Source organism: Neisseria sp. P0008.S004 (assembly GCF_051962755.1).
Classification (GTDB): Bacteria; Pseudomonadota; Gammaproteobacteria; order Burkholderiales; family Neisseriaceae; genus Neisseria; species Neisseria subflava_A.
In genome coordinates, this window is record NZ_JBQCUZ010000005.1 from 170,130 (window position 1) to 220,282 (window position 50,153).

Genomic DNA, 50,153 nt, shown 5'->3' on the forward strand with positions numbered 1-50,153 from the left:
CAGCACGGCTTTTTTACCGCCTGCATTCATCGCCACATTACCGCCTACGCAAGACGCATCGGCGGAGGTCGGATCAACGGCGAACACCAAACCTGCCTGATGCGCGGTTTCTTCCACTCGTCGGGTTACCACGCCTGCGCCGCAATGGATAATCGGATGTCTGCCGTCCAAGCCTGCCAGCTCAACGTATTCGACGCCGCGATGCTTGTCGAGTTTTTCGGTATTGATGACTGCGCTGTTTGCGTCCAAAGGTACTGCGCCGCCGGTATAACCCGTACCGCCGCCGCGTGGGATAATGACCAAGTCCAACTCAATTAAGGCGCGCACCAAAGGCGCGATCTCTGCCTCGGTATCAGGATTGACGACGACAAACGGATACTCCACGCGCCAGTCGGTCGCATCAGTAACGTGCGTTACCCGCGCCAGCCCGTCGAACATAATATTGTGCGGCTTGGTGATTTTGCTTAAACGTTCCAAAATCTGATGGCGTTTTTGGATGGTTTCATCAAAACTGCTATCAAAACGTTCGACTGCTTTTTCTGCTGCGGCAACCAAGACATCCACTTGCTGATTGTCGTCGCGGCGCTTGCGGATTTCGTTTAAACGGTGGCGCATTTCCCGCACCAGCGCGGCGCGGCGTTTCGGGTGCTCCAACAAGTCATCGACCAGATACGGATTGCGCACGACCACCCAAATATCGCCCAATACTTCAAACAGCATTCGTGCCGAACGTCCTGTTTTCCGTTGACCGCGCAGGTCTTGCAGGATTTGCCACGCTTCGTCGCCCAACAGTCGGATGACGATTTCGCGGTCGGTATAAGAAGTATAGTTATAGGGAATTTCTCGAATACGCTGAGGGGCAGTAGTCGTGGTCATGGTTGTGTTCCGTTGATGGATGTAATGTTTTTATATTAAAGGCCGTCTGAAAAATGCAATTTCTTCTTGATGCCGTAAAGTGTTAATGTAGTGTAATTTTCGATATTTTTCAACGGAAAAGACGATAAACATTTCAATGGGAATGATTTGCAACTAGGTAATATTGTTTACAATCTTGTCGTGTAAATGGTTTTCAGACGGCCTGATAGATTTTATCGCTTGAGTTTTTCTGTAAAACCGCTATAATGCGTTTCTTCTATGGCGGGTCTCCCCGCATGGTAATTCGGAACACCGGGTCAGGGGCGGAAGCCAGCAGCCCACTCTGATGAGCCAGTGCCGGGGGTTCGGCTCGCCACCTTATTCAAAAATGCCGGAGATGATAAAGTCTCTGGCATTTTTCATTGTATAAAGCGTAATAAAAAGGCCGTCTGAAACCTTATTTTCAGACGGCCTTTGAGTTTATGAACCAGCTATTTATGCTTCTTCTGATTTTGTATTGGGCAAAACGCAGTTCAGGATAATGGCCAATACGGCGCACAAACCTACACCGGCGAAGCTCAAAGTACCTACTTTGATAATCATGCCGCCGATACCGGTTGTCAATACGGAGCTGACGATAACCAGATTTTTCGGCTGCATCAAATCGACTTTTGCATCAATCAATGTTTTGATGCCCAAAGAGGCGATTGTACCGAACAGCAGCAACATAATGCCGCCCATAACCGGCATAGGAATCGAAGCCAAAAACGCGTTGAATTTACCGAAAAACGCCATGAAAATCGCAAAAATTGCTGCCCAAGTCATGATGACGGGGTTGCTGTTTTTGGTAATCATCACCGCTCCGGTTACTTCACCGTAAGTGGTCACAGGAGGGCCGCCAATCAAACCGGCCACGCACACGCCCAAGCCGTCGCCGGCGAGGGTTTTGTCCAAGCCCGGGTCTTTGGTGTAGTTTTTGCCGGTCACATTACCGATGGCCATAATGCCGCCGATGTGTTCGATAGCCGGGGCAATGGCAACGGGCAACATAAACAAGGCAGCCTGCCAATTGACTTGAGGCGTTTCAAAATGAGGGACGGCAAACCAAGGAGCGTTGATGATGGCGCTGGTATCGACCAAGCCCATGATCAAAGCCAACACATAGCCTGAAGCCACGCCGATCAGAATCGGAATCAGCTTCATCATCTTGCTGCCGAAGACAGAAACAATGACGGTTACCGCAAAGGTAAAGCCGGAGAGAATCAGCGAGTCGATATAGTCGATGACCTGTTTTCCATCCGCCTGACCCATAGCCATGCTGCTGGCTGCAGCGGCTACGGACAAACCGATTACCATAATCACCGGACCGATAACCACGGGCGGCAACAGTTTGTGTACCGCATCCAGACCACGCCATCTAATTAGCGCGGCAAAGACAAAGTACATGAAACCTGCCGCAAACAGGCCGAACATGGTAGAAGGCAGGCCCCATTCGCCGATGGAATAGATAATCGGTGCAATAAAGGCAAAAGAAGAGCCGAGGAAAATCGGCACTTTACGTTTGGTAACCAATTGGAACAACAAGGTGCCCAAGCCTGCACCCAATAATGCCAAAGCCGGGTTCAGTCCCGTCAAAAGCGGCACAAGCACCATGGCACCGAATGCGACAAACAAAATCTGTGCACCGGCTACCGCCGTTTTAAGCTGGTTCATAAAAGCTCCGAAGAAAATTCAAACGGCGCAGATTATACTGATTTATCCTAGTCATGAACATTTATTTACAAAAGGCCGTCTGAACAAATGTAACGATGACACCTGTTCAGACGGCCTTGTTTGATAGTGAATGGTTAATAACTTATCAAAATCGATTAGGAAAATTCCTAACCGCGTGTTTCGCGCCAAACCAAATAATCGCGCAGGGGCGGCATGGGCGGATTGATGCAGTGGGGGCAGATGCCGGTTGTGTCTTCGTCGTCGCTGTCGATGTGGTAGGCATTGGGGTCAAAGCGCACCTGCTGCATCACGGCTTGCGCCAATGCTTGTTCCTGTACGACATCAAATTCAAATTTTTCCAAAATCTCATTCAATAGGCGGATTTCGCCGTCGCTGAAAGATTCGCTGTGTTTAACAATGAGGCGTTGATAATCTTCATTGCTGATTTTTTCGTGAAGTAAATCGGTCTGGATAGTCATGATTTTTATTGTTGAAATAAGATGGTCAAGGTGTGGATTATAGCGGATATCGTGGTGGCTGTTTCAAAGCTTGTCTATACCATCAATAGCCTCCTATTTTTTCAGCCTGATACGCTTTTTGCAGCGGCCTAATTTGCGCCAAGCGTGCATGATCGATTTGTTCGGCAATTAAATGGGCTTTTCCTTGTGTGCGGCACTCGGCGGCAATTTTGCCTGCATCTACTTGGTTGGCGGCCTCAAGTAAGGCCAGCCAGTGTTCACGTTGCGGATAGGGGGCGTCTTCAAGGTTCAGACGGCCTTGTTTGTCAGCCACGCAGACGTTTAAGGCCGTCTGAAAACGTTCGGGGCGGCGGAACGCGTCGGTTTTTTTCAAAATCTTCAAAATGGTTTTGCTTTTGAACTGCCCGACTTGATGGAGCATGATGTGCCAACGGCAGATGAGTTCGGCAAGCTCGGCACAGTGTTTGGGCGCGCGCAGGCGTTGATTGACTTCGCGGACGGGTTCGACTCCATTGACGTCGTGTCCGTAGTGTTTCGGCAGTATATCGGCCGGTGTTTTTGCCTTGCCCAAGTCGTGCAATAAGGCGGCATAGCGTTCGGCGAGGGATAGGTTCATCTCGGCGGCTCGTTGTACAACCATCAGCGTATGAATACCGCTGTCGATTTCGGGATGATAGTCGGCGCGTTGCGGTACGCCGAAAAGGGCATCGACTTCGGGCAGTAAAACTTTGAGTGCGCCGCATTCGCGCAAAACTTCAATCATTCGGCGCGGATTTTTTTCCATCAAGCCTTTGGCCAATTCCTGCCAGACGCGTTCGGCAACCAAGGCATCCGCTTCGCCGTTTTCTACCATTTGCCGCATCAGCGACATGGTTTCATCGGCAATTTGAAAACCATAACGCGCGGCAAAACGGGCGATACGCAAAATCCGCACGGGGTCTTCGGCAAAGGCAGGCGAAACGTGGCGCAGGATGCCGGCCGCCAAGTCTTGTTGTCCGCCAAAGGGATCGATGATTGTGCCGTCTGAATCTTGCGCCATGGCATTGATGGTCAGGTCGCGGCGCATCAGGTCTTGTTCCAGCGTAACGTCTTTATCGGCATGAAAGCTGAATCCGGCATAACCTTTGGCGGTTTTGCGCTCGGTACGGGCGAGGGCGTATTCTTCGTGGCTGTCTGGATGGAGAAAGACGGGAAAATCCTTGCCGACAGGTTGATAGCCTTGAGCCAGCATGGTTTGCGCATCTGCACCGACGACTACCCAGTCGCGGTCCTTGACGGGCAGGCCTAACAGATGGTCGCGGACAGCGCCGCCGACAAGATAGGTTTTGATGGTTTGTGTATTCATATAAAAATCGAACGATATAAAAAGGCCGTCTGAAAAGCCGTATTGGGTTTTCAGACGGCCTGATTCAGAACGCTATTATGACGCTTTAGGCTTGTTGCTGTCGATAAGATTCAGTCCGGCGGCAACAAACCATATCGTTATGCGGCATATCCTTTATAATAAGTCCATTCAAATACGGAGCGGTAAACAATGCAGACTTGGCACGAGGCAATTGGTGCGGAAAAAGAAAAGGCGTATTTTCAAATGATTTTGGAGAAGGTACGCCATGAAAGGCAGGCGGGGATAACCGTTTATCCGCCTGAACGTGACGTATTCAATGCCTTTCGGACGACTGAATTCGGAAATGTAAAAGTAGTGATTTTGGGGCAAGACCCGTATCACGGCGCGGGGCAGGCGCATGGTTTGGCGTTTTCCGTGCAATCTGAAATTGCGGTGCCGCCATCGCTGGTCAATATTTATAAAGAGTTGGCGACGGATATTGAGGATTTTCAGATTCCGCAACACGGCTATTTGCAGCATTGGGCGGAACAGGGCGTGTTGCTGTTGAACACGGTGTTGACTGTCCGTGCTGGTTCGGCTCATTCTCATGCGACTTTTGGTTGGGAGGCGTTTACCGATGAAGTTATCCGACAATTGGATAAGGAACGCGAGCATTTGGTCTTTATGCTGTGGGGCAGCCATGCGCAGAAGAAAGGCGCGTTTATCGACCGCAGCCGTCATTTGGTGCTGACCGCGCCGCACCCTTCGCCTTTATCGGCGTATCGTGGCTTTTTCGGCTGCAAACATTTTTCGCAGGCAAACGCTTATTTGCAGGCGCATGGTTTAGAGCCGATTGATTGGCAGGTTTGAATAAGATGAAAGGCCGTCTGAAAGCAGATTTTCAGACGACCTTATGATTTAGTCTCAAATCGAATATTCAATCAGTTCGTTTTGAGAAAAGACATAAACCTGTTTCGGAATCAGGTTCAATTCTTTGCCTTCGGCGATTTGGTAACGCGCGGCATCGCTGCCTGCCAGCGTGATATGTACGTCCTGTTTGTCGTGTTTCACCAAAATATGCGTCAATGCGCCGACGGCGTGGATTTTTTCGATTTTGGCACGAATCATCGGTGTTTCGTTTTCGGCTGCAAGCTGCCATTCGTGTGGGCGGATATAGCCGATAGCGGTTTGTTCCTGCCATTTGTAGTGCGCGTCCAATTTCCACGCGAAGCCGTTGTAGTGCCAGATGCCTTTTTCGATGCGTCCTTCAAAAGCGTCGGTTTCGCCTAAGAACTCGGTAACGAAGGCGTTTTCAGGTTTACGGTAAATGGCTTCGGCGCTGCCGGTTTGTTCGATTTTGCCGTGGTTCATGACGACAATTTCGTCAGAAACTTCGAGGGCTTCTTCTTGGTCGTGTGTTACTAAAATGCTGGTTACGCCTAGGTTGTGATGGATGTCGCGCAACCAAGTGCGTAATTCTTTGCGCACTTTGGCATCCAGTGCGCCGAAGGGTTCGTCCAAAAGCAGGAGTTTCGGTTCGACCGCAAGCGCACGGGCAAGGGCGATACGTTGGCGTTGGCCGCCGGAGAGCTGGTGCGGATAGGATTTGGCGAGGTGGGAGAGCTGCACGAGTTTGAGCAGTTCTTCGACTTTGGCGCGGATTTGTTCTTTGGATGGGCGTTCGGATTTGGGCAATACGGTCAAACCGAAGGCGACGTTGTCAAACACGTTCATGTGGCGGAAGAGGGCGTAGTGTTGGAACACGAAACCGACTTTGCGCTCGCGCACATGCTTGGCGGTGACGTCTTGCCCGTCAAAGAGAATTTGGCCACCGTCGGCGTTTTCCAGCCCGGCAATAATGCGCAAGAGCGTGGTTTTGCCGCAGCCGGAAGGGCCGAGCAGGGAAACGAGTTTGCCGGTGGGGACGTTGAGGTTGATGTTTTTCAGCGCGTGGAACGCTCCGAAGTGTTTGTTTAAGTTTTGAATAGTGATGCTCATGCTGCGTTCCTTTCGGCGGCGGCGAGTTTTTTATCTTGTAATTTGGTAATGATGTTTTGCACCAGCAAGGTAGCCAAGGCTAAAAGTGCCAATACGCTGGAGAGGGCGAATGCGCCGGTGAAGTTGTATTCGTTGTAGAAGATTTCAACCAAAAGCGGGATGGTGTTGGTTTCGCCGCGTATGTGTCCCGATACCACGCTGACCGCGCCGAACTCGCCCATTGCGCGGGCGTTGGTGAGGATGATGCCGTAGAGCAGCGCCCATTTGATGTTGGGCAGGGTAACGCGCCAAAACATCTGCCAGCCGCTTGCGCCGAGAATCAGCGCGGCCTGTTCTTCGCTGTCGCCCTGCGCCTGCATCAAAGGAATGATTTCGCGCGCAACAAAGGGGAAGGTAACGAACAGCGTCGCCAAAATAATGCCGGGGATGGCGAAGATAATCTGTATGCCTTGCGCTTCCAGCCAGCCGCCCAATGCCGTGTGCGCGCCGAACAATAAGACGAACATCAAACCGGCCACCACGGGCGATACGGAAAACGGCAAATCGAGCAGGGTAGTCAGCAACTGCTTGCCGCGGAAGTCGAAACGGGTCAGCAGCCACGCCATCGCCACGCCCAAGACGGCATTGACGGGGACGACAATCAGCGCGGTAATCAGCGTCAATTTGATGGCAGACCATGCCTCGGGATCGGTCAAGGATTGCAGGTATAAATCCCAACCGCCTTTTAAGGCCTCATAGAATACGGCAACCAAAGGCACGACCAGCATCAGCAGCAGAAAGCCCAAGGCGGTAGCAGTCAGCAATACGCGCAGCCAACGCGGTTCGCTCAAGTTTGGATTAGTGGAATGGGTTTTCATGTTAGTGAAGTCTCTATTTATTCTTGTATCCTTTTAGGCCGTCTGAAAAATGTTTGCTTGATGTTTCAGACGGCCTGTTGTTTGTTAAACCCTCGCTCCGGCGCGGCGGCTTAAAGTCCATTGCATAATGTTTAAAATCAGCAGGATGACAAATGAAATCATCAGCATAAACAGAGCAACGGCAGACGCGCCCTGAGCATCGTATTGCTCCAGTTTTCCGGTAATAATCAATGGCAGGATTTCAGACACCATCGGAATATTGCCTGCGATGAAAATGACCGAGCCGTATTCGCCGGTAGAGCGGGCAAACATCATGCCTGCACTGGTCAACAAGGCCGGTGTGATTTCAGGCAAAAGGACACGGCGGAACGTAGTCCAACGGCTTGCGCCCAAAGTTGCCGCAGCTTCTTCATACTCGCCTGACAATTCTTCCAATACCGGCTGCACGGCGCGGACGATAAAGGGCAGACTGACGACAATCAGCGCAATCCAAATACCGATGGGCGTAAAGGCGATTTTGATGCCCAAAGGCTCGAAAAAACGGCCTATCCAGCCATTGGGCGCATACAAGGTTGCCAATGCAATGCCTGTTACTGCTGTCGGTAGCGCAAACGGCAAATCGACCAAAGCGTTTACCAACCCTTTGCCTGGAAATTCGTAGCGCACCAATACCCAGGCGACCAACGTGCCGAACACGATATTGGTCAACATCGCATAAAACGACATCCGCAAGCTCAGCCAGACGGCCGCCAAGACATTGGGTTCGGTAATCGTGTTCCAAAATCCGCTCCAGCCGATTTCTGCCGCTTTGGCCGCCATCATCGCAAACGGCAAAACCACCAAAAGCGACAGGCATAAAACCGTCAAGCCCAGGCTGAGTTTGAAACCCGGCAATACAGAAGGCGTTTTGAGTAACAACATAATGGCAACCGTCAGAATTTAATACACGCTTACTTTAACAAGGCAGTCTGAAAACTGGAAAGAATGCTTTGTTTGGTATAAAGACGATTTTGTTATATTGAAGACATGAAAAGGCCGTCTGAAAACCAAATTTCAGACGGCCTTGCTGGTGTGGTAAGGATCAATAGGCAACAGGATCTTGAGATGCAGGCTGGTGTTGCGCCGCGTCATAGTTTTCCTGAGCCGAGCGGACGGCTTTTTCCAAACCCTTGATCCGTTCGAGATAGCGGGCATAGTTGCGTTCATTGCCATAACGTATTTTTTTGCCTTCTTCCAAATTTTTCTTGGCGGTATCTAAAGCACGCTTGGCCGCGCCGACGTCAGCCGGATTGACCGGGGCGACAGCTTCTTCCGCTTGCTCGGTTTTACTTGGGAAAGTCGGCGTTGCCGGTGTTGAAACAGGCGCAGAAGTATATACGGACGGTTTGCCGATATTGCTGGCTTTGCAGTTTTTGCCGCCGGCTTGGGTATAGACTTTGCGGCCGGCAGAATCGGTACATTCAAAAATAGGCGCGGCGGAAACCGCAGTTGTCAAAGTGAGCAGTAATGTGCTGATCCAGATTTTGTTCATTTTTTATTTTTCCTTAAAACCATTTCCACCAAACAAGCAAAGCCGCAATCATGATGATGTTGGCGAAGAGGATGGGCTTCCACTGTCTGGGCGCACGTCGTAATTCAGCGCCCGAGCGCGTGCGGCGGATATAGAAAAACGGGCTGAGCAGCATGGAAGCGGCACATACCAAAATAATCACGGCGTAATAGATTTTGTGCGTTTCCATATCGTTTCTCCGTTTCAGACGGCCTGAAAGGCTGCCTACAACGCATTTTTGCGTGAAGCGTTGCCTGTTTTCATCTTGCATCGAAATTGGGCGCATTTGCCATGGCCTCAATCCTGAGGTCTTTGCAAAAATATGCTACAATCGCGTCCGATTATAACATTCTATTTATAAAGGTTTTACGAATAATGATTTCTACCAACGGCATCACCATGCAGTTCGGCGCAAAGCCGCTGTTTGAAAACGTATCCGTCAAATTCGGCGAAGGCAACCGTTACGGCTTGATCGGCGCCAACGGCTCAGGCAAATCCACCTTCATGAAAATCCTCGGCGGCGATTTGGAACAGACTGCCGGCGAAGTAGCGATTGAAAACGGCGTGCGTTTGGGTAAATTACGCCAAGACCAGTTTGCCTACGAAGATATGCGCGTGCTGGACGTGGTGATGATGGGTCATACAGAAATGTGGGCGGCGATGACCGAGCGTGATGCAATTTACGCCAACCCCGAAGCCACCGAAGACGACTATATGAAAGCCGCCGAATTGGAAGCCAAGTTCGCCGAATACGACGGCTACACCGCCGAAGCACGCGCTGCCGAATTGTTGAGCGGCGTGGGCATTTCCGAAGATTTGCACAATGCGACCATGGCAGAAGTTGCCCCGGGCTTCAAACTGCGCGTATTGCTGGCGCAAGCCCTGTTCTCTAAGCCAGATGTATTGCTCTTGGACGAACCGACCAATAACTTGGACATTAATACCATCCGCTGGCTGGAAGGCGTGTTGAACCAATACGACTCCACCATGATTATTATTTCGCACGACCGTCACTTTTTGAACGAAGTCTGCACCCACATGGCGGATTTGGACTACAACACCATCACCATCTATCCGGGCAACTACGACGACTATATGCTCGCTTCCGCCCAATCGCGTGAGCGTGCCCTGAAAGACAACGCCAAAGCCAAAGAGAAACTGCAAGAGCTGCAAGAGTTCGTCGCACGCTTCTCTGCCAACAAATCCAAAGCCCGTCAGGCAACCAGCCGTCTGAAACAGGCAGACAAAATCAAATCTGAGATGGTCGAAGTCAAACCTTCTACCCGTCAAAACCCATATATCCGTTTTGAAGCCGACGAAAAAGCCAAGTTGCACCGTCAGGCTGTGGAAGTTGAAAAACTGGCCAAACGTTTTGAAACCCAGTTGTTTAAAAACCTGAACTTCATCCTTGAAGCAGGCCAACGCCTTGCCATCATCGGCCCGAACGGCGCAGGTAAATCTACCTTGCTGAAACTCTTGGCCGGCGCATACAACCCCGAATATTCAGACGGCCTGTTGCCGGACGAAGGCACCATCAAATGGGCGGAAAAAGCCAGTGTCGGCTACTATCCGCAAGACCATGAAAACGACTTCGACGTCGATATGGACCTGAGCGAATGGATGCGCCAATGGGGTCAGGAAGGCGATGACGAACAAGTCATCCGCGGCACTTTAGGCCGCTTGCTCTTCGGCAGCAACGATGTCGTGAAAAAAGTGAAGGTTCTCTCCGGTGGCGAAAAAGGCCGTATGCTTTACGGCAAACTGTTGCTGTTGAAACCCAATGTCTTGGTCATGGATGAACCGACCAACCACATGGACATGGAAAGCATCGAATCCTTGAACATGGCGCTGGAAAAATACAACGGTACGCTGATTTTCGTCTCGCACGACCGTCAGTTTGTATCTTCATTGGCTACCCAAATCATCGAATTGGATGGCAAAGGCGGATATGAACACTACTTGGGCGATTACGAAAGCTATCTGGAGAAAAAAGGCTTAGTTTAAGCCCATGCTGATAACCTATTAAGGTATTGAAATGCCGTCTGGAAATCTTTATGTTTTCAGACGGCATTTTTTTGAAGCGTTTCATATTATCAATCACTGAAACTGCTAAGATTAAAATGGATAAATTTCTTGTTAGGAATTTTTATTAAAGCCATAAAACAGATATACAAAAGGCCGTTTGAAATATTTCAGACGGCCTTTATTTATGTTTTGATAGAAAGATGATTAACTGAATAAACCTTTAAACCACAACACAATCGCGTCCCACATACGGCGCAACCAGCTGCCTTCTTCCACGCCGGTCAGTGCGACGACGTCTTTTTCGGCAATGATTTTGCCGTCTTTCATGACTTTCAGCTTGCCCAATACTTGGCCTTTTTCAATCGGGGCGAGGACGGGCTGAAGCGTTTCTAAGATTGGTTTGACGTTTTTGCCGGTATCGTGGGGAATGGTAATGTAAACATCGTCCAAGAAACCGATATCTACGGCTTTGGTGCTGCCTTTGTAAACTTTGACTTGGGAAATCACTTCTCCGCCGTTGTACAGTTTAGGCGTATCAAATGCCTGTAATGACCAGTTGAGCAATTTGCTGCTTTCGCTGGCGCGCGCTTCGGTAGATTCGGCACCGGCAAGAATGGAAACAATACGGCGGTTGTTGCGTTTGCTGGAAGCGGCGAGATGGTAGCCTGCGCCTTCAGAATAGCCGGTTTTCAAACCGTCGATACTGCTGTCGCGATAGAGCAGAAGATTGCGGTTGGGCTGCTCGATATTATTGTATTTGAAAGATTTGTTTGCAAACAAAGGATAGTATTTAGGATAGTCGTTGATCAGTGCGGCTGCCAAAATGGCCAAGTCGCCAACGGTTGAAACATGGCCGTTAGAAGAAATGCCAGTCGGGTTGTTGAAGTGGGTGTGCTTCATGCCCAAGCGTTTGGCTTCTTCATTCATTTGTTTGACGAATTCGTCGATAGAGCCGTTGCCAAGGGCTTCGGCAAGGGTAATGGCGGCATCGTTGGCCGATTGGATGGTTGTACCCTTAATCAAATCGCTGACGCTGACAGGAACTTTGGGGTCGAGGAACATGCGCGAACCTTCGACTTTCCAGCCGACGTTTGAAACTGTCAGCATTTGATCTGCTTGAAGCGTACCGTTTTCCAGTGCTTTAAAGGCAAGGTAGGCTGTCATCATTTGCGTCAACGCGGCAGGCTCGATAGGGGTATCGGCATTGTTGGATGCCAAGGTTTGCTTGCTGTGCAGATCGGTAACAATATAGGCGGTCGCCGCAATTTCCGGCGGCGTTGTCGGGCTGTTGATGCTGTGCAGCAGCGGCTGCGTTTGAGCCTCACTTTGTACGGCAGGTGCGGATGCAACCGGGTCGGCAGCGAGGGCAGGAGTATTCAGGAGGGCAGCAAAAATTAAGCTAAGTAGCGTTTTTTTCATCATTATTTATGGATTTGAATATGAGTGGACACTGTTTCTTTCAAAGTAAACAGTTTGGCATATTAAATAGATATTAAGCGGACATTATACCGTCTCATTTAGGCTTTGCTAAGATTTTTCTTGCCTTCAGACGGCCTCAGGGGTATGGTTTTAACTTTTTCCTCCGGTCGATTTGACCGAATTGCAATTTATTTCCGAACACTAAAATACCATGAACCATTCCCTTCCTCTTTCTGATTATCTAACCCGTATTTTGACCGCTTCCGTTTATGATGTGGCCGTAGAAACTCCCTTGGATTTGGCGCGCAGTCTGTCAGGCCGTCTGAACAATCAGGTTTTGCTCAAACGTGAAGATTTGCAGCCGGTGTTTTCGTTCAAAATTCGCGGCGCGTACAACAAAATGGCGAAGCTGCCTAAAGAAGCCTTGGATTGTGGCGTGATTGCAGCAAGCGCGGGCAACCATGCACAGGGTGTGGCTTTGTCGGCTCAATATTTGGGTTGCCGCGCCGTCATCGTGATGCCGGAAACTACGCCGAAAATCAAAATTGACGCAGTCAAGAGCCGAGGCGGCGAAGTGGTATTGAAAGGCGTGTCTTACAACGATGCCTATGATTATGCGATGGAGCTGGCAGAAAAGGAAAAACTGACTTATATCGCGCCATTTGATGATCCTGATGTGATTGCCGGTCAGGGAACTGTTGGCATGGAAATCCTCCGTCAACACCGCAATATCAATGCGATTTTTGTGCCGATTGGCGGTGGCGGTTTGGCAGCAGGCGTTGCGGCATTTATTAAACAGGTTTGCCCTGAAATTAAAGTCATTGGCGTGCAAACCGATGATTCTTGCTGTATGAAGCAATCGGTAGAGGCAGGGGAAATCGTACATTTGAAAGATGTCGGCCTGTTTTCAGACGGCACGGCGGTTAAAGTGGTGGGCGAGGAAACTTTCCGCCTGTGTAAAGAGCTGTTGGACGAAATTATTACGGTCAATACGGATATGTTGTGCGGCGCGATTAAAGATATTTTTGACGATACGCGCAGCATTACCGAGCCTGCGGGCGCATTGGCCCTTGCCGGCTTGAAGGCTTACGTTGCGAAAAACAATATCCAAGGTCAAAATTTGGTTGCCGTCACCAGCGGTGCCAACATGAACTTCCACCGTCTGCGCCATGTTTCAGAACGCAGTGAGCTGGGCGAGGGCAACGAAGGTATTTTCGCCGTTACCATTCCTGAAGAAAAAGGCAGCTTCCTTAAATTTATCAATGTCTTGGGCACTCGGAACATTACCGAGTTCAACTATCGCTACGGCAATGACAACAATGCTCATATTTTTGTCGGCTTGCAAACTGCCGGTGCGCAAGACTTGGCTGTCATCAGTGAACAACTGACTGAAGCAGGCCTGCCCAATGTCGATCTGACCAATGACGAAATCGCCAAAATCCATATCCGTTACATGGTCGGCGGACGTACGGAAAAAGTATCCGGCGAACGCTTGGTCAGCTTTGAATTTCCGGAGCGCCCCGGCGCATTGTCCCGTTTCTTGAACCATATGCGTGCCGAATGGAATATTACTTTGTTCCATTATCGCAATCATGGTGCGGACTACGGCCGTATTTTAGTCGGTATCGATGTACCTGAAAGCGACAATGAGGCTTTTGCCGACTTCTTGGATAGCTTGGGTTATGTCTATAAAGAAGAAACCGACAATCCGGCTTATAAACTTTTCTTGGCTTAATCAGTAAGATAAAAGGCCGTCTGAAATTTTTCAGACGGCCTTGTGTTTTATGTTTGGCTTTATTTCTTACGGAACACCAAGTCCCAAACGCCATGACCCAATCGTTTGCCTCGGGCTTCAAATTTGGTTTCAGGACGATAATCAGGCGTAGGGGCGTAATCGGCAGCCGTGTTTTGCAAAGAGTCGAAACTGCTCAAAACCTCCAGCATTTGCACGGCGTATTCTTCCCAGTCGGTCGCCATATGGACATAGCCGCCACTTTTGAGTTTGGGCAACAGCTTTTCAACAAATGGCACTTGTACCAAGCGGCGTTTGTTATGGCGCTTTTTGTGCCAAGGGTCAGGGAAGAAAATATGAATGCCGTCTAAAGAACCGTCTTCCAGCATCTTTTCTACTACTTCCACTGCATCATGACGCATCACGCGGATATTGGAAATGTGTTCTTCCTCAATCAGCTTCAAGATATTACCGACGCCCGGGCCGTGAACATCAATCGCTAAAAAGTCGGTATCGGGCAGACGTTTGGCAATTTCCACTGTCGCGACGCCCATACCGAAACCGATTTCCAAAACTTTAGGATTATCCCGTCCAAAAGCATGGTTCAAATCCAAAGGAGCTTCTTGGAAGTCCACACCAAATTGCGGCCACATTGTATCGATGGCGCGCTGTTGGGCTGCGGTCATATGGCCTTGGCGCAAGACGAAACTGCGGATGCTGCGTTTGTGTTCTTCTGGAACGGTATTTTCGGGCGTATTTTCTGGAATGTTTTCAGACATGTTGTTTTAAATCAGTGAGAAATCAAATAAAAAGGCCGTCTGAAAGAATCAGACAACCCTGCATATAAATCGGCGTGATTATAGCGAATAAACGCTTTTCCTGAAACCTTTCAACAACAAGGTTTCAGGTTCAGACGGCCTTTTTAAGACAATACCGGTTGCGGTACTTTGTGTTGCACTGCATAAACCGCTGCTTGGACGCGGCTGCTTAGGTTTAACTTGCGCAACAGGTTTTGTACATGCACTTTGACGGTTGACTCAGCCAAATTTAAATGGCGGGCAATGATTTTGTTGCTGTGTCCGGCGGCAAGATAGCCCAAGATTTCCATTTCGCGCGGGGTCAGTTGCTCCAGCAGATGGTCGGAGCGGGAAGGAGAAGGGGAAATCAGCGATTGCACCAAGCGGCTGGTCATTTCTGGAGAAAAGACGTTGTCGCCATCGACAGCTTTGCGGATGCTTTCTAACAGGAAGTCGGCGTTGATGTTTTTCAGCAAAAAGCCTTTTGCACCCATACGCATACATTCGGTCAAATCGTCGCTGTCTTCAGAAACGGTCAGCATGATGACGGTCAGCTGCGGATTGATACTTAAAATTTGAGCCAATGCTTCGCGGCCGTTCATGACCGGCATATCCAAATCCAGCAAGACTACATCAGGCTTGAGCTGCTCAACCATTTTTACGCCGGCCAGGCCGTCTGAAGCTTCGCTGACGACTTCAAAATCAGGCTGGCGGGAGAGCAGGGCTTTGATGCCGCTGCGAAATAGGGTGTGGTCGTCAATAAGGGTAATTTTAATCGTCATGATGCTGTTCTCATTTGTTGCGGCAAAGTCAGCATAACCGCCGTACCTTGCCCAATCTGCGATGTAATGGCCAATTCTGCGTTAATCCGTTGGGCCCGTTCCTGCATAATGCCCAAGCCGACATGTTCGCCTGAAGGCCGGTTTGATAGGTGTTCTTTATTAAAGCCTGCGCCGTCGTCCCGAATTGTCATGACAAAATCGCCGTGGTTGGCAATTTCGACGCTGACATGTTGCGCACGCGCGTGCTTCCGGATATTGGACAGGCTTTCCTGCAAAATGAAGATGATCTGCAAATGCTCATCATAATTCAAAGCCTGCCCGTCGTCCTGCCATTTTAAATCAACTGGAATACCGGTTTGTCGTTCAAAACGCGCCAGCAGCGATTCTACCGCTTCAGGAAAATCTTTATTACTGATTTTGGTGCGGAAATTCATCAAAAGTTCGCGTACGTCCTCGTAGCATTCCTGCACGCCATCTTTGATAAAGCCGATATTTTCTTCTGCCTGCTCGCGTTGGTCTGAAGCAAACGCGCTTTCCAGCATTTGTACCTGCAAATTCAAAAAGGTCAAAGCTTGTGCGATGCTGTCATGCAAACCTTGCGCAATCAAGTTACGCTCCTGCAAGACTGCAAGCAGGCGGCGCTCTTGTTCCATGCGGTTGTTGGCGATGGAAATGCCCAGCTGTCCGCTTAAGGTATGCAGCAGTTTTTCGTCTTGCTCATCAGGCATATGGCCGTCTGAAAAATACAGGGCCAATACACCGAGCTGTTCGTCTTGGTAAACGATTGGGAATTCTACACGATTTCCCTCTTCGGTTTCACCGACACTTGCCGCCAAGTCAGAGCGTTTGCGTTCTTCATCGGAAAGATATACCGTACCGCCCAAAGCGGAAAACGCCGGCAGAATCTGAGCCAAAAATTCTTCTGCGGCCTGTTGCGGCGTAAAGGTTTGGTGCAGATTGCGCGTGGTTTGGTAGAGCAGGGTCAAATCACGGTTTTGCCGCGCCAAGTCTTGGGTTTGTTTGGCAACTTGTCCTTCCAAGTCTGTATAAAGCGTATGCAGACGGCGGCTCATTTGGTTAAAGCCCTTGCTTACTTGGGCAAACTCACGGATCTGGTCTGTCTCGATTTGAACGCCGAAATGCCCTTTACTGATGGTTTCTACGCCATCACGCAGTTTTTCCAAGGGGCGGATAATCCATGAGTAATGCCAAACAATCATCAAACCAGCAGCCACAACAATCATCAGCATCATGGCCATTTGAAAGCGGCGCAGCCACAAGGTATTTTGCTCGTTGGCATTTTCCATCGCCTGTAAAAACAGCTCAATATTGCCGGCAAAACGGTATAAGCCGATTTGGGTCGGACGCTCGTAATGTTGCAAAGACGGCTTGATATTGGATTCCCAATCAATCAACAGCATCGATTGAATCAAGTCGTAAGCCAACGGCGTTTGAGACGGAATCAGCGGATGAATGGCATCACTTTGCGTCACATTGGCCAGCGTACGCTCAAATTCTTTGATTTGGTTGTCAATTTGCGCATTGGGTGTACGGACACTTGCCATATAGGCCAAACGATACACCTGCATTTTCAAACTGCCTGCATCTTCAATCGTTTTAGCCGCGTTTTCCAAACGCCAAGAAAGCAGCAGGGTAAAGACAATCGACAAAAATGCCGAACTGACCCATAAAAAAGTCAGCAGTTTTAAACGCGAAGACAGGCTCAGGCCGTCTGAAGATCCGGAGAATAAACGCATAATGCACGCAGGGAAACTAATCCGATAATCTTATAAAAATATCATTCTTTCGGCCTATAAACAACCTGTCTAAAATAATTGTGTGGTTATGATAAGAAAAAACAGGGGTTTAATGTAAAATCATGTTATGATAAAATTCATCTCAAGTGAATTAAATCATGAAAATAAGGTTTCAGACGGCCTGAAACCTTGAAACTTATCCAATAAACACAACATCTTGAACCACACTCCATACTCTGCTTCGCAAAGGACTACCAAAATGAAAATTTTCGCACTGATATTGGCCGGCGGGCAGGGAAGCCGGATGGGAGGTGTCGATAAGGGGTTGGTGCAATGGCATAACAAAGCCTTGATAGATCATGTTATCGAAAAAATCCGCCCGCAAGTCAGCCATATCGCCATCAGTGCCAACCGCAACCTTGAATCTTACGCCCAACGCAGCGCGCACGTTTTCTCGGATTCGCGCCAATGGCAGCATTACGGCCCTCTAGCCGCTTTATGTACTGCCGCCAACGATTTGCAAATTGCCACTGCCGATTGGCTACTTATCGTATCCTGCGATATGCCGCGTTTGCCGGAAAATTTGGTATCCCAATTTGAAACCATCGCTCGGCGCACGCCATTGTGCAATGCATTCTATGTGGAGACCTCTGCCAGACCGCATTACAGTGTGATGTTCATCCGTCCGCAAATCCTGCAAAGCACTGTGCCATACCTTTATTCAGGAATGCGCAGCATCCGCGGCTGGCTGCAGCAACAGCGCGCGCGGGTTGTCCATTTCCCTTATGAGCAGGATTTTATCAGCTACAACACGGAAAACGATTTGGCCCAGCCTTTGTAGTTGGGTCAGTAAGGGGACTAATGTTTAGGTAGAGATATGCTAACTTGATGATTATTTAATATCTTTCAATAGGTAATAACTATCTTGTAATTAGTTCTCTTAGAAATTCATCAATCCGTATATTTAAATAAAATATACGTTCTTCGTTAAAATAAACTTTGGCTTTTTCCCTATCGACTGTTGCTTTTAGGTCATTTAGTCTGCCTAAGTCCAAATTTTCACTGGTATATTTTCTTGCCAACAGTGCACGTAGCAAATCTCCATCCAGCCCTAAACCTTTAATTACTTTTAGCACCTTATCGTTGGCATCTTTTTGTTTGTAATCAGTAATGTAGTCGCTCAATGCCAAACTTGGGTCAAGCTTAATATCACCGGATTGCACATCGTGTAAAAACAACTCAGCAAATTTTTGATCTTCTTTAGAAAGCGTAGCAAAAGAGTGGTGTAGCTCCTCAAGTGCAGCAGCTTCTTCTATGCCGCCGATGGTTTTAAGCCATTTTTCAAAACGGGCATTCATATAATTTTGATCAATTTTATCGGTTTCGATTTCATTGATATACGAACGCAAATCAAATGGCACATCATCGCTACCTCCACCGCCGCCGCCAAGTTCTTCTTTAAATAAATCTTTATAACGTGCCAGCAGTTTATCGTAGGTCTCTTGATCGAAATTGAGTGTGGCAGTGATCACGCTGTCGTCTTCCTGTACCACGTCATAGCTTAATTTTTCCCACACAAAACCGAGCAGCCGCGCAGCCTGCAAGTGCTCGTTGAGCTGATTGAATAGTTTGACAAACTTCGCACACGCAGTTGCATCATCAGGATTGGTTGCAAAATCTGCCACTCCCGCACGTTTGAAAATATCGGCAATATCGGCAAAGCAGACATTCATTTTATCGATAACCTTATCCAAATTATCCACAAATAGCCCCATTGGGCGGTCGCCCGAATAGAGCTTAACGGCTCGCTCAATATTGCGTTGCATCGTATGCGGCTTGCGGTAATAGCGGATTAACCCAAAAGGCTTATCGGTTTTGTCGCATAAGCGGTTAGTGCGGGAAAACGCCTGAATCAGGTTGGCGTAATCCAAAATTTTGTCCAAATAAAGCGTATTGAGCCATTTGCTGTCGAAGCCCGTCAGCATCTGATCAACCACAATCAACAAATCCAGCTGCTCGTCGGGCTTGATTCTCTTATACGCATTGATATGCGACAACCTATCCGACAAATCCGTTTTAAATCGGGAATAAGTGGCGTAGCCGAAACTTGTGCCAAACTGGGCGTTGTAATCGGCCAAAATTTCGGCAATCCATTCTTCTTTATCACTTCCCTGCCCATCATTAAGGATATTGGGATCGAAAAGGGCAGTCAGCTTCAGCCCGGAATTTTTGACTTTAATTAAGCGGTAATAATTGACCGCTTCGGGAATAGAGCTGGTGGCAAAAATGGCATGATATTTTTTGCCTTGGCTGAGGCGTTGCCAATTTTCCAGCATGTCGTCGATCACTGCATTCACATGTTCCGGCGTTTGATATTGCACATTGGGTACATAATCTTCAATGCCTTTTTGATATTTGCCGTCTGAAGTATATTCTCCCGCCATCGGCACATCGTTTATAAATTGATTGTAGATTTTTTTCTTTTGGTCATCGGCAAATACTTCGCTTTCATCTGTTGCTTTGGCTTCTTGCAAAGCGACAGATCTGCGTAAATCGCTGTCTTTAAAGGTGCGGATATGGAAGGGGTGAAAGCCCAGCACATTTTCATCACGAATGCCGTCTGCAATCGAATATCGGTGCAATTCATTACCGAAAACCGTGGCAGTGGTTGAATTTTTCTTAGCGTTTTCTTCTTCAATCGGCGTGCCGGTAAAGCCGAAGAAAATCGCATTGGGGAAGGTGTGCTTAATGGTGAGCAACATATCGCCAAAAGTAGTGCGGTGGGCTTCATCAACGATAAACACCAAACGTTTACCACTGATTTGCTCGATGTCAGCCTCATTTACCCCTTCTTCCGCCTTGATATTACTCATTTTTTGAATGGAGGTAACGATTAAGCGGTCGCGGTCTTGTTTGCTTTTCAGCTTAGCGAGCAAAATGGCGGTGTTTTCCGTTGCCTGCACATCATCTTTACTATCGGCAAAATTCTGATATTCCTCCAGCGATTGCTTGCCCAGCTCAATACGGTCGAGCAAGAAAATCACCTTATCCGCATCTTTACGGCGGCTGATTAACTGCGCCGATTTAAAACTCGACATCGTTTTTCCCGAACCGGTGGTATGCCAAATATAGCCGCCGCGCTGATTGCCCGAAGCCCAATCTGTCTTTGCCACCGTGTCAGCAATCTTGTTGACCGCATAATACTGATAGCTGCGCAACACTTTCAGCTGCTCGTCTTTCGCATCGGCAATGGTGTAATCGCCGATAAACTGGTGCGCCATCGGAATCGAGAGGAAATGCGTTGCCACCTTATCCCAATCGTTCATATACACATTATTGAAATCCGCCCAACGGAAATAAAACGCAGGATTTAATTGACCGCCGGTATTGGCAAAATAGCGGCATTCTTCCGGCGTCATCGCCACAAACACCTGCACCAGGCTAAAAATGCCCGAAAACGCGCCTGCCTTATGGTATCGCTCAATTTGATTGGTCGCTTGGCTGATGGGCACGCCAGAGCGTTTCAGCTCAATATGAAACATCGGCATCCCATTAATTAACAACATCAAATCGCCACGCTGTTTGGGGTATAAATCCGAACGAGGGGTGAAATGGGGCTGCTGGGCAATTTGATAGCGGCTTTTGCCGGCAGAAATTTCCTCACGGTCAAAAATATCCAGCGACACTTCCTTGCCGAAATGACGGCTTTTCTCATTTTCACGCTTGATGGCCACTGTTTTGCCGTTGATAAAGCCGTTTAGCGCATAAGGCGTTTTCAATGCCTGCACCTGCTCCAAAATCTGGTTCATTTCCGTGCGAATCAACGGCACATCAAGCTTGTCGATATGTTGGTTGGTTTTATTCAAATGCCCCTGCCAGTTGGCAATTAACTTTTCTTCGGTGGGATAGCGCAACACTTCCTTTTCCCAGCTTTTAGTGGACAGCAAGGCAATCAGTGCGTTTTCAAAATCAGCTTCTTTATTAAACATTCTTTTTCTCCGTAAGGGCGCTACTACAATTTTTCAGACGGCCTTAATCATGGGTAGGAACACAGCCCTATACCAACATCGCCGCCAACAGCCCTTTTTTAAGTTGGTTTAATTTTTCGACTTCTGCCGTCTGTAAGGCAATGGTTTCGTCCAGTTGGCGGAAGAACAAACCGATGGCGGTTTGTTCTTTTTTATCTTTTGGAAATTCAATTTCAATTTCCAACATTGTGCTTCCATTTAATTTAGCTCGACCACCACCAACTAAAAATTGGGAAATATCCATTGATTGAAAGCGCGAAAATAAAAAAATATTATTTAAAATTTCAGATTTACCTTGCAAAATATGAGCATGGTTATTTACCCAACACTTCCCATTAACATACTGAACAGGATAGTTCTTTAAATCATTTGCACCATCTTCTGCAATTAATACAAACTCTCCATTATGAGTGAAACCATCAACATAATCTTGTATCCCATTTGCTCCAAAATAAGGCGTATTGCCTGAAGTTCTTTTGTTTTCAGATACTGGGATACGTAAATTATCAAATACATTAACCACATCTTTAAGTATTTCTCGCTTCCACCCCCCCTCAAACCCTTTAAAGCGGATTTTTGGTATTTTTTCACCGTTTGCGGGGAACATTTTTGCCAGCATTGCCTTTTTAAGCTGACGGCTTTTTTTCAATACCGCACGGCTCTCGGCAATTTGGTTGTCTAAGCGACGGAAAAACAAACCGAGGTGGGTTTGTTCGAGGAAAGAAGGAAAGGAAATTTTGCAAGCTCTTAAATCATCATTACGTAAGTGTACAACCGATTTTCCTTGTGCTTTTTTAGCTAATTCTTGATTACTTTTCCCATTCGTTAAAGTTAAAGCTAAAAATGGTGAAGCAATATTCTCATTAGGTGTAATGATATTCAAATCTCCACCTAAAATTACATCTTGCTGATAAACCGCAGACGCACGAGCAATATCTTCAGCCGTTTCTCCTGAAGCTGGCACAATAACTTCATTTCCTAAACTTTTTAGGGCATTTTTATCACAAGAAACAAAAGTATCTACATTTTCAATAATATTTTCATATTTTGTATAAAGACGACCATACAAAATTATTGGAAATCCACTATCTGTTAAATCTGATTTAGAGTAACCACTGCCTTTTGTAAAACTAGCATTCTCGCCCAACACTTTTTCTTCCCACGCCCCCGTAAACCCCTTAAACCGCAAACGTGGCTCTTGTTGTTTATTCATTTTGTCCCCTTAGCCTTTCAAAATCGCCTGCCATGCGGCAATGCCCTGCAAATTAAATTCGCTGCCGGTGAGTTCGTCCATCATTTGTGCCAGTGCGGCGGCGCTTTCCTGTTTGCGTTGGCTGATGTGCTGATAGGTGTCGGCATATTTGTCGCAAAGTGCGGTCAGTCTTTGGCTGAATTGCGCCAGCATGTTTTCAGGCAGCTTGCACATCGCCTCATTAAGCGGAACAAACCATTTTTGACGGAGCAAATCGAGGGCTTCGGCATCATCCAGGGATTCAATGGCGGCTTTGGTTTTGCTGTGAAGCTCGGCGGATTGGGTTTTGAGTTCCGCCTTGAGCGTTTTTTCTTCGGCAAGCAGTTTATAGGCAGCCTGCAATTTTGCGCCCAGGCTTTCTTCGGCAAATATGTGTTTGTCGATGGCTTTGGCTAAGTCGGATTTTTTGGCGATTGCTACGCCGTCGGATTCCAATTCTTGTTGCAAGGCTTTGGGAATTTCGGCATTGATAAAGCCGTCGCCTTCTTCATTGACGGCAGGGCAGGCTTTTTCTTCTTCGCTGAGGTTTTCCAAAATGCTTTGCATTTCGGCGGCAATTTCCGCCAAGCGGGTTTCTTTGGCTTTTAGGTTTGCCAATTCCTGCGGCAATTTGACGGCCTGCACCAATTCAAACGGCAGAATATGCCCCACCCAGCCGTCTTGTACTTCGGCTTCTTTTTTGGTTTTGCTGTCTTTTTTCAACACCATAAATGGATCAACCTGCTTAATTGCCTGTTTGCCTTCAGTTTGAATCATCTCCAAATCGGCGGCAATGCCTGCCACATCGGCGCGCCATAAGTCATCGAGTTTTTGATAGGCGGTATAGAAATCCAATAAGGGCATGGCCTGCACTTTTTGGCGGATGAGTTCTGCAAGCTGCTGCTGGGTTTGGGAGATATTGAGCGTTTCCATCGGCTCAATCAGCAGGGTTTCCAAGCGAGCGGGGAAATCGGCAAAGTTTTGGGCAAATTGCGCTTGATAATTCAGCACGCTGGCGTGGCTTTGCATGGCGGCTTTAAGATTGTCGGTTTTCGGCTGCACATAAGGTGTGCCGTTATCGGTAAATAAGGCCGTCTGTAAACCGTCAAAGGCTGCCCAATAGTCTGCAAATTGTGCCAGCTCGGCTTTGGGAATACCGCCGTGTATGGTGGCGAAAATATCCCATTGCTCCGTCGGTTCGGCGGAATCGACATAGCGCGGAATATTGAGGTTGTAGCCGTTTGCCACAATTTCGGCTTTCGGCACAATGCGGGAGAATTTAGGCAATTCCCGACGATGGGTCACGCAATCGACAATGCGCTTGATGTCGCTTGCCTGTAAATGGTTGTTTTTGCCCACTTTGATGAAATGTTTGGAGGCGTCAATCATCAGTACGTCATTACGTTCGCGCTCTTGGCGTAAAACGACGATGATGGTGGGAATGCCCGTACCAAAAAAGATATTGGCAGGCAGCCCGATAATGGCATCGATATGATTGTATTCAATCAGATTTTTGCGGATTTTCTCTTCTTCGCCACCCCTAAAAAGCACGCCATGCGGCAAGACGATGGTCATGATGCCGTCGGGTTTTAAGTGGAAGAGGTCGTGTAATAGAAAGGCAAAATCGGCTTTTGCCTGCGGGGCGATGCCAAAGCGTTTGTAGCGGATGTCGCCTTCTTTGTCTTTGGGATTCCACGGCTGGGAATAGGGCGGATTGGACACTACGGCATCCAGATACAGCGGATCGCCTTCCAGCGGCCAGTCGTCTTCTAATGTGTCGGCGTTGCGGGTGAAAATATTGCTCGGCAAAATGCCGCGCATGACCAGATTCATGCGCGTGAGGTTGTAAGTGTTTTCTTTTAATTCTTGTGCGTAATATTTGATGCTGTCGGCGCTTTTGAGATGTTTGGCAACGCTATGGCCGATGTTGATCAGCAATGAACCTGAGCCGCTGGTCGGGTCGTAAATGCTGATTTCTTCACGGTCTTTGAGATGGTCGGCAATGATTTCAGACATCAGCAAAGATACTTCGTGCGGCGTATAGAATTCGCCCGCTTTTTTGCCTGCGTTGGCAGCAAACATGCTAATCAGGTATTCATAAATAAAGCCCAATACGTCATAGCCTTGTTTACCGTCCATCGGAATATCGGCAATCAGCACGAAAAGGTCTTTCACCGCATTGGTTTGGCTGGCGGCGGTATCGCCCAATTTGCTCAAACCGGATTCTAAGGTTTTAAAAATGCCGTCAAAAACTGAGATGTAGTTTTCTGCAATATTGCGGCTGAAAGCGCTCATTGCAGTGCGGACGTTGGCAATATTGAAATCCGAGCCTTGGGCTAACCAAGTTGAGAATAGATGTTCGTAGCTGATGAAATAGCCGAGGTTTCTTTTGATATGGTTGACAAGATCCACGTTAGATTCGGTAAGTTCATCGGCAAAATTTGATTTTTCTAAGCCTTGTTCAAGGGCAAATTTCTCCAGTTTGTCGGACAAAAATTTGTAGAAAATAAAGCCTAAGATGTAGTCTTTGTATTCGTTCGCTTCAATTTTGGAACGCATTTTATTCGCAGATTGCCAAATTTTGGCTGCAAGTTGTTGTTTATTCATTTTTTCTCTTATTGGTTTTTGATTTTATACATATTGCGGTATTTATGATTGCTTGGTGCAGGCTTTGCTATGATAAACCATCAACACGGTGTTTACATAATTTACATCGTAGAGGGAGTATGATTCATCGATGTAATGAAAAATGGTAGGAAAGCTCACATTACACAAAGGCCGTCTGAAACTTAACTTTCAGACGGCATCTTGTATCCATATAAGAGCCGCTATCTCTATTGGCGAGGATGAGATTGAGATTGTCATCTTTGAATATAAATGATTAGGATAGAACAAGCGTTTGGATTTTGAAGATGATTTATAAAAACTCTTTGAAATTTCTCTACTCTTTGAAAAAGAAAAAAGGCCGTCTGAAAAGTACAGGCTGCTTTTTGGGTTTTCAGACGACCTCCAAAGCAGCCTGCACTCAGGTATTTTGGATTGACTAACGCAAGCTATCTGCCAAATACTTTCCGCCAGGCATTCGGATTGATCTTAAACTTGGCTTTAAACTGCAAGCGCAGGTTTGCCGCGCTGCCGAAGCCGCTTTGTTCGGCGATGCGTTCTATCGGCAAATCCGTATTTTCCAATAAATCCTGTACCTGCCATAGCCGCTCTGTGGTGAGCCATTCACCGAAATTCATACCTGTGGCTTGAGAAAAATGGCGGATAAAGGTTCGGCGGGAAACGGCTAATTTTTTTGCCAAATCGTCCAAGCGGTATGGGGTCGCAAGGTTTTGGCGCAGTTCGTCCAATAAGTGATTGATTTTGTCATCGGCGGTACGACGTTCGACAGGTCGGTGGATAAACTGTGCCTGCCCGCCTTCGCGGTGTGGTGCCGCAACCAAGGTACGAGCAAGGTCGTTGGCAACGGTTGCACCGTGGATTTTGCGGATGAGGTACAGACAGCAATCCAGCCCACCCGCCGCACCTGCCGATGTTAAAAAGTTGCCGTCTTCCGCATATAGGCGGTTGGTATCTAGATGAATTTTAGGGAAACGGCGGACAAAGTCGTCTTCTGCCAGCCAGTGGGTGGCGGCGGTTCTGCCGTCTAAAAGTCCTGTGTAGGCAAGGGCGTAAGAGCCGTAGCATAGGGCGACAATATGTGCACCACGTTTCGCTGCCCGCTGTAAATTCTCAGCCAGTTCCGGCGTCGGGGTTTCTTCAATGTTGCGCCAGCCTGCGATGACGATGATGTCGGCTTCTTCCGTCAAATCTAGGCCGCCATGTATGGGAATGCTTGCGCCCAGTGCCGTGATGACGTCTTTGCTGTCATCGGAACAGATTTTCAGGTCAAAGAGCGGATTGTCCCGATAGGTCGTCTGAAAAACAGAAAAGGGAATGTTGAAGACAAAATCATTCATGCCCGATTGAGCATATAGCACGATTTTGGGGACAGCTTGATTTTGGCGAAACTCGTTACGCTCGTTTTCAGACGACATTTTGGCACTATCCTTACGTTTATTGGCAATATTGCCTATTTTAGCCGATGCACCTGCTGCTTAAAATACGCTCCATGATTTTTTAAGGAGCAACATCATGAAATCCAAGCAATTTATTCTTGCCATTGTTTTGGGCGCGACAGCCTTTTCCGCTTGGGCAGACGATTCATACCAACATATCCGTAACGCTACCGCCAAGATCGAATATGCGGGGCAGACGTTTTTGATTGACCCGTTTTTCGCCCCCAAGCATTCCATGAACGGCTTTGCCGGCACGTTCAATAACCAAGCCAAAATGCCGCTGGTCGGGCTACCGATGAGCGTGAATAAAATTTTGGACGGTGTAGATGCAGTTATCGTTACCCATACTCACGAAGACCATTGGGACGAAACCGCCGCACGTTCCATTCCGAAAAAACTGCCCGTATATGTGCAGCACCAAGCCGACGCAGTAAAAATCCGCAGCCAAGGCTTTACTGATGTACGCGTGTTGAACGGCAGCGCTGTCTTCAACGGCGTAACCATCAGCAAAACCGGCGGCGTACATGGTACAGAAGCCATGTATGCCAACCCGCAGCTAGCCGAAATCTTAGGTGATGCAATGGGTGTGGTATTCCAAAGCAACGGACATAAAACCGCTTATGTTATGGGTGATACTGTGTGGACGGCAGATGTAAACAAAGCATTGAACCGCTACAAACCCGATTATCTGATTATGAACACGGGCTACGCGCTGATTTCAGGCATTTCAGACGGCATTATTATGGGGACGGCTGATGTATTAAAAGCCAGCCAAGTCATGCCTAAAGCCAAAATCATCACCGTACACATGGATACCGTGAATCATACCGCCGTCAGCCGCGCCGATATGCGTAAATTTATACGCGGTCAAGGCATTGAAAGCCGTGTGAACGTTCCGGAAGACGGAGAGACTGTGAGGCTAGATTGATAAGCGGTCATCTTTTAAAGAGAATTTGCAAAAATACTGGAAAATTTGACCTCTCTTTGTTATGAAAAAGGCCGTCTGAAATTTCAGACGGCTTTTACTTTTAACGCATCCACAATCAACTTAAATACATTGGAATGCCCGCGGCGGCTGGGGTAATAGAGGTAAAACGGTTCGTAAGTGATTGCGTATTCAGGCAACAGCTCGACCAGGTGCCCCGAATTGAGTGCATCCGCTACGCTCATATGTGCTATCCACGCAATGCCAAGGCCGTCTGAAACGGCTTGCCGGCGCAGATGATTGTTGATGGAAAAGTGCGATTTTGGCGTGAACGTAATCAGCTCTTTTTTGTATTTGAATTCCCACTGCATCTCCGTGCCGTGTTCAGCAGAGAGTTTTATGCCGATAAGGCGGTGCTGTTGCAGATCATCAATATTTTTCGGCGAACCGTATTGCGCCAAATAATCGGGCGAGGCAACCAATACCATTTTGAGCGGTGCAGAAATCGGCACGGCAATCATCTCTTTCGCCACATCGTTGCCCAGCCGCACGCCTATGTCAAACCCTTCTTTCACAATATCTGCCCAGCGGTCGTCCACCACGATTTCCAAGCGGATTTTCGGGTATTGGTTCAAAATCGGCTTTAATTTTGGATACAACACGGCTTCCGCTGCCATTGCAGGGGCATTGATGCGAATCAATCCCGATAGCGTATTCAAAAAATCATTTAAAGCATCGACTTCTTGGTTTATGGCTTGATAAAGCGGAGAAAGTTGGTCGAAAAGCTGCTGTCCGGCTTCGGTCAGCGACACATTGCGCGTAGTGCGGTTGAGCAGGCGCAAATTTAGCCGCGTTTCTAAATTTTTCATGCTGTGGCTCAACGCCGAAGAAGAAATCCCCAAAAGCTGTCCTGCCTTCACAAAACTCTGAGTTTGCGCCAGCGTCAAAAAATAATTCAGCTCGTTAAAGTTCTGCATTTTCCTACCCCGTTTTAGGTGATTAGTGAATTTAATTCACGACATCATAAAACCAAACCTAATTTATCTCAATAAAAACACGGGCTAAAATGGCTACACGTTTATGAGAACAAACAGGAGACAATATCATGCAAAACATCACATTAAACAACGGCGTACAAATTCCTGCACTTGGTTTCGGCGTATTCCAAATTCCGCCCGCAGAAACTGAACAGGCCGTGATTGCCGCCATCAAGGCAGGCTATCGTCACATCGACACCGCGCAGGTTTATATGAATGAAACCGAAGTCGGTTTGGGGATTAAAAACAGCGGCGTGGCACGCGAAGAATTGTTTGTTACCACCAAAATTTGGGTAGAAAATTTCGGCTACGAAGCCGCCAAGGCCTCGCTGGATCGTTCATTAGGCCGTCTGAATTTGGATTACATCGATATGGTGCTGATTCATCAGCCTTACGGCGACAGCTACGGTACATGGCGCGCGCTGGAAGAATATCAGGCAGCCGGCAAAATCCGCGCCATCGGCGTGAGCAATTTTTCGCCGGTGCGTGCGGTAGATTTGGGGCTGTTCAATAAAGTGATGCCGCAAGCCAATCAGATTGAAATCAATCCGTTCCAACAAAAAACCGAAGCCGTTTCCGCTTTGCAGGCTGAAGGTATCGCCGTGGAAGCATGGGCGCCGTTTGCCGAAGGTAAAAACGATATTTTCCACAATCCCGTGTTAAGCAAAATCGGTGCGAAATACGGAAAATCCGTGGCGCAGGTGATTACCCGCTGGCTGATTGAGCGCGACATCATCGTGTTGGCAAAATCCACCAAACCCGAACGCATGGCGGAAAACCTGAATGTCTTTGATTTTGCTCTCAGTGATGAAGATAAAGCCGAAATTGCCAAACTGGACGGCACGTTCGACGCCATCGTCAATCACGACACGGAGGATAATTTGAAACGTATCGCTTCATGGAAAACGGGACAATAACCGTAAACATCACATCCTTTTTTTATAAATTATTTATTCTAGGAGTAAAAATGAACATTTTATTATTAAACGGTGGTAAAGCTTTCGGCCATTCGCATGGTGAGTTAAACAACACGCTTCACAAAAAAGCAAAAGAAGTTTTGATCGCACTTGGACACAATGTAAAAGAAACTGTGATTGATGCTGGCTATGATGTTGAGGCAGAAATCGAAAAATTCTTGTGGATGGATGCCGTGATTTGGCAGATGCCTGTTTGGTGGATGCACGAGCCTTGGACAGTGAAGAAATACATAGACGAAGTATTTATCGCTGGACACGGCAAACTTTACCACAGTGATGGCCGTCATCGTGTCAGCCCGACCGAAGGCTTCGGTACAGGTGGTTTATTGCAAGGCAAAAAACACATGCTTTCGCTTACTTGGAATGCGCCGATTGAAGCGTTCACCCGTGAAGGCGACTTCTTTGAAGGCAAAGATGTGGATGCTGTGTACATGCCTTTCCACAAACTCAACGAGTTCATCGGTTTGACCCGTCTACCGACATTTACATGTAACGATGTAGTTAAAAATCCACAAGTAGAACAATACTTCGCAGACTACCAAGCACATTTGAAAAAAGTGTTCGGTTAATGATAAAACATCAACTTGAAGCGGTGGGCTTTTGCCCACCATTTTGTCAGTCGCTAATTGGTACGAAATACGGCAAATCCATGGCGCAGGTGATTACCCGCTGGCTGGTGGAACGCGACATCATCGTGTTGGCAAAATCCACCAAACCCGAACGTATGGCGGAAAACTTGAATGTCTTTGATTTTGCGCTTAGTAATGAAGACAAAGCCGAAATTGCCAAACTGGACGGCACGTTCGCCGCCATCGTCAATCACGACACGGTGGATAATTTGAAACGCATCTCCGCGTGGAAAATGGGCGTGTAAGTGTAGCGAAAAACCATCTGCAATTCATCATATGAAAGGACAAAACATGATTAACGGGTTAGATATCGAACGTTTCCGAACTACCATGGCAGCGATTGAAAACGACCATACAAAAGGCAAGGCAAGATTACGCGCCGATTCGCGCTGGGTATCCGGCACAAAGAACGAAATCTCCGTGCGCCGCTTCCCAGCCTTTACCACAGACGAACCGAAAAACATGGGCGGTGAAAACACCGCCCCAAATCCGATGGAATACCTGATCGGTGCTGCGGCAGGCTGCTGCTCCATAGGTTTCGAGTTGCAAGCAGCACAGGCAGGCGTGAAACTGGAACAGTTTGAAATATCCGCAAGGGGCGGTATCGACATGGCCAAACTGTTCGGCATGGAAGATGGCTACAGCGGACTGGATAATCTGGTGCTAACCGTAAAAGTAAAAGCCGACGCAGACCTTCCTACCCTGCAAAATTTCGCCGACCGCTCAGCCGCTACCTCCCCAGTGTTGAACAGCCTGAAAACGCGGGCAAAAGTGGTTGTGGAAAAAATCTAGACGACTCAAACCGTTTTCTTGTTTTCATTTCGTTGAAAGCCCCTTTTCTAGACAACTTGAAACGTGCTTAATCGCTCAAAGGAGTACATGACATGCAACAACTGCACACTCTGAAAGACATCGAACAGGCCATCGCCACACACCCTTTAGTATCACTGTACATCAAAGCCCCAATCTGCGGTGTTTGTACGGTCGTGGCCGCCCAGCTTGACTCAGCTTTGGCGGTGGAAGGAAATGTGTATGCTGTAAAAGCCGATATTGCTGAAATACCCGAAATGGCTGGACGTTTCCACGTACTGACCGCACCTGCATGGCTGCTGTTTTATCAAGGCAAGGAAGTAGAACGGATGGCCCGCTTCATCCCTCAGGCACAGATGAAGCAGACATTGGCAAAATGGACAAAAGTAGCAGAAAGCGAACATCAGTAACCGGTCTATCAATGTTTCAGACGGCTGCGGTCTTGATAATGATGCAAGCGGTCAAATTTTTAAGATGATTTGCAAAATACTTAAAAATTTGACCGCTCTTTATTACGAAAAGGTCGTCTGAAACGGCTTGTAGACTGAGATAATGATTGATGAAAAGCGGTGATTTATACATTAAAACAACTTCCTGAAAATCCCCTTTGACATTCCCCATCTTTCCCTTTAAAATACGTTCAAATTTTTAAACATATAAACTTAAAAGGCCGAATATGCCGCAACAAACCATGAATTTAATGCGCGAGTGCATTCCCATTTTTACCGTGTTGAGTGATGAAAACCGCCATCAAATCCTGCGCGTGCTGTGGGAACACGGCAAGATGAATGTGAATGAGCTGACCGAGCATCTGCATCTGTCGCGTCCTGCGGTGTCGCATCATTTGAAAATCATGCTGCAAGCCGGGGCGGTGGCGGTGGAGCAGGTCGGCAAAGAGCGGTTTTACAGTATTGCCATGGCGGATGCGGTGGCGAAATTGAAACAGCTTGCCGATTTGATGGCTCAAAATTGCCCGCTTTCAAAATAGGGTTATCCGTTAACCCTTTATTTTTACCCAAATACGTTTACATTTTTAAACTTATCAACTTAAAGGAACGATTATGTTATTCACGCCATTCACTTTTCAAAACGGTAAAACCGCCAAAAATCGCATCTTCAAATCCGCCATGGAAGAGCAACTTGCCCAAAACGACCAGCCGTCTGAAAAACTCGTCCGCCTGTACGGCACTTGGGTGCAAGGCGGCGCGGGCGTTTTGGTGACGGGTAATGTGATGGTTGCTGAAAGTGGCAAAGGTTCGATAAACGATGTGGTGATTTCAGACGACCGCAGCCTTGAGATGCTGAAAAAATGGGCGAAAGCCGGCACGCAAAACGACACCTTGCTCATTATGCAAATCAACCATGCGGGCAAACAGTCGCCTGCGGTGGTCAATAAAACGCCGCTTGCGCCGAGCGCCGTGTCGTTGGTGGGTATGGACGGCTTTATCAATCCGCCGCGCGAATTGACTGCCGATGAAATCAACGGGCTGATTCAGCAATTTGTGCAAACCGCGAAAATTGCCGAACAGGCAGGCTTTTCAGGCGTACAAATTCACGCCGCGCACGGCTATCTCATCAGTCAATTCCTCTCGCCGCACCACAACCGCCGCCAAGACCAATGGGGCGGCAGTTTGGAAAACCGTATGCGCTTCCTTTTGGAAACCTACACCGCCATCCGCGCCGCTGTGGGCAAAGATTTCTTGGTGGGTGTAAAACTCAATTCGGCGGATTTCCAAAAAGGCGGATTCGACGAAAGCGAATCGGTGCAGGTGGTGCAAAAACTGTCGGAAATGGGCATTGATTTTATTGAAGTTTCCGGTGGTAACTACGAAAGCCCGCAAATGCTCGCCGCCAAAGACAGCACCCGAAAACGCGAAGCCTTCTTCATCGATTACGCCGAAAAAGCCCGTGCAGTCAGCCAAGTTCCACTGATTATCACCGGCGGCTTCCGTTCGCAAACCGCCATGGAAGACGCACTCTCCAGCGGCCATTTGGATTTAGTCGGCGTCGCCCGCCCGTTTGCCTTATTCCCTGATTTGGCAAACAAAATGCAAAACGGCACTTACCAAACCGTACAAACCGACCGCATCAAAACTGACGTAGCATTTGTTGATAAAAAAGCAGGTGCAATGTTGGAAATGAACTGGTATATGACGCAAATGGACTTAATTGGCCAAGGTAAACAGCCTGATCCCAAATTGTCAGCATGGAAAGTTTTACTGAAAACTTTGTGGGAAAATGGCAAAGTCGGTTTAAATACTGGCAGATCTTGATAGGGTAAGCAGGGATTTGAAGGAGGATTAAATTTTAAAATTTAACCGTATTTAAAAGTATGAATATAAATAAGTTGATACTAAAAAACCATTTGAATCTTTAAGTTCAAACGGTTTTTTAGAATTTACGATAAAGACATTAATACAGAAAAGACCTTGTTTTAGTTGAGATTTAAAATAAAAAATAATGAGTAGATTTAAAACGAGCGTATTGGGGCTTGCGCTAACAGTGTGTCGATGTGTGAATTAGGTAATAGATTGTGATCATTGTAAATGAGCCACATCGTTAAGCTGCTCAATATGAAAACCGCTTTCACTATCGTATTTCACAATACTGATCGAAGTATTCAATAATGACACGGATTTACCCTCATCACGATGGTTTTCCCAAGTCGCTCCGCCTAATAAAGACAATAAAAGCCGCAAGGTATGGCCATGCGATACCACTAAAATATTGGCTCCCGATTGATGTACCTTAATGATATCGTAAAGGGCGGCCATTGCACGTACTGCTAATTGTTCAAAGGTTTCGCCACCATTGCTTAATGCTTTATAAGCTGCCGGGTCATTGGTCAGTTGTTTGAATTCGGTTAGCTTCCGCAAGTCATCGATCTGCATACCTTCCCAACTTCCAAAAGATTGCTCATTTAGTCCACAGTGCTGAAAAAGAGGGATGGGACGCTGGCCGATAATATGGCCAGCCGTATCAATGGCACGTTGTAAAATGCTGGAGTAAGCAGCGGTAAATTCTACTTGTTGTAGCGCTACGCCGGTTTTCTGAGCTCCTGCAATTCCTTGTTCGGTTAGTGGTGAATTGCCGGATCCCTGTAAAAGTCCTTGTTCGTTCCATTGGGTACGGCCATGGCGAATAAAATAAAAAGTGAGTTGTTTTGACATCATAGTTCCTTGGAGAACGGGAAGTATAGGGTATAACTAATTCATGATGCAAAGGCCGTCTGAAACGATAATTTCAGACGGCCTTTTACTTTAACGTGTGCCGTTTAGATACGGTCGTGCCTGGAGGATAACAAGCTTACCATTATCAAACGCCCATTCGATGTCCTGCTCACCATTTGCAAATAGCTGTTTGATTTGTTGGCCGGTTTGGTCAAGGCGACGTATTTGTTCTTGATTCATCACGTTACCACTGGTTACAGGAACTTCTCGTACTCCACCGTTTTTATCCAGTTGCAACGCTGTGGTTTCATTAGAGGAGCTGAGACGTTGTACAGAATCATTGCGACGGTTATAGACTACCTGTTCGGCTACCCGTTTGCCCTCAACGACACGAATACCCAACCCGCGTTTGGCGGCAATGTAGGAGCTGTTTTTCTGAGCAATATCATAAGGATTGATGGTAACCAACACGCCGGAGAAATCTGCATTGATGCTTTGTTGCACAAAGACACTCATTTTCACGCTATCGTGAGGCAATCCGGCAATACGGCGGGCTTCGTATGCGCTGTAATTGAAGACAGAAGCCCAAGATTGCTTCACTGCTTCAGCCAACGCGTTTTCATCAGTAACATTTGGCACTGTGGTGTACAGTCCTGCGCCGCTGAAATTGGGCAGGTCTTCGGAATTAGAGGAGCTGCGGATAAACACGCCTTTGCTGTTTAATTGATTACGCCATTGCTCAGCCCATCTGTGCTTCCATTCTGACGGGATTTCGGCATCGGTAATTTTTTTCTGCAGTGTGAGTAAAGCAGTGCGGCGCTTGCGGTTGTCTCCATCACTTTGTGTTTCGATGTGTGCCAGTGTTGTTGCGTTAATACCCAGTCTATCCATCATGGCTTGATAGTAGGCAAACGGAATGCAGAATCCATCAGGTACATTACTGCCTGCAATATGGGCGCGGATATGGCCGAGGTTGGCAGCCTTACTGCCGCAGTAATGGCTGTCATCACGGCGCAGGTTTGTCAAAGCCCGAAGGCTGTAATCGGAAACATCAGGTTGGGGCAGGGTAAGGCCGTCTGAAAAGCTTTTACTGGTAGTGTTCCGGTTGGTTTGGACAATTCGGTATTGCTTAGCAGTCGCTTCAAATTCGATACGACAGCGAATATATGGGGCTAGGATTTTTTCTGCGTCTTTAAGGTAAATATTTGGAATCCCCCAGCCGCGTGCCAATACATTCACATGCGATAGTGCAGTAGATGGTTTCTCACTGATAATCCCCGCCACAGGTGGCAGCTCTAGGGGAACCTCTTTCAAAATAATAATATCATCGGCACCGACATTATAAAGATCATCTTCTTTGGCAATAACGCGTAATGTGCCTATCGCTTTACCTTGGTTTAGAGGCAGGTAGGGGAAATTTTTAATCAAACTTTCTTGGGTAATAAAAGGAACTTTACTTTGCTCAGCAACGGTTTCCTGCCATAAAGAATTGGTTTTATAACGCAACGGAGCGTAGAAACTGTCTTTCAGACAACCTGCTGCCAATTTCAACAATTCAGGCGTGATTTTGTCTCCTTCCCAAAACTCATAAACATATTCCTGAGTACTATTCTGCCAACTGATCGTACCAAACAGATAACGCCGATTAGGACTACGGTATTGTTGATTCAATTCAGTTTTTGACAGCATGGGTTTCAAGATAGTAGCCAGATAATGCTCATGCAGCCGAAACTTGGGAGTATTGATGTAGTCGGTACGGTTATCATCTTCACGATCGATGAGAAAGAGGATATGAGGAATTTCATATTCACTACCTTGCTCATAGATACGCGAAAGTAAGTCAAAATCAGCCTGACTTTTGATTGCAGATAACACAGGAATTTGTGTTTTAATTGGAGTGGCTGTTGGTTGACGCTTTTCAGACTCGTAATAAGAAGGCTTACGCGCCGTTGGTGCAGCCGTGTCGGCTGTCTCAGCTTCAGGACGGCAGGCTGAAAGTAAAAGCAATATTGGGAGGCAAAAAGCAGGCTTCATGATGTTGTCGGTTATCTAAATCAAATGAAAAGCAATATATTTATGGTAAAAATATGTATTGTGTTCTTTCCGTCGGGAGGACATATGCTGCCTACGCGTCTTGTGTTCCCAAACAGCCTGAAACCGCAAGGATGGGGCATTTGCGTTTTCAGGCTATCCCAATTTACCGCTGAATCTGCGAGGTAATCGTGCTGTCGGTAATCTTGTCGTCTTCCGCCAGCAGCATGGCTTTGGAGAGGATGACTGAGAGCGTGTTGTCACCTTCAAACGGAATAAACAGCTTGTCGGATACGTCTTTTTTGCGGCTGTCGGGTACGATGCAGAGGTATTGATCATCCGGCAGCATCAGGATGTTGCTGCTGCCGATGTGGATTTTGTAGGTACGCAGCTTGCCCTGTACGACGAGGAAGTTGCCGTCTATGTGGGCAACCTTGGCAATTTTCAGGCGCGGCAGCAGGGTTTCCAATACGGCTTTGCGGGTTTTGGCGACTTCGCCCAAGTCACCGAAGGAATAGCTTTGCCAGTAGCTGTAAAAACGTGCCTCTCCACCGTTGTCTTCCCAGGTCGGGTCATTACCTACGCTGGCCACGCCCACAAACAAATCCACGTCGCGCAACACTTCGGAAAACACGCGCGGCGGAATATCAATTAAGTCCAGCACAGTGGCATGGTAATCGTCGTCCAACCGGTGAAAGCGCACTTGGTCGGTACTGACATACTGCCAGATACCGCTTTCCGTCCATGCTTCTTCGCTATCCACCGCGTTTGTCCAAAATTCGGCGCGTAGGTTGTATTCGGGCAAATCCAACGATACGGTTGCGTCGTCGCTACCGTCCCACGCACCGGCCAGCGAGCCCCTCCAGCCGCGTCCTTTGGCAAGCGTCATATATTGGTGTTGTTTCAGGATGTGGGCGGCAAAGCGGTTGCTGTATGTTTTGGTGTTGATTTCGGCTTCGGTGAGCAGATAGATTTCACGGTATGCCTGTTTCAACGGCTGGCGGATTTCTTTGTCCAGCAGCAGTTGACGCCACTGGGCGATGCTTTGCTGCGTGGCAAGCGCGGGATGCCACAAGCTGACTTGCAGGCAGTCTGAAACATCGGTTTGTGCGCCCGTTTCGTCCACCCATGTTCCGTCTAACCACAGTGCAGCGCGACCCTGCGTATCGTTTTCGTCGCGGAAAAACTGCCATATTAGCGGACGCGTGAGGCAGGACATCAGTCCGTGCTGCCAGTAATACTGTTCGGCGTGTTCCAGCGGTACGCGGTGTTCGGAGCGCATCATTTGGTCCAAGCGGTCGCGTTGGGCGGTGAGCGTGGTGTTGAGGTTTTTTTGTGTGGCTTTGAGCTTTTTCAGTTTGTCGGCATGGTCGGTTTTCACGAAGGCGGGTACGGTTTTCTGCGGCGAGCCGTCGGGTTTGAACCAGCGCAGTTCGGACTTGCCTACGCCCGTTACCGCCAGACGGCAGGTGTAGCCGCCGAAGTCATAGTCGCGGCAGCCTTCCTGCAAGCCGAAGCTGTCCACCGCCATGTCTTCGATTTCGTTGCGGGATACACCCCGCTGCGCAGCGGCTTCGTCCAAATATTTGGCAATCGCGCTTTGCACATTGCTGAACTTAATCCGCAGGCGCAGGCGCGAAAGGCAGGCGATGCCGTCCAGCCCTTTGGAGCGGAACAGCGCATAGAAACAGGCGTTGCCCACGGAAGCATAGCGCGCGCCGAGATTGGGGATTTTGTCGTATGAATGCAGCGCAAGTTGGGTAAGAGTGGACAGGGTGGCGCTGTCGTGGAAATGGCTGCACATCCACACCAGCCCTTTGAGCACGGTCTGGTTGACGCTGCAAACAGGTAGGACATGGGTGCTGTAACTGTATTCTCCGTGGATGACGGTTTCGGTCTGCACTTCGCTGTTGCAGACAAATTCTATCCAGCCGTACAGCATTTTTTTGAACCTGTCCGCACCCAACGCGTCGATCAGCGTTTTGGATTCTTTCAGGTATTTTTCGCTTGGCTTGCCTGCATTGGCGGATAGGGCAAGCGCAATGATTTTGCTCCATATGTCCTGCTGTTCCGGTGGCAGAGCAGCAAGTTGCGGATTGGCGTATCGGGCAAACTCGTCATCTTGGGCGGGGAAGCAGGCTTCGGCGGAACTGCCTGCCAGTTCTGCCAGGGCGGCAAGGTTGGCGGTAGCGGCTTTCTTGTCCCATAGGTTTTCCGCAAAGACGCGGTAACGGTCGCAGGCGTTTTTCAGGCCGTCTGAAAGCGTTTTGCTCGGATTGGGAAACTGTTTTTTGATCTGGTTTATCAGATATTTGAGCGGATAGTAATCTGCCTCCTGCTCGGACAGCCCGTTATCGTCCAGCATGGCGGCAAAAATATGCTGCACATCCTGCTCCGTCATCGGCAACGTTTTACGCGCCAGAGCCATCGCTACCGCTACACGGATGGTGCCGTAATTGTGTATCCTGTCCTCGCCCATATTTTTAAAAATTTTATTTCGTCCCCAGCCGCGTATCAAATCAATGCAGTGGATCAGCAAATCGACGCGGTATCCGGGTGCGGCTTTCTCCACTTCGGCAAAACTAGGGCAGAGCTTCAGGTTTATCGTGTCGTATTCGTGTGAACGGCTTTGGAGCCATTCTTTTTCCAGTGTGTTGAGAAGCTGATTGAACTTGGCACGGTGGCTGTCGGAAATCTGCACGGTTTGGTTTTGGCTCATAGGACTGTCCTTGCGTATCAATGTGTTGGTTATTTCGCTGCAAAGGTGGATAACGTCGGTAAGGGTTTTCTTGTCCGCACTATTCAGGCTGTATGGGGCATCTTCTACAAAGGTGAGGTAGCGTTGCGCGGCGGTTTTCAGGCTGCTTATCCGCCTACTAGCGGCGTGAGTTTGATGAAATTGACGACCAGCCCGTCATGCAGGCACACCATATCGTCCAGCGTTTCCAGTTGGCGATTGTCGGCAAGGATGAAAAACGAATTTTGCTCAAAAGCTTTCAAAGCGACGGCGATTTGCTTTTCCACGTCCACAGGTTGCGGGTGCGTGCCTTTTTTGCCGTGCGTTTCCCGAATCACGATGTCGCCGAGATCGGTGGGGATAACGAGGCTGTGGCGTAAGAGGACATCGGCGGCGCGGTTGTTGTAGGCTGCAACTTCCTGCCGCACGCGTTCGGCAATCAGATCCGCCGCGCTGATGTGCTTGGTTCTAAATTTTAAAAACAGCTCATGCAATACTTTGCCGGCGAGATTTTGGTCTTGGATCGTGATGGTAGCTGCGATCATGGATGACTCCTCCAAACATAAAACAGACAAATCATACTGTTTTTTGATCGTTTCAGACAGGCTGAAAACAAAGCAGCCTTTACATTGATAGATGCGAGTGCAGGTTGCCCTTTACATTTTAGTTCTGTAGGAACTTTGTGAGACCTTTGCAAAATTCCCCAAATCTTTTCATGGGAATTTTGCAAAGGTCTCGACTTGAGTTGAAACTCAAGCAGATGACTTTGTTCAGGAAATATTGTGATGAAGAGCGAAAAAAGGTCGTCTGAAAAACCAAATTTAGGTTTTCAGACGACCTTTTCATTTATGGCTTTACTGTTTATTCGATGACAACGCGCGCGTTAAGCGGCTGGACGGGGCGGTTGTTATGCGAGCCGATGGCGCGGGTGAATTTTTCTGCCTGCGCCTGATCGATGTGGTCGTAGGTTTTCAACAGCAGCCACGATACGCCTTCGCTGCACGGCGGTGTGGTCAGCGAACCGGCAAAGCGGTAGTATTTCAGCCGTTTCGGCAACAGGGTGCTGGCGTCGAAGGCTTTGTCGAGGTTTACCTTTCCTTCTTTCATCGGCATCACGTTCCATATCGGAGCCAGGCGGTCGTTGGTTTTGCCGGGTTCGTACAATACTGCCAATACCAAAGGCTGGCGGTTTTCGTCCAAGTGGACGAAGTGGGCTTCCATTGGGAAGGTGCGGCCTTTGATTTGGTTTTCACTGGGTACGTGGAAATGGAATTGTTTCAGGGTGTAGGTGCGACCGTTCACGCTGAGGGTATTGCCGCCTTCGGGGTAGTTGACTTGGATGGTGTGGCCGTTGTTTTCCACGTTAACCGCGCTCGGCTTGTAATCGACTTTGATGGCGGGCAGTCTGCCGGAGACGGTTTCGGTAATGTTGACGGGGGATTGGTTTTTGCCTGTAGAGCATAAACGGAACTCTTCAGAAAGCTCACCCCAGCTTTCGGGGGAGTCGTGTCCGGTGTAACCCCAATGTGTGTGGTTTCCGTGTGCAGCTGCGGAGAATGCCGCGAAGGTGGACAGCAGGAAGACAGTCAGACGAGGCAACGTACGGGTCAAGCAGGGCATTGCAATATCCTTTCTATAAGGAGGAGGGAAAAAAGCATTGCGGTGTGCATGTGGGATATTGTTATTTTTTATTAAACCATAGCCACATTAAATCGTCAGGTCAAGCCTTCTTTGGGTAATTAATTTAAGGCTATGAAGTTAAAGCGAATTCATTTTTTTCCAAACGATATTATCGTTTAGAAAATTGATAATAATTTGAAATAGAAAACTTCCGTTTTTCACACCTTAAAAATTTAAGGAAGCCGACTCATGAAAAAGGTCGTCTGAAAAACTAAATTCAGGTTTTTTCAGACGACCTTTTTGCCTTGCCTGACAAGGGTTATTTGTGCAGCCCGCATTCTTTGCTGCCCTTGCTTTCCCACCACTAGCAAGCCGTAGCCCATATGCAACCTAAACTCAACAAGGATGTGTGAGAAACGCACGTATGCGGTTCTCAAGGTTTGAGCTAAGAGGCCGTCTGAAAAAAGAAAAAACGTTTCAGACGTCCTTTCTTTCGACAAGTTGCCACAGCAATCAGAAAAAGTAGCCTGCATCACCTTATGCACTGAAACCGCCCAATCAAACTTAGTTCGACAAATATGCCAATGATCTCAAGCGCGAAGTTGAAAAACGCGAAGGCAGAAAAATCAGCAGCCAAGAAGCCGCGATGAGAATCCGCAGGCAGATACTGCGCTGGGTGGACAAAGGTTCCCAAGACGGCTATACCGATCAAAGCGTCATATCCCTTATCGGAATGAAAGGCGAAGACAAAGCCTTGGGTTATACTTGGGACTACCGCGACTACGGCGCAAGAAATCCGCAAGCCTACAACGATCCGAAGCTGTTTGAGGAATACCGCCGACAGGACAAACCCGAATACCGTAACCTGACCTGGCTGCACAGCGGGACAAAAGACACCAAAATCAGGCAGGAAGAGCGGAAAAACGAAGAGCTTGCGCTGAACGTTGCCGACTGGCTGATGAGCTTTGTCAACCCCAATCCGAGGATAAAAGCCCCGATTATTGCGGGAGTTGGCAACCTGAAAAACATCAAGCCGGCCGTTACCGGCAGCGATCCATTATTGTCAGGGGTCGGGAATATCCGTATTCCTGCAAATGGCAATGTTGCGAAGGGGGACAGGATTCCGGATACGGCATTGGCGTCGAAGAGTCATCAAAAGAATGATTTTGGTACGTCTAAAGGACAGGGGGCAGGGTCTTCTATACCTGTCCCTCAAGCTATCTCAATAAAAATTAAAAATCCAGATAAAACGATTAGTGAAACTACTTATAAATCTAATCCTAAACATACTCCTGGTCAGTTAGGGTTTAAGTTTGATGCTGGTATTGAGCCAAAGAATTCAGTTCAATTAATTGAAAGTTCAGTACAAATTGGTAAACAGCGATTTGCAATTGATGATAAAGGACATATTCATCGTTATATGGGGGCGATAGGAAAAATGAACCTTGGCATTGGGCTGGTTCTACATCCGATAAGAAGAATCCCTTGTCCTTAACAAGTCAACAAAAAGCAGGAATTAAAAAAGCATACCCCGAGCAATAAAAGAATAAGTTATTAAAATAAGGATTTATATGAATATTATTATGGATTCAACAAGAAAATTTGGGATTTTATGGGAAAAAAACTCTGAATGTAATGGTTTTATTTATGGAAAAATTCAGATAATAATAGGAGAGAATATATATCCTAAGATATGCCCATATGGATATTTTACACTAAATACAGTTTTTAATAGTTTGAAATCATCCTTTGAAGAGAAGTATTATGCAGGTGGAAACAATGGTTTAGATTTTGGAGAGCAAATATTTGATATAGATAAATATAATTCTCTGGAATTATGTAATATATTTTCTATTGATACTGCATATATGAGTGGAGGGAGTAATTGTGAAATAGATTGTTTAGTATTAGAAATGGGATATGCTGGTGAGGAAGAGAGACTTTTTTATAGTTTTGATAATGGGAAAAACTTTAAAGAAATCAGGTATAAGAAAGGTACAGTTGAATCTGTTATTTTTCAATTGAATCTATAATATATTTTAGCAAACTATAGCCTTCACGAATTCTTCGCGTTTTTTGCAGGTGTCCACAATCTGAAAAACATAAAGTTGACTGTTACCGGCAGCAATCCTTTACTGGTTGGTGCTGATAACAACAGGAATTTGTATCACTGGGCAGGAACCTTAAACAGGAATAGAATTGATAAACTTAATATCCAACTGCGTAGGAAATTGGGTATTCCTGGAAAATAAATTTTATTCAAGGAGTGTTCTAAATGATTTTTGGGGATCCATATAAATTTGCAATTTGGATTGAGGAGATAGATGAATGGAGTTCAGAAAATTTTTCCGAAGGGATTTTTACATTTTTTGTGAATGGAGACATGATTCCTCAAGAACTACCAAATACGTCTACTTTTTTACCAAATTCTTTGCGTAGCATACAACAGTTTATTTCAATAAATGATAATCTAGAGTGTCCTAATTTATTTAACTTAGACTATTGTAATGCATATATCTTTTTGAACGATGCTGTTCATTATCGTAATATGAAATTATCAGAAGAAGAATCTTATTTATATTGGAAATACTGTATAACAGAATATATTGATAACCCTGAAGAAAAAGATAATATTTGGTATTTGTCCGATAAGTATAATGAAAAATTGTTATATTTAAATAATAATATTATTAAGGAATCAGTGTTTAAAAAAGGATATATAAAAAATATTATGGAAAAAATAATTATTAAATATGATTATATTTTAAATGATAATTAATGAAATTTATCTCACATAAAATCTATGTTTAAGGATGCATTAAACATGTGTTCTTTAATATTTTCTAGAGCTGTTAGGACTATAAAGCCAACAGCAAGCCGTGGCCCATATGAAACCTAAACTCAATACGTAGGATGTGCGGAACGCACATATGCAGTTCTCAAGGTTTGAGCCAAGAGGCTGTCTGAAACAACAAATACGGTTTCAGACGACCTTTCTTTCAACAAGCCACCACAGCAATCAGACAAAAGCGACCCGCCGCCACACCCATGTCGGCAGCACGGCCGGCAAAACGATTATCCGAAGCGGCGGGGATACCACCCTCAAAGGTGCGCAGCTCATCGGCAAAGGCGTACAGGCAGATACGCGTAACCTGCATATAGAAAGTGTACAAGATAGCGAAACCTATCAGGGCAAACAACAAAACGCCGGTGCCCAAGTGACCGTAGGCTACGGATTCAGTGCAAGCGGCAGTTACAGCCAAAGCAAAATCAACGCCGAACACCGAAGCATCAGCGCACAAAGCGGTATTTCCGCCGGAGAAGACGGCTATCAAATCAAGGTCGGAAACCACACCGACCTCAAAGGCGGCATCATCACGTCTAGCCAAAGCGCAGAAGACAAAGGCAAAAACCGCTTTCAGACGGCCACCCTCACCCATAGCAACATTCAAAACCACAGCCGCTACGAAGGCGAAAGTTTCGGCTTAGGTGCCAGCGTTGCCGTAAGCGGCAAAACGCTGGGGCAGGGCGCACAAAATAAACCTCAAGACAAACACCTGACAAGCGTAGCGGATAAAAACAGCGCAAGTTCATCAGTGGGTTATGGCAGCGACAGCGACAGTCAAAGCAGCATCACGAAAAGCGGCATCAACACCCAAAACATTCAAATCACAGACGAAGCCGCACAAATCCGGCTGACAGGCAAAACAGCGGCACAAACCAAAGCTGAAATTGATACAAACGTAACCACAGACACCGCCGAACGACATTCAGGAAAACGATCAGACCAAATTCATCTGCCAGCAAAAATGGAATGCCGATATATTCTAAAGTAAGTAGAAGAGAAATATTTGATTTGTATGAAAAATATTCAGGTCAGAGGCTTGATTTTAGGAATATTCCGAATAAAGGGCAATTATCTTCTACGACTATTACATCAGGACCTTGGAAAGGAACGACCATCATTTTAAGAAATTTTTCAACTAGCCGAGAACAAACTGGAGCAAAATGGACAATTGAGTTTAGGAATCAACCTGCTTCAGTACGTGGGCAAAGATTAGAGTTAAAATTTAGATAAAGGTTACGTTATGAATGCGAAGATAAAATATAATCTTTTAGAATATTGTGAATATTTAGGTGGTATTTTTGGTGTTTATAAAAATTATTTAAATATGGATATCAAAGATCCAAATTTAAAAATTAAATTTTTTGATTTTTTGGAAGAACTTTTATCAGATGGTGTTATTGAATTATGCGATTATCGTGAAAATCCTCCAAAAATATTAACTGGTTCGCCAAAAACACAGGTAGATGAATTAAGAAGAATTTGGCCAGATATGGAAGAGATGTTGCTATATTTTCCAGATAATCCTTGGTTTTATGTAGAGCATTTTTGGTGGGGAGCAACTTGCCCTATTGAACTGACACAATTGCCTAAAATAGAAATTTACGAAGAACAAATGAAACAAGCTTAAAGCCAGCGTAACCAGCCTGTATGACAAGGTGCAGGCGAACAATCCAATATCAACATCACGGGCTCAGATGTTTCAGGTAAAGCAGGAACCGGCCTGATTGCCGATAAGCAAATCCATCTGCAATCCGCCGAACAAAGCAACACCGAATGCAGCCAAAACAAATCAGCAGGCTGGAACGCAGGTGCTGCCGTATCATTCGGACAAGGGGGCTGGTCATTAGGCTTTACCGCAGGCGGCAATGTCGGCAAAGGCTACGGCAATGGCGATAGTGTAACCCAGCGCCATAGCCATATTGGCGACAAAGGCAGCCAAACCCTTATCCAAAGCGGCACCACCACCATCAAAGGTGCGCAGCTTATCGGCAAAGGCGTACAGGCAGATACGCGCAACCTGCATATAGAAAGTGTTCAAGATACTGAAACCTATCAGAGCAAACAGCAAAACGGCAACGCCCAAGTTACCGTCGGTTACGGATTCAGTGCAAGCGGCAGTTACAGCCAAAGCAAAATCAAAGCAGACCATGCCTCCGTAACCGAGCAAAGCGGTATTTATGCCGGAGAAGACGGCTATCAAATCAAGGTCGGAAACCATACAGACCTCAAAGGCGGCATCATCACGTCTAGCCAAAGCGCAGAAGACGAAGGCAAAAACCGCTTTCAGACGGCCACCCTCACCCATAGCGACATTCAAAACCACAGCCGATACGAAGGCAAAAGTTTTGGATTGGGTGCCAGCATTGCCGTAAGCGGCGAAACACTGGGGCAGAGCGCACAAAATAAGCCTCAAGACAAACACCTGACAAGCGTAGCCGATAAAACGGCGCAAGTTCATCAGTAGGTTACGGCAGCGACAGCGACAGTCAAAGCAACATCACAAAAAGCGGCATCAACACCCGCAACATCATCCTCACCGATGAGGCAGGACAGCTCGCCAAAACAGGCTACGGCACAGACAAAGCCGCGCAACTGGCGTACACCGACATCCGCACCGAGGATGCCGGCCAACAATCAGGCAGCCTGAAAAACCGATTTGATGCGGACAAAGTGCAAAGCGAGCTGGATTTGCAGCGCAATGTCTCACAACAATTTGCCCCCGTTGCCGCTCAAACTGTTGCATGGACAGCAGATAAACTGGGCAATATACAGAACTACGAGCGCGTTCAAATCGCTAAAGCAAATTTACAAGAGCAATTAAAAGACGCGCAAAACCCTGAGCAAATTGCCCAACTGCAACAACAAATCGTCCTTGCAGACCAATACCTATCCGACCATCAAACAGAGTACAACACATGGAAGGAAGGCGGATTAGGGCGAGCTGCGCTCCACGCAGGGGTAGGAGCACTCTTAACAGGTGATGCACAAGGCGCAGTAGGAGCAGGCACCTCATCGCTAGCAGCACCCTATTTAAACCAAGTAGGCGATAAATTTGGTGGCGCAGGGCAATTACTGGCAGACACCCTAGGAGGCGCAGCGATTGGTGCGCTGACGGGTGGAAGCACGGGTGCGGAGGTTGCGGGGGCGAATGCGGATTGGTTTAATCGCCAGTTGCATCCTGATGAAGTGAAGTGGTTACACAGTAAAGATACGCTACAAAAATATATTAACTATTTAAAAAATAAGGGTATAAATTTAACCACCCAAGAAGCACAGCTCCAATTAGATCGCGCAGCTGCCGCGATGGTGGACAGCGAATGGGCAATACTGCATGGACGCAATGAACTTGCAGAACAGTTTTTATCTCAAAACACATCTAGATTTCATTATCTAGATAATTTTGGTGCAAGTCATCAATTCTTTACAGCTACTAATCGTGAATATTTAGATCAAGACCGAAATTTAAAAACATTATTTAGTACCTATACCGATAAAAACAAAAACGAAATAAATAAATTCTTGCATAGTATTCAGATTGAAAACCGTAATGCCTCAATGGATTTTAAAAGAGGAATGGAACAAGGCTATAAAGATAGCAGTAACGATGCACATAATGATCCAAAGATAATTGGGAAAGGCATAATTTCCTTGCCGAGATACGTCTATGATTCGTCTGCCAGTGATGAAGTGGGCCCACTAGACGATCAACAAATGGAGACTAACCGTATAGCCCTGCTACGTTTACAAGGGAGAGATTTTGAAGCAGGTAGAATATATGAATACAACCATGCAACCCAACAACGGTTAATGTGGTATCAATTGCCAGTAATGGAGCTAGCAGGACGTATCCCTAGTAAATTGGCTAACAAATATAAACTGTACCGCGCAGGTAAGTTATCTGCTACACAACTGGCAGCAGAAATAAAAAAACAAGCACCAATTGTTCCAAATGGAAAAGCATTTGATTTTACCAGTGGAACATTGATACCTAATCAAACCGTTAAGCTCACACAGGCACAGAATCTGTCCAATGGAACAACCCTGCCGGCAGGGACAATTGCACGACTAACAGGCAAGGGAGTGGAGGCAACTTTGCCCAATGGTAAAAATGTTAGTTATGCAGGGGTGACTGAACAAAGGGCGTTGCCTGCACCTCGTAAGTCTGATGTAAGCAAAAATACTGATAATAATAAAGTAGTTGATAATGGTAGGAAATCTAATTTTAATAAAACGCCTGATGATACAGATAAAGTATCTAATAACGCGGATAAACCTGAAAAACCTAAACGCGATCTTAATGAAATCAAAAAGCAGTACGAAAATGAAATTTCTGATATTGAAGGAATTGCAAATTACACAGGCAGAGAGGCTGAAAGTCGAGGAGGCTTAAAAGGTGCACTTGAGGAATATGCAAGAACTGGTAAGGAAGTGGGTGTTAAACATCCGTCAAACCATATCCAAAAGACAGAAAATCTTTTAAAAAAAGCAAAAAAATTAGAAAGGAAAATTAAAAACTCAACATTAAGCGATAACGATAAGCAAGCGTTATTAAATAGAATAAATCAATTCCGACAAAACATTGAGCCAGCTTTGAATGATGCAATCAGGAGGAGAGATAGCAAGTGATCACAATGAATGATATTGAAGAAATGACCAGCTACATTGCCGAGCTTATATTCGTTTTTCCTTATGATATTGAAATTGATAGAGAAAAAATTGTTGAATATAACAGGTTTAAATATGCCGAATTTCAAAAAACCAGTTCTTTTGGGGAACATCCTTATGAGGATTTAGATTTAACATTAACCGATTATTATTGGATCTGTTCTATTAATAACATAATAAGTAAGAATGATTTTTTTACTCTAGTAAAAATTATGATTGTCGAATATGAAAGCGAATCTTTTGTTTCCATGCTTTCGGATGAATCGCAATATTTTTCAATTAAATCATGTAATGAGGCATTTGATTTTTTGTATGGTTTATTTCCATTATGCAAAAGTGATAATGCACGTTCTAATTTAAGAGTATATTTAGAATGGATTTTTGAAGATGGATTTAAATGGAGCGATGGTATATTTAGGATAGATATGTTGAATGAAAAAAACAAATCTTTGTTTTTGGGGCTGACGTAGATTAGTAGTATGGAAATTTTTGTCGCGTAGGAATATGCCGCCCAGACTTGCAAGCAACGCTTCCATCAGGTAAAAGAGTGTATATTGAGTACGATCGAAGCACTTCATCGCGCGGAATACCACACGCAGATAGAATATTCAGCAATGATAAAGATGCTATTGTTATTTTAAGGACGTTAGATTGATTATGAATAACCCACAGTTTTTTTTACAAGATCATAAACCTCATACCACTCATTTGTGTTTCTTTAAAATTCCATTTAATGAGATGGTGTTACGCTTTGAGCAAAGATTGCAAGAGCTTGGTCTAATATGGGGGTGGACGGTACATCATCAAAAAGTATCTGATGAATTAAGTTTGTCGGATAAAATTAAAATGTTGGAACCTTTTGCGCAGAGATACCCCAATAAATATATTATTTTAGAGACTGCTTCTGAATGGTGCTTATATATGGAAAATGGATATCGTGGTACAGACGTATTTAGCCAACCTAGTTATCTATCCGAAACATGGGGGATACAGAATATCAGCTTATATCTTTCTCCAGATTTTAAGAAAGATGAATTTGGTGCGGTAATGTTTCATTGGCGAAATGGTGCAAATAAAATCTCAGAATATGCAGTAGAAAGTAGAACGATTATGGTGCATAAAGAAACCAGTAAAACAACTTTTGAACAAAGCGGAAAACCTTTTGAATTTGAGAACTTAGCTAGCTATGAAAAAAGAATCAAAAAGGAGCGATTAACGGTTGATATGGTTGCTGAATATTGCAAACATTTTAATATTGATTTGTTTAACTTGGATTTTTATAAAGGACGTGCAGCATTATTTACAACCCATAAAAAATAGGTGCTTTAAAAAACACATTTAGGCAGCTTGAAAAACCTCAATTTATGCTTTCAGGCTGCCTATGGTGATTTTTTGAGAAATTTAGACAAATCCCGATTTCGCACTTTCAACATATCTTTCTTATCATCATAAGTCAGTCGGTAATCGGGTAAATCATTGCTGGCTACCAACTCCTTAATCGCCTGCCTAAAACGGCGCAGCGTTGCCATGCTGCCCGATTTTCTATGCAGTATTTCCAGAGAAATGTGCCATTCATTTTGCTTCCCGAAATGTTTGGCACATAGCTCATAAATGCGTCTATCCAGCAGTTTACGCAGCCTGAAATAATCTGCCGATATGGTTTTAACCTGTGCCGAACAAACCACCTACCGCCACAGCCATGTCGGCAGCGCAGGCAGTCCCACCGTTATTGTGAGCGGTGGCAACACCAACATCAAAGGCGCACAAGTAACAGGCAAAGGCATCACCGTACGCGCCGCCAACTTCAATATAGAAAGCCTACAAGACACCGCCGACTACCGCAGCCGCCAACAAAACATCAGCGCCCAAGTAACCGTAGGCTATGGCGCATCCGCCTCAGGCGATTACAGCCAAAGCAAAATCAACGCCGAACACCGCAGCGTGAGCGAACAAAGCGGATTGTTTGCGGGTGATGATGGCTTTGATGTGCAAGTAGGCGGGCACACCCGGCTAACAGGCGGAGACCTTTGCAAAATTCCCCAAAATCCCCTAAATTCCCACCAAGACATTTAGGGGATTTCTCATGAGCACCTTCTT

42 protein-coding genes, 1 other RNA gene and 4 pseudogenes (1 of these 47 only partly in view) are annotated in these 50,153 nt (G+C 46.6%); 23 read left to right on the forward strand and 24 right to left on the reverse strand.

Going from position 1 to position 50,153, the window contains the following annotated elements:
- Positions 1 to 876: the 5' portion of a DUF3683 domain-containing protein gene (locus tag ACTHSW_RS07135; protein ID WP_440365226.1), read on the reverse strand. The gene continues 2,958 nt to the left of window position 1, outside the view; 876 of the gene's 3,834 nt are visible here — the first part of the coding sequence; its start codon is at positions 874 to 876; the stop codon falls past the left edge of the window.
- A 260-nt stretch (positions 877 to 1,136) separates the two neighbouring features.
- On the opposite strand from ACTHSW_RS07135, the gene ffs reads away from it, so the two are divergent.
- Positions 1,137 to 1,233: signal recognition particle sRNA small type (gene ffs, locus ACTHSW_RS07140), an RNA gene on the forward strand.
- Between the two features lie 117 nt (positions 1,234 to 1,350).
- Here the strand turns inward: ffs and ACTHSW_RS07145 are convergent.
- The 3 genes from ACTHSW_RS07145 to ACTHSW_RS07155 form a co-directional block, all read right to left on the reverse strand.
- Entirely contained in the window at positions 1,351 to 2,568 is a 1,218-nt protein-coding gene (locus ACTHSW_RS07145; protein ID WP_003679234.1) for a uracil-xanthine permease family protein, read from the reverse strand.
- 167 nt (positions 2,569 to 2,735) lie between these two features.
- On the reverse strand, positions 2,736 to 3,047 hold the full coding sequence (locus ACTHSW_RS07150) for a hypothetical protein (protein ID WP_036490806.1): 312 nt from the start codon (positions 3,045 to 3,047) through the stop codon (positions 2,736 to 2,738).
- An 82-nt stretch (positions 3,048 to 3,129) separates the two neighbouring features.
- Positions 3,130 to 4,392, reverse strand: coding sequence for a multifunctional CCA addition/repair protein (locus ACTHSW_RS07155; protein ID WP_070460699.1), 1,263 nt, complete (start codon positions 4,390 to 4,392; stop codon positions 3,130 to 3,132).
- A 189-nt stretch (positions 4,393 to 4,581) separates the two neighbouring features.
- Here ACTHSW_RS07155 and ung point away from each other — a divergent pair, with 189 nt between their 5' ends.
- The gene (gene ung, locus ACTHSW_RS07160; RefSeq protein WP_107792020.1) at positions 4,582 to 5,241 is read left to right on the forward strand and encodes a uracil-DNA glycosylase; all 660 of its coding nucleotides are present in this window, start codon (positions 4,582 to 4,584) and stop codon (positions 5,239 to 5,241) included.
- A gap of 54 nt (positions 5,242 to 5,295) precedes the next feature.
- Here ung and ACTHSW_RS07165 read toward each other — a convergent pair whose 3' ends face one another.
- The 5 genes from ACTHSW_RS07165 to ACTHSW_RS07185 form a co-directional block, all read right to left on the reverse strand.
- Entirely contained in the window at positions 5,296 to 6,369 is a 1,074-nt protein-coding gene (locus tag ACTHSW_RS07165) for a sulfate/molybdate ABC transporter ATP-binding protein (protein ID WP_063075725.1), read from the reverse strand.
- Positions 6,366 to 7,226, reverse strand: a complete 861-nt coding sequence (cysW, locus tag ACTHSW_RS07170) for a sulfate ABC transporter permease subunit CysW (RefSeq protein ID WP_070460696.1) — start codon at positions 7,224 to 7,226, stop codon at positions 6,366 to 6,368. The genes ACTHSW_RS07165 and cysW overlap by 4 nt, the downstream gene beginning before the upstream one ends.
- An 84-nt stretch (positions 7,227 to 7,310) precedes the next feature.
- Positions 7,311 to 8,147 carry a sulfate ABC transporter permease subunit CysT gene (gene cysT / locus ACTHSW_RS07175; RefSeq protein ID WP_070460694.1) on the reverse strand — a complete coding sequence of 279 codons (837 nt, stop codon included), beginning with the start codon at positions 8,145 to 8,147 and terminating at the stop codon, positions 7,311 to 7,313.
- Positions 8,148 to 8,307: 160 nt separating this feature from the next.
- The gene (locus ACTHSW_RS07180; protein ID WP_070460693.1) at positions 8,308 to 8,757 is read right to left on the reverse strand and encodes a DUF4124 domain-containing protein; all 450 of its coding nucleotides are present in this window, start codon (positions 8,755 to 8,757) and stop codon (positions 8,308 to 8,310) included.
- Positions 8,758 to 8,770: 13 nt separating this feature from the next.
- The gene (locus tag ACTHSW_RS07185; protein ID WP_049336152.1) at positions 8,771 to 8,965 is read right to left on the reverse strand and encodes a hypothetical protein; all 195 of its coding nucleotides are present in this window, start codon (positions 8,963 to 8,965) and stop codon (positions 8,771 to 8,773) included.
- A gap of 185 nt (positions 8,966 to 9,150) precedes the next feature.
- On the opposite strand from ACTHSW_RS07185, the gene ACTHSW_RS07190 reads away from it, so the two are divergent.
- Positions 9,151 to 10,779, forward strand: a complete 1,629-nt coding sequence (locus ACTHSW_RS07190; protein ID WP_003683571.1) for an ABC-F family ATPase — start codon at positions 9,151 to 9,153, stop codon at positions 10,777 to 10,779.
- Positions 10,780 to 11,004: 225 nt separating this feature from the next.
- Here ACTHSW_RS07190 and ACTHSW_RS07195 read toward each other — a convergent pair whose 3' ends face one another.
- Entirely contained in the window at positions 11,005 to 12,222 is a 1,218-nt protein-coding gene (locus tag ACTHSW_RS07195; RefSeq protein WP_070460691.1) for a D-alanyl-D-alanine carboxypeptidase family protein, read from the reverse strand.
- 208 nt (positions 12,223 to 12,430) lie between these two features.
- Between ACTHSW_RS07195 and ilvA the strand changes: the two genes are divergently transcribed.
- The gene (gene ilvA, locus ACTHSW_RS07200) at positions 12,431 to 13,954 is read left to right on the forward strand and encodes a threonine ammonia-lyase, biosynthetic (protein WP_070460689.1); all 1,524 of its coding nucleotides are present in this window, start codon (positions 12,431 to 12,433) and stop codon (positions 13,952 to 13,954) included.
- Between the two features lie 59 nt (positions 13,955 to 14,013).
- Here ilvA and trmB read toward each other — a convergent pair whose 3' ends face one another.
- The 3 genes from trmB to ACTHSW_RS07215 all read right to left on the reverse strand — a co-directional run bounded on the left by trmB (position 14,014) and on the right by ACTHSW_RS07215 (position 17,287).
- Entirely contained in the window at positions 14,014 to 14,730 is a 717-nt protein-coding gene (trmB, locus tag ACTHSW_RS07205; protein ID WP_070460687.1) for a tRNA (guanosine(46)-N7)-methyltransferase TrmB, read from the reverse strand.
- Positions 14,731 to 14,873: 143 nt separating this feature from the next.
- Positions 14,874 to 15,530 carry a response regulator gene (locus ACTHSW_RS07210; protein WP_070460685.1) on the reverse strand — a complete coding sequence of 219 codons (657 nt, stop codon included), beginning with the start codon at positions 15,528 to 15,530 and terminating at the stop codon, positions 14,874 to 14,876.
- Positions 15,527 to 17,287, reverse strand: coding sequence for a histidine kinase (locus tag ACTHSW_RS07215; protein WP_070460683.1), 1,761 nt, complete (start codon positions 17,285 to 17,287; stop codon positions 15,527 to 15,529). The genes ACTHSW_RS07210 and ACTHSW_RS07215 overlap by 4 nt, the downstream gene beginning before the upstream one ends.
- Positions 17,288 to 17,546: 259 nt before the next feature.
- On the opposite strand from ACTHSW_RS07215, the gene mobA reads away from it, so the two are divergent.
- Positions 17,547 to 18,128, forward strand: a complete 582-nt coding sequence (gene mobA / locus ACTHSW_RS07220) for a molybdenum cofactor guanylyltransferase MobA (RefSeq protein WP_070460682.1) — start codon at positions 17,547 to 17,549, stop codon at positions 18,126 to 18,128.
- A gap of 79 nt (positions 18,129 to 18,207) precedes the next feature.
- On the opposite strand, the gene ACTHSW_RS07225 is transcribed toward mobA, so the two are convergent.
- The 4 genes from ACTHSW_RS07225 to ACTHSW_RS07240 form a co-directional block, all read right to left on the reverse strand.
- Complete coding sequence (locus tag ACTHSW_RS07225) at positions 18,208 to 21,276, reverse strand: type I restriction endonuclease subunit R (protein ID WP_107810983.1); 3,069 nt, start codon at positions 21,274 to 21,276, stop codon at positions 18,208 to 18,210.
- A gap of 67 nt (positions 21,277 to 21,343) precedes the next feature.
- Positions 21,344 to 22,528: a restriction endonuclease subunit S gene (locus tag ACTHSW_RS07230; protein WP_070460680.1), complete on the reverse strand. Its 1,185-nt coding sequence runs from the start codon at positions 22,526 to 22,528 to the stop codon at positions 21,344 to 21,346.
- 9 nt (positions 22,529 to 22,537) lie between these two features.
- Entirely contained in the window at positions 22,538 to 25,153 is a 2,616-nt protein-coding gene (locus ACTHSW_RS07235) for a type I restriction-modification system subunit M (protein WP_107810982.1), read from the reverse strand.
- 446 nt (positions 25,154 to 25,599) lie between these two features.
- Positions 25,600 to 26,586 (reverse strand): GlxA family transcriptional regulator, encoded by a 987-nt coding sequence (locus tag ACTHSW_RS07240; RefSeq protein WP_070460676.1) that lies wholly within the window; start codon positions 26,584 to 26,586, stop codon positions 25,600 to 25,602.
- Positions 26,587 to 26,683: 97 nt separating this feature from the next.
- On the opposite strand from ACTHSW_RS07240, the gene ACTHSW_RS07245 reads away from it, so the two are divergent.
- Positions 26,684 to 27,535: an MBL fold metallo-hydrolase gene (locus ACTHSW_RS07245; RefSeq protein ID WP_440373809.1), complete on the forward strand. Its 852-nt coding sequence runs from the start codon at positions 26,684 to 26,686 to the stop codon at positions 27,533 to 27,535.
- An 83-nt stretch (positions 27,536 to 27,618) separates the two neighbouring features.
- Here ACTHSW_RS07245 and ACTHSW_RS07250 read toward each other — a convergent pair whose 3' ends face one another.
- Positions 27,619 to 28,509 carry a LysR family transcriptional regulator gene (locus ACTHSW_RS07250; RefSeq protein WP_440373810.1) on the reverse strand — a complete coding sequence of 297 codons (891 nt, stop codon included), beginning with the start codon at positions 28,507 to 28,509 and terminating at the stop codon, positions 27,619 to 27,621.
- A 128-nt stretch (positions 28,510 to 28,637) separates the two neighbouring features.
- Here ACTHSW_RS07250 and ACTHSW_RS07255 point away from each other — a divergent pair, with 128 nt between their 5' ends.
- The 7 genes from ACTHSW_RS07255 (at position 28,638) to ACTHSW_RS07285 (ending at position 33,258) form a co-directional block, all read left to right on the forward strand.
- Positions 28,638 to 29,486, forward strand: a complete 849-nt coding sequence (locus ACTHSW_RS07255; protein ID WP_440373811.1) for an aldo/keto reductase — start codon at positions 28,638 to 28,640, stop codon at positions 29,484 to 29,486.
- A 50-nt stretch (positions 29,487 to 29,536) separates the two neighbouring features.
- The gene (locus ACTHSW_RS07260) at positions 29,537 to 30,115 is read left to right on the forward strand and encodes an NAD(P)H-dependent oxidoreductase (RefSeq protein ID WP_107769350.1); all 579 of its coding nucleotides are present in this window, start codon (positions 29,537 to 29,539) and stop codon (positions 30,113 to 30,115) included.
- Positions 30,115 to 30,420: an aldo/keto reductase gene (locus ACTHSW_RS07265; protein WP_225905472.1), complete on the forward strand. Its 306-nt coding sequence runs from the start codon at positions 30,115 to 30,117 to the stop codon at positions 30,418 to 30,420. The genes ACTHSW_RS07260 and ACTHSW_RS07265 overlap by 1 nt, the downstream gene beginning before the upstream one ends.
- Before the next feature lie 46 nt (positions 30,421 to 30,466).
- A complete protein-coding gene (locus ACTHSW_RS07270) occupies positions 30,467 to 30,967 on the forward strand; it encodes an OsmC family protein (protein ID WP_283120597.1) in 501 nt (166 codons plus the stop codon).
- A 92-nt stretch (positions 30,968 to 31,059) separates the two neighbouring features.
- Complete coding sequence (locus ACTHSW_RS07275) at positions 31,060 to 31,395, forward strand: thioredoxin family protein (protein ID WP_070543598.1); 336 nt, start codon at positions 31,060 to 31,062, stop codon at positions 31,393 to 31,395.
- A gap of 266 nt (positions 31,396 to 31,661) precedes the next feature.
- Complete coding sequence (locus ACTHSW_RS07280; protein ID WP_107769347.1) at positions 31,662 to 31,973, forward strand: ArsR/SmtB family transcription factor; 312 nt, start codon at positions 31,662 to 31,664, stop codon at positions 31,971 to 31,973.
- A 73-nt stretch (positions 31,974 to 32,046) separates the two neighbouring features.
- A complete protein-coding gene (locus ACTHSW_RS07285) occupies positions 32,047 to 33,258 on the forward strand; it encodes an NADH:flavin oxidoreductase/NADH oxidase family protein (RefSeq protein WP_440373812.1) in 1,212 nt (403 codons plus the stop codon).
- A gap of 264 nt (positions 33,259 to 33,522) precedes the next feature.
- Here ACTHSW_RS07285 and ACTHSW_RS07290 read toward each other — a convergent pair whose 3' ends face one another.
- The 5 genes from ACTHSW_RS07290 to cah form a co-directional block, all read right to left on the reverse strand.
- Positions 33,523 to 34,155, reverse strand: coding sequence for a histidine phosphatase family protein (locus ACTHSW_RS07290; protein ID WP_440373813.1), 633 nt, complete (start codon positions 34,153 to 34,155; stop codon positions 33,523 to 33,525).
- Positions 34,156 to 34,245: 90 nt separating this feature from the next.
- A complete protein-coding gene (locus tag ACTHSW_RS07295) occupies positions 34,246 to 36,189 on the reverse strand; it encodes a PEP/pyruvate-binding domain-containing protein (protein WP_070460656.1) in 1,944 nt (647 codons plus the stop codon).
- A 163-nt stretch (positions 36,190 to 36,352) separates the two neighbouring features.
- Entirely contained in the window at positions 36,353 to 38,905 is a 2,553-nt protein-coding gene (locus ACTHSW_RS07300) for a DUF4132 domain-containing protein (RefSeq protein WP_107810981.1), read from the reverse strand.
- Positions 38,906 to 39,051: 146 nt separating this feature from the next.
- A complete protein-coding gene (locus ACTHSW_RS07305) occupies positions 39,052 to 39,468 on the reverse strand; it encodes a hypothetical protein (RefSeq protein ID WP_225905474.1) in 417 nt (138 codons plus the stop codon).
- A gap of 316 nt (positions 39,469 to 39,784) precedes the next feature.
- Positions 39,785 to 40,543: a carbonic anhydrase gene (cah, locus tag ACTHSW_RS07310; RefSeq protein WP_070460650.1), complete on the reverse strand. Its 759-nt coding sequence runs from the start codon at positions 40,541 to 40,543 to the stop codon at positions 39,785 to 39,787.
- Between the two features lie 571 nt (positions 40,544 to 41,114).
- Here cah and ACTHSW_RS07315 point away from each other — a divergent pair.
- The 9 genes and pseudogenes from ACTHSW_RS07315 to ACTHSW_RS07355 form a co-directional block, all read left to right on the forward strand.
- Positions 41,115 to 42,085 (forward strand): annotated as a pseudogene (locus tag ACTHSW_RS07315) (hemagglutinin repeat-containing protein); the annotation flags it as partial.
- A 29-nt stretch (positions 42,086 to 42,114) separates the two neighbouring features.
- Positions 42,115 to 42,576, forward strand: a complete 462-nt coding sequence (locus ACTHSW_RS07320; RefSeq protein WP_070460646.1) for a hypothetical protein — start codon at positions 42,115 to 42,117, stop codon at positions 42,574 to 42,576.
- 242 nt (positions 42,577 to 42,818) lie between these two features.
- Positions 42,819 to 43,322 (forward strand): immunity 42 family protein, encoded by a 504-nt coding sequence (locus ACTHSW_RS07325; RefSeq protein ID WP_070460644.1) that lies wholly within the window; start codon positions 42,819 to 42,821, stop codon positions 43,320 to 43,322.
- A gap of 253 nt (positions 43,323 to 43,575) precedes the next feature.
- Positions 43,576 to 44,319: pseudogene (locus ACTHSW_RS07330) on the forward strand (hemagglutinin repeat-containing protein); the annotation flags it as partial.
- A 38-nt stretch (positions 44,320 to 44,357) separates the two neighbouring features.
- Positions 44,358 to 44,621 carry a hypothetical protein gene (locus ACTHSW_RS07335; RefSeq protein WP_141743131.1) on the forward strand — a complete coding sequence of 88 codons (264 nt, stop codon included), beginning with the start codon at positions 44,358 to 44,360 and terminating at the stop codon, positions 44,619 to 44,621.
- Between the two features lie 10 nt (positions 44,622 to 44,631).
- Positions 44,632 to 45,018 carry a DUF596 domain-containing protein gene (locus ACTHSW_RS07340; RefSeq protein ID WP_003712157.1) on the forward strand — a complete coding sequence of 129 codons (387 nt, stop codon included), beginning with the start codon at positions 44,632 to 44,634 and terminating at the stop codon, positions 45,016 to 45,018.
- A gap of 27 nt (positions 45,019 to 45,045) precedes the next feature.
- Positions 45,046 to 46,109, forward strand: a pseudogene (locus ACTHSW_RS07345) (hemagglutinin repeat-containing protein); the annotation flags it as partial.
- Positions 46,110 to 48,022: 1,913 nt separating this feature from the next.
- Positions 48,023 to 48,526 (forward strand): hypothetical protein, encoded by a 504-nt coding sequence (locus tag ACTHSW_RS07350; protein WP_070460987.1) that lies wholly within the window; start codon positions 48,023 to 48,025, stop codon positions 48,524 to 48,526.
- A gap of 187 nt (positions 48,527 to 48,713) precedes the next feature.
- On the forward strand, positions 48,714 to 49,376 hold the full coding sequence (locus ACTHSW_RS07355) for a hypothetical protein (RefSeq protein ID WP_070460989.1): 663 nt from the start codon (positions 48,714 to 48,716) through the stop codon (positions 49,374 to 49,376).
- 59 nt (positions 49,377 to 49,435) lie between these two features.
- On the opposite strand, the gene ACTHSW_RS07360 is transcribed toward ACTHSW_RS07355, so the two are convergent.
- The gene (locus ACTHSW_RS07360; protein ID WP_107769558.1) at positions 49,436 to 49,741 is read right to left on the reverse strand and encodes a replication initiator protein A; all 306 of its coding nucleotides are present in this window, start codon (positions 49,739 to 49,741) and stop codon (positions 49,436 to 49,438) included.
- Here ACTHSW_RS07360 and ACTHSW_RS07365 point away from each other — a divergent pair.
- Positions 49,731 to 50,078 (forward strand): annotated as a pseudogene (locus ACTHSW_RS07365) (hemagglutinin repeat-containing protein); the annotation flags it as partial. The gene ACTHSW_RS07360 and the pseudogene ACTHSW_RS07365 overlap by 11 nt on opposite strands.
- Positions 50,079 to 50,153: the final 75 nt, after the last annotated feature.

What these genes read in the sequence shown, in the direction of transcription:
- ACTHSW_RS07145 (WP_003679234.1), bottom strand. Translation starts at nt 2,568, where the DNA reads ATGAACCAGCTTAAAACGGCGGTAGCCGGTGCACAGATTTTGTTTGTC.
- ACTHSW_RS07150 (WP_036490806.1), bottom strand. Translation starts at nt 3,047, where the DNA reads ATGACTATCCAGACCGATTTACTTCACGAAAAAATCAGCAATGAAGAT.
- ACTHSW_RS07155 (WP_070460699.1), bottom strand. Translation starts at nt 4,392, where the DNA reads ATGAATACACAAACCATCAAAACCTATCTTGTCGGCGGCGCTGTCCGC.
- ung (WP_107792020.1), top strand. Translation starts at nt 4,582, where the DNA reads ATGCAGACTTGGCACGAGGCAATTGGTGCGGAAAAAGAAAAGGCGTAT.
- ACTHSW_RS07165 (WP_063075725.1), bottom strand. Translation starts at nt 6,369, where the DNA reads ATGAGCATCACTATTCAAAACTTAAACAAACACTTCGGAGCGTTCCAC.
- cysW (WP_070460696.1), bottom strand. Translation starts at nt 7,226, where the DNA reads ATGAAAACCCATTCCACTAATCCAAACTTGAGCGAACCGCGTTGGCTG.
- cysT (WP_070460694.1), bottom strand. Translation starts at nt 8,147, where the DNA reads ATGTTGTTACTCAAAACGCCTTCTGTATTGCCGGGTTTCAAACTCAGC.
- ACTHSW_RS07180 (WP_070460693.1), bottom strand. Translation starts at nt 8,757, where the DNA reads ATGAACAAAATCTGGATCAGCACATTACTGCTCACTTTGACAACTGCG.
- ACTHSW_RS07185 (WP_049336152.1), bottom strand. Translation starts at nt 8,965, where the DNA reads ATGGAAACGCACAAAATCTATTACGCCGTGATTATTTTGGTATGTGCC.
- ACTHSW_RS07190 (WP_003683571.1), top strand. Translation starts at nt 9,151, where the DNA reads ATGATTTCTACCAACGGCATCACCATGCAGTTCGGCGCAAAGCCGCTG.
- ACTHSW_RS07195 (WP_070460691.1), bottom strand. Translation starts at nt 12,222, where the DNA reads ATGATGAAAAAAACGCTACTTAGCTTAATTTTTGCTGCCCTCCTGAAT.
- ilvA (WP_070460689.1), top strand. Translation starts at nt 12,431, where the DNA reads ATGAACCATTCCCTTCCTCTTTCTGATTATCTAACCCGTATTTTGACC.
- trmB (WP_070460687.1), bottom strand. Translation starts at nt 14,730, where the DNA reads ATGTCTGAAAACATTCCAGAAAATACGCCCGAAAATACCGTTCCAGAA.
- ACTHSW_RS07210 (WP_070460685.1), bottom strand. Translation starts at nt 15,530, where the DNA reads ATGACGATTAAAATTACCCTTATTGACGACCACACCCTATTTCGCAGC.
- ACTHSW_RS07215 (WP_070460683.1), bottom strand. Translation starts at nt 17,287, where the DNA reads ATGCGTTTATTCTCCGGATCTTCAGACGGCCTGAGCCTGTCTTCGCGT.
- mobA (WP_070460682.1), top strand. Translation starts at nt 17,547, where the DNA reads ATGAAAATTTTCGCACTGATATTGGCCGGCGGGCAGGGAAGCCGGATG.
- ACTHSW_RS07225 (WP_107810983.1), bottom strand. Translation starts at nt 21,276, where the DNA reads ATGTTTAATAAAGAAGCTGATTTTGAAAACGCACTGATTGCCTTGCTG.
- ACTHSW_RS07230 (WP_070460680.1), bottom strand. Translation starts at nt 22,528, where the DNA reads ATGAATAAACAACAAGAGCCACGTTTGCGGTTTAAGGGGTTTACGGGG.
- ACTHSW_RS07235 (WP_107810982.1), bottom strand. Translation starts at nt 25,153, where the DNA reads ATGAATAAACAACAACTTGCAGCCAAAATTTGGCAATCTGCGAATAAA.
- ACTHSW_RS07240 (WP_070460676.1), bottom strand. Translation starts at nt 26,586, where the DNA reads ATGTCGTCTGAAAACGAGCGTAACGAGTTTCGCCAAAATCAAGCTGTC.
- ACTHSW_RS07245 (WP_440373809.1), top strand. Translation starts at nt 26,684, where the DNA reads ATGAAATCCAAGCAATTTATTCTTGCCATTGTTTTGGGCGCGACAGCC.
- ACTHSW_RS07250 (WP_440373810.1), bottom strand. Translation starts at nt 28,509, where the DNA reads ATGCAGAACTTTAACGAGCTGAATTATTTTTTGACGCTGGCGCAAACT.
- ACTHSW_RS07255 (WP_440373811.1), top strand. Translation starts at nt 28,638, where the DNA reads ATGCAAAACATCACATTAAACAACGGCGTACAAATTCCTGCACTTGGT.
- ACTHSW_RS07260 (WP_107769350.1), top strand. Translation starts at nt 29,537, where the DNA reads ATGAACATTTTATTATTAAACGGTGGTAAAGCTTTCGGCCATTCGCAT.
- ACTHSW_RS07265 (WP_225905472.1), top strand. Translation starts at nt 30,115, where the DNA reads ATGATAAAACATCAACTTGAAGCGGTGGGCTTTTGCCCACCATTTTGT.
- ACTHSW_RS07270 (WP_283120597.1), top strand. Translation starts at nt 30,467, where the DNA reads ATGATTAACGGGTTAGATATCGAACGTTTCCGAACTACCATGGCAGCG.
- ACTHSW_RS07275 (WP_070543598.1), top strand. Translation starts at nt 31,060, where the DNA reads ATGCAACAACTGCACACTCTGAAAGACATCGAACAGGCCATCGCCACA.
- ACTHSW_RS07280 (WP_107769347.1), top strand. Translation starts at nt 31,662, where the DNA reads ATGCCGCAACAAACCATGAATTTAATGCGCGAGTGCATTCCCATTTTT.
- ACTHSW_RS07285 (WP_440373812.1), top strand. Translation starts at nt 32,047, where the DNA reads ATGTTATTCACGCCATTCACTTTTCAAAACGGTAAAACCGCCAAAAAT.
- ACTHSW_RS07290 (WP_440373813.1), bottom strand. Translation starts at nt 34,155, where the DNA reads ATGTCAAAACAACTCACTTTTTATTTTATTCGCCATGGCCGTACCCAA.
- ACTHSW_RS07295 (WP_070460656.1), bottom strand. Translation starts at nt 36,189, where the DNA reads ATGAAGCCTGCTTTTTGCCTCCCAATATTGCTTTTACTTTCAGCCTGC.
- ACTHSW_RS07300 (WP_107810981.1), bottom strand. Translation starts at nt 38,905, where the DNA reads ATGAGCCAAAACCAAACCGTGCAGATTTCCGACAGCCACCGTGCCAAG.
- ACTHSW_RS07305 (WP_225905474.1), bottom strand. Translation starts at nt 39,468, where the DNA reads ATGATCGCAGCTACCATCACGATCCAAGACCAAAATCTCGCCGGCAAA.
- cah (WP_070460650.1), bottom strand. Translation starts at nt 40,543, where the DNA reads ATGCCCTGCTTGACCCGTACGTTGCCTCGTCTGACTGTCTTCCTGCTG.
- ACTHSW_RS07320 (WP_070460646.1), top strand. Translation starts at nt 42,115, where the DNA reads ATGAATATTATTATGGATTCAACAAGAAAATTTGGGATTTTATGGGAA.
- ACTHSW_RS07325 (WP_070460644.1), top strand. Translation starts at nt 42,819, where the DNA reads ATGATTTTTGGGGATCCATATAAATTTGCAATTTGGATTGAGGAGATA.
- ACTHSW_RS07335 (WP_141743131.1), top strand. Translation starts at nt 44,358, where the DNA reads ATGCCGATATATTCTAAAGTAAGTAGAAGAGAAATATTTGATTTGTAT.
- ACTHSW_RS07340 (WP_003712157.1), top strand. Translation starts at nt 44,632, where the DNA reads ATGAATGCGAAGATAAAATATAATCTTTTAGAATATTGTGAATATTTA.
- ACTHSW_RS07350 (WP_070460987.1), top strand. Translation starts at nt 48,023, where the DNA reads ATGAATGATATTGAAGAAATGACCAGCTACATTGCCGAGCTTATATTC.
- ACTHSW_RS07355 (WP_070460989.1), top strand. Translation starts at nt 48,714, where the DNA reads ATGAATAACCCACAGTTTTTTTTACAAGATCATAAACCTCATACCACT.